Consider the following 57,318-nt stretch of genomic DNA (forward strand, 5'->3'; position numbering starts at 1 on the left):
GATTCAGGACAATAATCACGATATAGCTGATGGCAAAGTTTTGATAATTGCTTGATATTCCATTGTAAGTGATGGGGTTTTGCGGTATACTGTAAGTAGCTCATTAGGACGTCCTCTCTGTTTGTTTGGTCACTTACAGTATAGTCCTTTTGGGCTTTTTATGGTATTTTGAAATTAACTAGCACCACGGGTAAATAAAATCTTTTTTCTCTTTTATAGTCATCAATCTTCTCTATCTTTACTTAGGATGTTAACATTATAACAAAAAGGCTTCACTTCATCTTGGCCAGTGTTAGCATTTGTGAGATAATGAAAGATATTTGACGAAGGGAAAGTAATACGATGCCAACTCAAGTAACATTTGGAAAAGGATTTGAATACGCCTGCTTAATAACATATTACAACAAACTTAAATCTCTAGGAACGAATGTTTTTATTAACAATAACACAGCCGTTGAAACAGTGGAGTACTTCTTCTCACAATTAGATGATGATAGCCAAAAACGATTACTGATTGCTGCAGATGTCAGTGTTAAAACACTTATCAATGCTGAACCAAACCTTAGTCACGGTGATGAAAACATTGAACTCACTATCCTAAAAGATAAAAGTGGGGCAGACGGAGATGTTCGGGATATTATATTTTTGAAAAATCAAACCGGTTGGGAAATTGGTATCTCATGCAAACATAATCACCACGCCTTAAAACACTCTCGTCTATCAAAAACTATCGATTTTGGTCAAAAATGGTTTGGAATCCCTGTTTCACAAACTTACTATGACAACATCAGTGGTCGCTTTTTGAGGATAAAGAGAAAGAAGTGTACCAACCTCTTCTGGACACCTTTCGCCAAGAATTATTGAAGCTAACACAGGCAAATGATAACATCACTCTAAAACTTGTAGAATACTTATTAGGACGAGCAGACTTTTATAAAATTATCGCTAAAGAAAAAGAAGAAAAAACTGTTGTTCAATCTTTCAATATTCATAATACTTTGTCGCAACCCTATCAAAGAAATAAGGCACGTTCAAAGACCAAAGATTTTTCTAATATACTCCCAACAACTATTTTTTGACTAAAAACCTGACTCCAAAAATACACTTATCCTTGTCATGGATAACGGATGGACTATCAGTTTTCGCATTCACAATGCCTCCTCACGAATCGAACCTTCACTAAAATTCGATATTCAGCTGATCGGTTTCCCCTCCGCTATCACTAATATTGAACACTACTGGGAAGACTAAATTCTATCACACTTGCAAAGGAAATCCTATGATTATACGACCAATCACCAGCGATGACATTGATGCCGTCGTTACTCTTGAAAATAGCGTTTGGAACGAGACCAATACTCCTGCTCCCCTGCCCGTCGCCAACCCCGACAAAATCACTCGCAATCTCCAGATTGGCACACAGATGCTGGTGGCTGAGCATGAGGGACAACTAGTTGGCGTGCTTGATTACCAGCCCCGTTACCCATTTGCCAGCGGCAGCCATGTGGTCACTTTCGGCATCGCCGTCAAAGATGGCATGCGAGGGCTAGGTGTGGGGCGCCAGCTTATGGCGCAATTCCTGACCAACGCAAAAGACGAGGACTATAAGAAAGTCGTGCTCAACGTCTTGGGGTCAAACCCCAAAGCCATCGCTTTTTATGAGAAGTTGGGCTTTGTCCAAGAAGCCTGCCTCAAGAATGAATTTTATCTGGGCGGTCGCTACGTAGATGGACTCAACTACAGTCTGACCTTGGAGGACGCCAATGCAAAATAACCTAGCCCTCCGCATGCGACCAAAGACCATCGACCAAGTCATCGGGCAGAGCCATCTAGTCGGCGAGGGGAAAATCATCCGTCGCATGGTGGAAGCTAATATGCTGTCGTCTATGATTCTCTACGGACCACCTGGGATTGGAAAGACCTCTATCGCATCAGCCATCGCGGGCACGACCAAATTTGCCTTTCGTACCTTCAACGCCACCACCGATACCAAAAAACGCCTGCAAGAAATCGCCGAAGAAGCCAAATTCTCTGGTGGACTGGTTCTGCTCCTTGATGAAATTCATCGCCTAGACAAGAGTAAACAAGATTTTCTGCTCCCACTTCTAGAGAATGGCAACATTATCATGATTGGGGCGACGACTGAAAATCCTTTTTTCTCAGTCACACCAGCCATCCGTTCTCGAGTTCAGATTTTTGAGCTGGAGCCTCTGTCTAATGAGGATATCAAGAAAGCTATTGAGATTGCTATTTCCGATAAGGAACGTGGGTTTGATTTTGAGGTTATCCTTGACGCTGACGCTCTTGATTTTATCGCGACAGCTACCAACGGAGACCTGCGTTCAGCCTATAATTCGCTGGACCTAGCCGTTATGTCCACTCCTGCATCTGAGGATGGCTCTAGACACATTAGTCTGAACACCGTGGAAAACTCTTTGCAGCGCAGCTACATTACCATGGATAAGGACGGCGATGGGCACTACGATGTGTTATCGGCTCTCCAAAAGTCCATCCGTGGCTCTGATGTCAATGCTAGCCTGCATTATGCCGCTCGCTTGGTGGAGGCTGGTGACTTGCCTAGTCTAGCGCGCCGTCTGACGGTTATCGCCTACGAGGATATTGGTCTCGCCAACCCCGACGCCCAGATTCACACCGTGACCGCCCTTGAGGCTGCCAAAAGTATTGGCTTTCCTGAGGCTCGCATTTTGATTGCCAATGTGGTCGTTGATTTGGCGCTCTCCCCTAAGTCCAACTCAGCTTATGTGGCTATGGACAAAGCTATCGCTGACCTTCATAAGAGCGGAACGCTACCAATTCCACGCCATTTACGAGACGGCCACTACTCCGGAAGCAAGGAGCTGGGCAACGCACAAGATTATAAATACCCCCACGCCTATCCTGAAAAATGGGTCAAACAACAATACCTACCTGACAAATTAGTTGGAAAAAACTACTTTGACCCAAATGACACCGGAAAATATGAACGCGCCTTGGGAGCTAATAAAGAGCGAATTGATAGGCTTTCTCAGTAAATTTCATAAGCGATTTTCGCAAACGATTTCAAAAAATCAGATTTCCCTCTTGAAATTTTTCTAGAAAGTGGTATTATAAGTACATAGAAAGATTGCTGTGGCATACGAATTCATATCTAAGTGTTGACCGACTATTTCTTTGTATTTTCGGGAAACAAAAGTCTTTCTCCAGTATGCAAGCCGTCTCACACGGAAGCGACTGTAGGAGAAGCGAGTTGCCCACCTGCTTAATCGTGCGGGTTCAATACAAAACATGAATCACGGTGCCAATACAGCTTACTTGCCTCCTTAGCTCAGTTGGTAGAGCAGTGGACTCTTAATCCATGGGTCACAGGTTCGAGCCCTGTAGGGGGCATGCTATAATCTTACTAGAAAGCCTTATTTATAGGGCTTTTTTTAGTGCTATTTTTCTATTTGTCCGCCACTTTGTCCACCGTAAGTTTTTTCCTTCTCAAACCACTCATTTTTGGTTTCATCTAGTAAATGTATATATATACTTCTTAACATACTAGTATCTTTGTGACCAAACCATCTAGCAAGGACTTCTAACGGTACTCCTTCCTGTACTTTTACTGAACCGTAAGTATGTCTAGCACCATAAGCAGTTATGATTGGTTCAATATCAAGCTCTTTGATAATCTTTTTAACTTTCTTATTAACCGTTGATTCATCAGGTACATTCCATTTTGCCCCTGCCTGATAAAAAACAAAATCATTGCTATTTTTTACTCCTAACAACTTACAAACCGCTTCTTGTTGCTTTTTCAACTTCAATAGTGTTTGCTTCACTTCTAAATCAAAAGGAACGTATCTCACAGATGGATTCTGTTGGTTCAGTTTCTTATAGTAATGATCATTTTTAGGAGCAACCACTCTATGATGAACCGAATCCCACCGACTATGACTATAAATTTCCTGATGCTCAAAATCAACATCTTTCCAATTCAAAGATAAAGCTTCCGCTGGTCTAAACCCACACTTAAACAGAATAAAGACTACAAAATCAACCACCGACTTTCGATAGTCCATAAATAACATTAAATAGTCAATCACTCTATCATAATCAGCCCTGCTTTTTAAATATTTTAGATCAATATCTTTAGGTAATTTTTTAGAATTAAGTCTAACATTCATGACAAAACGATCATCAATCATCAACTTATCAGCTTTCGCAAACTCCAAAGCTTTTTTGATATTGGCATTTATCCGACCAAGTTCATTAATTTCATAAGATTGACCATACCAATTAATAAAGGACTGGTAACATAATCATTTTCAAGCTCTATCCATTATTTAGTTATATTATCCCAAACTTTTACATTAACCTCATTGTTACCTGTAGGGTCTTCTGTAAAAATCTTAAAATCTTGTTTGTCGCTGTTAGAAAAACGAGCGACATTTTTAGGATTCAACTAAACTTTCTCCTTTATTCATTTTGTTATTAAAACTTCACGTCAACATAGTTAAAATCACCTCAACATTTGTCAAGGTGATTCTCTATATTGATTATGATTAATACATTTTACGACGTGCACCAGCAAGACCAATTAACGCCATTGCCATACCCGTTAAAACAACTGCTACGGATGTTGAATCGCCTGTTTGTGGAAGAAGTGCTTGATAAGCCTTCTTGTCAGCCGTTTTCGCTATAACTTTCGCTGCTGCCTTAGTTACAACTTTATTATTTGAGCGATTCACCATCGGTTTAGCTGTCGTTGAAGAAGCCTTACCGTCAACGTAACCCACAACAGTACCTGTTTCATCAACTACAGCAACAGGTGTTCCACCTTTAGCTTGAATCGTTGCTAAGTCAGATTGTAATTTTACTTGACGATTAGCTTCAGCTTGGGCAACTTGATAAGCCTGATAAGCAGCTAAAACAGTCTCATAATGTTTTGCTGTATCTGCTTGTGTTGCTCTTAAAGCATCTAATTTAGCTAATTCTGCCTCTAGTGTTGCTTTTGCGACCGCTAATTTAGCTTGAGCATCGGCTAAAGTAGCATTGGCTTGCTTAAGTGCTATTGGTGCATTTTGGTAAGCTAGTACTTTAGCTTGGGTAACTTTCAAGGTTTGTTCACTAGCAACCACTTTAGCTTGGGCTTTGGTCATATTAACTTGGGCTTCAGCTAAAATTTGTTTCAACGCAGCTAAATCAGATTGGGCTTTCGCTAAATTAGCATTAGCCACTCTCTCATCACCTTGTTTAGCTACCAAATCGGCCTTCGCTCGGTCAAGAACGGCTTGCTTTTCTCGAACTGTTTCACTGATATTAGCAAGTGCTTGAGTTACTTCTGCCAACGCTTGTTGATCTTTCGCTAAAGTATCTTGAGCTTCTGCCAAACGAACTTGCGCTTGTGATGTTTCAGCTGGTGTTGCTTGTAAATTAGCTAAGCGTGTTTTAGCTGTTGCCAACGTAGCTTGCGCTTGATCAAGTTTTGCTCGAGTCGTAGCTAAATCTTTTTGAGCAACTGTTTGATTAGCTTGCGCTTGCGTTACTTTTTCTTGAGCTTCAGCAACCGCAGCTTTTAGTAGAACTAGCTTATCTTGATGAGCTTCCGCTTCACGTTTAGCAGCTTCCACATCATTTTGTGCTTTAGTTAAAGCCTGTTGAGCTTTTGCTAAAGTATCTTGAGTTTGGTTTGCCATCGCTTGAGCATTTGATGTATGCTCAGGAACTGCTTTAGCATTCGCAACCATCACTTGCGCTTGGATAACTTGATGTTTGGCTTCATTCTCACTATGTTGCGCAACTGCTAGAGCTGTTTTCGCAGCATCACTATTTGGAAATGAAATTCTAAAGAATGGCGCAACAACTCCTTGACGGTCAATTGGATCTGTACTTTGTTCATTCCATAAACTGTTTACTGAGTACCAACCTTCCGTATAACGATGGTAAGGATCATAAACATAAGTTTGACCATTTGAGAAGTCTTTCAAAACAATTTCATGGGTACTACCATCATACCATGGAGAGAATTTGTTTTGTTGAACAGCTGCTACTACAAAATGACCATCTTGTAGAGCATTTGTTAACTCTTGCTGAGAATTGAGTGGTTTAGCTTGTAATCCGTAGGCACCTACCGTTTGTTGCAAACCAGTTGAACTCGTTCCTTTGAAGAGTTTATTGAACTGATTAGTATTATTGTATAACCAACGTCCAACTTCTGATGGTGTAACGGTACGTCCTAACATCGTTGAGAAAACCATTGCCAAAGATGATGGCACACAACCTGTAGCCGCAAATGACCCTAAGCCCCAGCTTCCTTGCCACTGTCTATCTAATTGATTATAGTACACTACATTTTTATGAAAAATGTTTGGATTGGCTTGCTGATAAGCAGTTGTTGCTTGGTTCAAGGTTGCCATCGCACGCTGCTCTTCTTCTTGTGCTTTAGCTAACTTTGCTTCCGCTAACTGTTGATCACTTTTTGTTGCCGTTGCTTGTGACTGGTTAACAGTTTCTTGAGCTTTATCTGTTGACGATTGTTGAGCAGTTACTGCTTCTGTTGCCGAATTAATTTCTTCAGCACGACGTGCATCTGACTCTTTCGCACTTTCGACAGCTCTTGCCGCATCATCTACAGCAATTTGAGCAGTTGCTACTTGGTCTTTCAAGTCTGATTGTTGTGCAGCTAATTTTCCTTCACTTTGATTAGCAAGGTCTTCTTTAGCTTGATCAACAGCAACTTGTGACTCTTTAACAGCTTCTTATGCTTGTATCGCTGTCGCTTGTGCTTGAGCAGTCTGATTAGTTTGTTGATCAACCGCTGATTGAATATCACTAGTAGCTTGTTCCGTTGTTGCTAGATCCGTTTTAGCTTGATTAACAGCAGCTTGTGACTCTTTAACAGCTTCTTGGGCTTTAGCCATACTAACTTCTGCTTCTTTTGCTGTTTGTTGCGCAATCGTTGCTGTTGCCTGTGCTTGAACAACTATTGTCGCTGTTGTTGCTACAGCAGTTTTAGCATCCGCTACAACAGCTTCTTGGGCTGTCACCGATTGATTAGCTACTGTTGCTGCTGATTTAGCTGTTACAACTTCTTCAGCTGTTGGTACAGCAGGCGTTTCTGTTTTTTGAACAGGTGCCTTCACTGCTTCATCTGCTTGTGTAACATCATCTGCATGAGCAACACCTGTCATCACAGTCGCCACCACGGCAACTCCACTAACCAATAATTTCTTTTTATCCATATCTTCAAAATCTCATTTCTATATCATCTAATTCAATAGATGAAATCTTTATCTTATTTTATCACACCTCGAATACTTTAGTCCAACAATTTAAGTGAGCTTTTCGAACATTTTTAAGCGCTCATTCCACTAATTAACCTTACTGACGTTCTTCACGCTGTTTGAAACCAAAAAGACCAGCAACCAGCAAGCCTAATCCAACAAACATTGAAGTATAAGACGTCTTATCTCCTGTACGAGGAAGCATCGGTGCTTTTGGTGCTGCTTTAGCGATAGTTGATGTTGATGTTGGTGTAGGCGTAGGCGTAGATGTGGGGTTAGCTGGTTCTGGTGTATGCGTTACAACTTTATTTGATAGAACAGCATTACCATTAACAAATAAAGTGTATTCGTTATATACATCTCCAGCAGCAATACGTTTCACATGGACATCAACAGCTGCACCAAACGCTTGATCACGAGTACAATACTTGTACCAATTGAGAAGTTTCACCAGCTTTAATGCTTACTGTTTTGTTGACCGTAACTTCTTTGTTAATGGCATCATTAGCACGTAACTGTTCATTTAAAATAGATATGATATCACTAGCGATATCATATCTGCTATCATCTTTGCTATCATCTTCTTTGGTAGTGCTATCACTTGTTTTCTCATTTTCAAAGATACAATTCTTAATGAACTGATTCACTGAAATATTTCTACTTCGGGCTTTTTCAGATATAGCCTCTTCCTCTTCTTTCGTAACTCGAAAAATAACTTGTACCATTTTGTTATCACTCATAGTATCACCTTGCTATCAATATTGATATCACCATGTTATCACAATTTAAACAATCTATCCATACAAATGAAAATAGAGACTGGGACAAAAGTCTAACCTTAAATATAAAAAGCAAACAAAACGGAGTTATCTGACACTCAGAAGTCTGTCTTGTTCACTTTTTTGTCTAATCTATCAATTTTAAAAGTTTATAATAAAGAATTCCTAAAATCAAAATCTTTTTGTCCCAGCCTCGTTCAGTCTTATTTGTCAAGAAAAAATCAGAAGTATTTATCGATGAGGTAAAAAGGTGAAATTCCAACTTACAAAATTGTAAGAAAAAAAGAACCTCTTTCTTGTATCATAGGAAAGGAAAAAGGAGGATCCTATGAAAAAAATAATTGACAATAGCAGTTTGAAACTGCTTGCTATGCTTGCCATGCTGATTGACCATATCGCCTGGGTATCTTTTCCACTGGCTACCAATATGAATATTCTCTCTCCTAACTGGCCGGCCAATAGTATGCACATAATAGGCCGCCTGGCTTTTCCAGTCTTTGCCTTTTGTATCGCGGAAGGATATCGGCACAGTCATGATGTGAGCAAGTATATGAGACGATTAGGGCTGCTGGCTCTTATCAGTATCATCCCTTTCTCTCTGATGGGCTGGGTTACTGGTCTTGGCTTTATCATGCAAAATACGGTTGTTACTCTCTTTTTGGGGCTCTGTGCTCTTTATTACAGTGATCAGCAAACAGCAACCTGGAGAAAAGTTCTAATTATTCTACTCTGTTTTACTCTGTCCATTATCGCTGACGGCGGACTGACGGGAGGAGTTTTTGGTATCTATGCCTTTGCAAAGATTAAAGACCCAATCTTCCGAAAAATTGGCGGTGTCTTGGTACTGAACAGTGTGCAAATCCTAATTTTGGCCTTCAATTTCTCCTATCATGGTCTGGCTGATCTGGCTGCCACCTGTCTTCTGTTTCTCCTCGTGACCTCTTTCTACAACGGTCAAAAAGGGGCCAATATTGGAAAAGTATTTTACTGGTTTTACCCCCTTCATTTGCTCGCCCTGTCTCTGTTTCGAATTGCCTTTCTCTTATTTCTAAAGAGTCTGGGACAATAGTCTCTTTGCTACAAAAAAGAGTTTGGGACAAAAATATTTCAATTTTTAAAAATCTTAATTATTAAGCCCTTCAAATCTATAATTAAATGCGAAAAGCGAACAAAACGGAGTTATCTGACACTCAGAAGTCTATCTTGTTCACTTTTTTGTCTAATCTATCGATTTTAAAAGTTTATAATAAAGAATTCCTAAAATCAAAATCTTTTTGTCCCAGCCTCTATTCTTTTTGACGAGATAAATTATGGTTATAATTGCGATAACAATATTCAGTCCAACATGTAATAATTTATAAAATTCATTCAAGACGGTTAACCATTTCAATATCTCATTAATGATAATGTAAAACATATTTATGTATGCTCCTTTATTTTTTTCGAGAAATTTGAGGTCTCTCTTATATTATTCCTTTTTGAATTTTTAAATCGGGCTCTGTGAAGATTTTTTTTAATTTTTCTGACTCAAATAACTAAAAGAACCTTACAACCACAAAAGGCTGCAAGGCTCTTTAATTATTATCTACTTTAAATTCCAAAAACAGTATCACGATTTATCAATTAAATGCCCAACCATTTTATAACTCGTTTAATAGTACAATTACAACTGCATTTGCTTCAAATGCTGAACGCATATTGAAGCCCCAACGGTCGCCAAAGAGTTTTGCTCCGTCGCCCTCATAAACTACTGCGCTACGAGAAATAGAAATCTCTGCTTGCTTCCCTGCTTCGCTATTAGCGATATTTACCGCTTTTCTATATTGCTCATCATCTATCTGACCTCCTGTTTTAATATCATCTAGCAACTCTAAAAACTTCTCAGGTTCACTAAACAAAATAATGTTTTCAAAAGTTGGTGTAATATCATTGTCAATCATCACTGAGAGCATGATTTGCCAGTATCTGCTAGCTAAATTCTTGTAGTGGTCGCTTTCCCACTCGGACATAGATACAATCATATCTTTTACTTCAGTAGCGGATAGGTCACTAAACGGGTTATATAAACTTGTATTTGATATATCGGACTGATTGATTAGATATGCTTTTTTACTTTTATAGGGGAAATATTATCTTCTAATTCCTGTAATTCCATGCTATATTCTTCTTACTAAAAACCTAATGGTAAAAAGTCAAGTTTTTGCAGAAGAAAATTTGCTTATTTTTCTAAAAAAAGGGTGCAGTTCACACGCTTCGTAGGCTTTTAGTACAAAAAAGAGAGACCCCATCAGGATCTCTCAGTTGTTAAAAACTTATTTTTTCTTAACAATCAAGTTAGCAAGTTTTTTGAATCGTTGTTTAAAGACCGCTCCTACACTCTGTGCTTTTCTCATGTGTTCACGTGGAATACGTTGTTGCACAGCTCTTAATGTTCCACGGCTGTCACGACTAGCAAATCGTAAGATTCCATCTTGTTTGGTACGAATTTCAAAGCGTGGGATGTAGCGACCACCAAAGTAGTAATCAACAACGACATAGGTCACTTCTGTCCAAGGAATTTGGATGTAATCTTGCAATTTAGTATCATTGTAAAATTCAAAAGCCTTATCACCGACCATAATTTTGCCGTAAATAGGACCATTACGAAACCAAGTTCCTTTTGAAACGTGATCCATTTTTGTGTTTAGCGATTTAACCATGAATGTCTCCGATTAAAGCAAACCGATAACGTGTAGGACGATAGCTAAAACAAAGATACCAATGATAATAACGATTGGAGATACACGTTTTTTAAGGAGATACATACACAAGAATGTCAATCCAAGGGCAGCAAGACCTGGTACCAATTGGTTCAAGTTGTCTTGCAAAGTGGTTACTTTGTTGACATCAATTGAACGACCTGCAGCATATTGTGTAAAGGCTTCTTTAAGCCCCTTAACACCATCAGGAAGTTTGCTCCAATCGATGTAGGCACCATCTTGTTGTTTAACGGTAGATACGACTGGTGTAAAGTTAATAGATACCCAACGTTCAATGAGGGAACCGATAACGAACATCCCCATCATAGAAGCTCCGCGAGTGACTTGTTGGAGGAGGTTACCTGACAAGTCATCTGTGATGGCAGTACCAGCTTTATAACCAAATTCTTGAGTGTACCATTTAACAGCGGCAGCCAAGATGTTCCAAAGAACGAAGAAGAGGATTGGACCAAAGACATTTCCTGAAACGGCCAAACTTGCGCCTAGTGAAAGGAGGATTGGACGAAGAGTGAACCAGAAGAGGGGGTCACCAGCACCGGCAAGAGGTCCCATCATACCGACTTTGACCCCTGAAATGGCCGCATCATCGATGTCAGCACCGTTAGCTCTGTCTTCTTCAAGAGCCAAGGTTACACCAAAGATTGGGTTAGCCATGAATGGGTGAGTATTGAAGAATTCCAAGTGACGTTTCAAAGCGGCAGCTTGATCTTCTTTTTTACTGTAAAGTTTTTTAATAGCGGGGATTAAAGTGTAAGCTACCCCACCATTTTGCATACGTTCATAACTGAAAGAACTTAGAAGGAAATATGAACGTAAGAATGTTTTAACACGATCTGATTTTGTTAGTGTAATTTTTTTATCAGCCATTAGATTGCCTCCTTATTAAAAGTCTTCCAAAATGTCGCCAAGTGGGTCACCTGATCCACCACCATTTGAAGAACCGTTAGATCCGCTACCTTCAAGAGCAAGGAATAAAACTGCAAGGCAGACACCGATGATACCCAAACCAATCAAAGTCAATTGGTTAATGGCTGCAAAGGCAAAACCAAGGAAGAAGAATGGCCAAACTTCACGGCTAGACATCATGTTGATGACCATGGCATAACCAACGGCAACGACCATACCACCACCGATTGACATACCTGAAGTCAACCATTCTGGCATTGCTTCAAGTCCGCTACGAACAACATCAACAGGAATCATCATCAAAAGAAGAGCTGGGATAGCAACACGGAGTCCTTGAAGAGCCATACCGATAAAGTGCCATCTTTGGATACCTGCAAAGTCAGCTTCTTCAGCACGGCTATCCATGATGTGAGCAATAAAGACAGTTGCAGTACGAACAAGCATTGTAAGGGCAAGACCTGCAACGGCAAGAGGAACGGCAAGACCGATGGCAGTACCGATACCTTTAGAGCCTTGTCCACCAAGGATAAGGATAATAGCTGAAGCAACACCAGCAAGTGATGCATCGGGAGCCATTGCGGCACCAACGTTTGCCCAACCCATAGTGATAAGTTGAAGGCTACCACCTAGCATAACACCAAGTTCCAAGTTACCTGTTACCAAACCAATTAGCGAACAAGCTACGATTGGTTGGTAAGTTTCGATTTGGTCGTTAACTGAACTACATCCAACGATAAAGGCAATAATAACGACTAAAATGATTTGCATGACACTCATTTACGTTTCCTCCAAAATTATTCTTTTTCTGCTAGTTTCTTTTCAGCCAACTTAACAAGCTCATCAACATTTGCTGGGCTGTCGGCTGGAACACCACGGACGTCAAATTTGACACCTAGGCTCTGCAATTCTTTAATGGCATCAACGTCAGTTTGGTCAAATGATAGAGCCTTAGTGACATTGACTTTTCCTTCTTTGTAAGCAGATGAACCGAGGTTGATTGTTTTGACATCAACACCTGCTTTAATAGCTTCTAGAGCTGCTTCAACTGATTCGAAGAGGAGCATGGCACGGGTTGCACCAAAACGAGGGTCGTTATTAGCTTTAACCATATTTGCAATTGGAATAACATGAACCTTGACACCGCTTGGAGCTGCTTGCTTAATCATGTTTGTACGCAATTTGTCTTTGCAAACAGTATCAGAAACAACGATGATACGATCTGGACTAGTTGAGTGTGTCCAACCTGTAGCAACTTGTCCGTGAAGCAAACGAGTATCGACACGCGCTAGCACATATTCAATCTTGCCATCCCCAAGAACTGTTCCTTCTGGAATTGTTCCTTGTGGAGCTGCACTTTTAGCTGGAGCTGCTTCTGCTTGTGGTTGGTCTGGTGTTAATTCTTCAGGAAGCAATTTCACACCACCTTTAGATTCGTTGTAGATGTTTGCAACGACTTGTTCAACACCTGCATTTGCTGCCATCATGCGTTCTGTGTAAGCTTGAATAACCATTGGTAAGTTGAGACCTGTCATAATCACAATCTTACGGTCAGGATTTTCATCCTTCAAGCGACTTGCCTGGTTGAATGGTGAACCAGACCACAAGTCTGCAAGAATAAGAACCTCATCGTCAGCATCGAAAGCTGCAATAGCATCTTGAAAATGCTCGTAAAGATCATCAGGACCTTCATTAGGCATGAATGTCACCACTTGGACCTTTTCCTGATCGCCAAAGATCATCGATGCAGATTGATGAATGCCCTCAGCAAATTTACCATGGCTGGCAATAATAATACCAATACCCATTTGTTCTCCTCCTTTTCAATTTTCATTGACATAAATAAAGTAATCTCCATGACTGTCAGTCACCTTATTTATTGCAACGAACTTACTGGAACCGATTTCATTATAGTCCTTTCTTGTAAAAATGTCAATATCTTTCATAAATAAATTGTCAATTTTTGGAAAATTATAAGCAATCCGAGCCAATCCGCTTAATAACAAGGTTTGTCACAACCAAAATTCTGTCATTTTCTGTCATTTTCTATCAAAATTGACCAATTAATTACCCTAGCGCCAGCATTTCACATCATCATCCAATACAAATGCCATTCTTCGCTCAAAGAGACTTTCAGCAATCTTTAAGGCTTTTTTCAGTTCTGCTTAAGTCAAGAACAGTAAGATAGCAGTTGCTCAATCCTATTAGAAATAGAAGGTATATGCTATGAATTTTCTTAAGCGTGCCTGGTTGGTGACCATCGCCAAAAAAAGCCGAACATTGCTTTTAACTCTGGTGACCAGTGCCATTTTGATTTTTGTTTTGGCTGGGCTGACCATTAATAATGCAGCCAATACTGCCGTTAAAAATGCCAAAAGTCAAACTGGCGCAACTGTGACCTTGCAGGTCAGTCGTGACTACATGATGTCGCAGATGGAAAAGAACCGTGACTCAAGTAGCTCAAGTTCATCATCTAGCTCATCATCAACAACAGTTTCGACAACCATTCCACTAGCGACAGCTAAGAAAATTGCTGAGAAGGGTGGTGTCTCATCTTACCTCTTCACAGCAACAACAACTGTAAGTGCTGGTGACGGTATTTCAGCTATTTCAAGCTCGTCGTCATCTAGTTCGTCAAGTTCATCCGACTCTGATTCTGACAAGGGTGGTCAAGGTGGTCCGCAAATGGTGACGGGGGACTTTACCATCACTGGGGTCAATGCGACTGCTAATGTCTCTGAATTCACGTCTGGAACAAACAAAATCAGCAAAGGTACTGGTATCACCAACTCAACAGCTGACAACGAGGCTGTGATTTCATCCGACTTGGCAAAAGCAAATAGCCTTTCAGTGGGTAGCACTTTCAAGGTTAAGGCGACAGTCGATGGTACCGAAACAACCTACACTCTAAAAGTAGTTGGTATCTATAAGTCATCATCAACAGTAACCTCAGCTCAGTTGCAAAACAACGCCTCAAACCCACAAAACAACATCTACACCAACTTGACAACCGCTGACACCATGAAGGGCGAAACAGATACCCTTGACTCAGCAACTATCACTTTGTCAGACCCATCAAAACTCTCAAGCTTCGTCAAATCAGCTAAAAAATCAATCGACACAAGCAAATACTCAGTCACTTCAAGCGATGAGATTTACAAGCAAATGTTGCAACCTTTGAACAATATTTCTAAAATCTCTAAAAATATCGTGATTTTGGTGGCAATCGCTGGTGCTGTTATCTTAACCTTGATTATTATCCTAAGCGTTCGTGAACGTCGCTATGAGATTGGGGTTCTCATGAGCCTCGGGGAAAGTCGCATCAAGATTATCGGACAATTCTTCGCAGAGCTTTTCATCGTGACCCTCATTTCAATCGCTATCGCTTCTGCAGCAGGAAATGTGGTCGGAAATACCCTTGGTAACCAACTCCTATCATCAAGCTCAAGCACTACACAAACAACAAGCCAACAAAATGACGGTCCTGGAAATGGGCAAGGTGGTCCTGGTGGCGGTGGAGCTCCTGACCAAGATAATAACAGCGATGGTACAAGTTCAAGTAGCTCAGCTGATTCATCAAATACTAACAGTCAAAAACCAAGCGGTAAGGCTCCATCAGGTGGTGGCATGGGTGGTATGATGTCCATGACTAAATCGTCTAAGGAAATCGACAAACTCAATGTCAAATTATCAGTTGGTGACGTAGCAAAACTTGGCGGTATCGCCCTCATTATCTCATTTGTTTCAACGATTTTAGCAAGTATCGGTATCATCCGTATGAAACCAAAAGACATTCTGTCATCAAACTAGGAGGCTCATATGACACTAAGTACACGAGATTTGGGTTATTGGTACACTAATAATCCCGACGATTATCTTTTCAAAAATGTTAATTTGACCTTCGAGAAAGGCAAGGTCTACTCTATTTTAGGTCAGTCTGGGAGCGGTAAAACGACTTTTCTCTCCCTCTTGGCTGGGCTTGACGCCCCAAAAGCTGGCGCTATTCTGTTAGAAGACAAGGACATCAGCAAGTCTGGTCTGATCACTTATCGCAAGAGCTCTGTCTCAACCATTTTTCAAGCCTGCAACCTTTTGACTTACATGTCCGCCAGGCAAAATGTGGTCACAGCACTTGAAATTGCTGGCAAACCTATCAATCAAGCCGACATCGAGCAACTCTTTACCCAAGTCGGTATCGATAGCAGTCAGATTGACAAACCAGTCCTAAAACTTTCTGGTGGTCAGCAACAACGTGTGGCAATCGTCCGTGCCCTAGCAACTGGGCATGACATCATCATCGCAGATGAACCAACTGGGAACTTGGACGAAGAAACGACTCAAGATATTGTTTCCATTTTCAAGAAAATTGCTCATGAACAACATAAAACGGTCATCATCGTGACCCACGAAACGGCCGTCGCTCAAGAAACTGACGTGACCTTCGAATTGAAGAAAAAAGTCTTTACGCAGATTAGTTAAACCAAAAATCTTCCAAGAATCAGATACTATAATGCTTGGAAGGTTTTTCATGTTGAATTGATAGACAGTGAACCTTTTATGATATGATGTAGTTGGTCAAGGAGGGTAGTATGAGAATCATTGATTACGAAGGGTGTTACAGGGATGATTTAATTTTTATGATTTTAGAGGCTAAGGATGCCTTGGGGAGGATACCCAGCATCAACCCTGACTTACTTGATATTCCTCAAAACTATCTAGAAAAGGGGGATTGTTTTTGGATTGCAATAGACGATAACAATCGTGTTATTGGTTCCATTGCTTATTCGTCCCTGCCACAGTCTCAGGCTGTATTTCTCCACCGACTATTTATCAAGTCTAGCTTAAAAGGTCACGGTATTGGTAGTCAGTTGCTAGTTTTTGCTGAAAATCATTTAAAACAAATCGGGAAAAGCAGCATCAAGGCTCACCTAGGCGAACCTAAGGAGCAATGGCTGGCATCCTATCACTTTTACCCTAAACACGGTTATCAATTTTATGACGACACCCACTTAGTCAAACATATCACTTAAATGAAAAATAAGGTTGGAGTCCTGATGAGAACTTCAACCTTATTTGTTATTGATTAAAGAAAAGCTTTATTTAACAACAATATTAACCAATTTATTAGGTACGGCGATGACTTTCACAACTTCCTTACCTTCAATCTCAGCTTTGACTTTGTCGTTAGCCATTGCTACTTCTTGCAATTCTTCGCGTGATAGGTCTTTAGCTACCATTAGTTTGGCGCGAACTTTGCCTTTGATTTGGACAACGATTTCGACTTCGTTTTCAACTAGTTTTGACTCATCCCAGCTTGGCCATGCCACGTATGAGATGGATTCGCCTGATTGTGTTAATTCTTGCCAGAGTTCTTCTGCCAAGTGCGGTGCGAATGGCGCAAGCAATTGAACAAAACCTTTGGCGTAGTCAGCAAAGAGTTTGTCTTCCTTGTTGGCTGCGTTGACGAAGACCATGAGCTGAGCGATAGCTGTGTTGAATTTCATAGCTTCAACTTGCTCTGTAACGGCTTTAACGGTTTCATTGTAAACCTTGTCCAAAGCTCCGCTATTTTCCGCAGAAATCTCTTTAGTCGTAATCAAGCGGTAAACGCGGTCCAGGAACTTACGTGAGCCTTCGAGGCCTTCTTCGGACCAAGCAATTGAAGCGTCAAGTGGCCCCATGAACATTTCGTAAACACGGAGTGTGTCGGCACCATACTGCTCAACCACATCGTCAGGGTTGACAACGTTTTTAAGGGATTTAGACATCTTAGCTGGTGCTTGTTCAAGCTCTTCACCCGTTTCGATGTTGAAGAATGAACCGTCGCGTTTTTCAACCTTGTCAGTTGCCACAAGGGCACCACGGTTATCGCGGTAGCTTGTTCCCAAAATCATGCCTTGGTTAAAGAGTTTTTGGAATGGCTCTTTGGTTGGAACGACACCGAGGTCATAGAGGAATTTATGCCAGAAACGCGCGTAAAGCAAGTGAAGTACGGCATGCTCTGCACCACCGATGTAGATGTCCACTGGCAACCAAGCTTTTAGAAGCTCTTCGTCAGCCAATTTTTGGTCATTGTGTGGGTCGATATAGCGAAGGAAGTACCAGCTTGAACCAGCCCATTGTGGCATGGTGTTGGTTTCACGACGCCCTTTGACACCATCTTCACGAGTGACTTCCAGCCAGTCAGTTAAGTTGGCAAGTGGTGATTCACCAGTACCTGAAGGTTTGATGTCTTTAGTCACTGGCAAGACAAGTGGCAATTCACTTTCTGGAACAGCAGTTGAAGTCCCATCTTCCCAATGAATGATTGGAATTGGCTCACCCCAATAACGTTGACGGCTGAAGAGCCAGTCGCGGAGACGGTAGTTAACTTGTTTCTTACCAAAGCCATTTTCTTCAAGGAAGGCAACCATCTTATCGATAGCTTCTTCTTTGTTAAGCCCGTCAAGGAATTCTGAGTTGATATGAAGACCATCTTCTGTATAAGCTTCCTCTTCAACATTGCCACCTTCAAGAACTGGAATGATATCAAGACCAAATTGCTTAGCGAATTCCCAGTCACGCGTATCGTGGGCAGGCACCGCCATGATAGCACCTGTACCGTAACTTGCAAGGACGTAGTCTGAAATCCAGATTGGAATTTTCTTACTATTTACAGGATTAATAGCGTAAGCACCCGTCCAAACACCAGTCTTCTCTTTGGCAAGGTCAGTACGAGCAAGGTCAGATTTAAGACTTGCTTGACGTTTGTATTCGGCAATAGCTTGCGCTTGTTCAGGCGTCGTGATGGCGTCCACCAAGTCATGTTCTGGAGCCATAACAGCATATGTCGCACCAAATAAGGTATCAGGACGAGTCGTAAAGACGGTGAAGCCTTTATCAGTACCAGCTACCTTGAAGGTCACATGGGCACCTGTTGATTTACCAATCCAGTTGCGTTGCATATCCTTGATTGATTCTGGCCAGTCAAGATCTTCCAAGTCTTCAAGCAAACGTTCTGCGTAGGCTGTGATTTTAAGCATCCATTGACGCATTGGTTTGCGGATAACTGGGTATCCACCACGTTCAGATGTTCCGTCTGGAAGCACTTCTTCATTAGCGATGGCTGTTCCCAATTCTTCAACCCAGTTTACTGGTACTTCGGCTTCGTAGGCTAGGCCTTTTTCATACAATTTTGTGAAAATCCACTGTGTCCACTTGTAGTAATTTGGGTCAGTTGTGTTTACTTCACGGTCCCAGTCGTATGAGAAACCAAGTGAGTTAATTTGGCGCTTAAAGTTAGCAATGTTTTGAGCTGTAAATTCAGCTGGATCATTACCAGTGTCCATAGCGTACTGCTCTGCAGGGAGGCCAAAGGCATCCCATCCCATCGGATGAAGCACATTAAAGCCTTGCGCGCGTTTGAAACGGCTGAGGATATCCGTCGCAGTGTAGCCCTCAGGGTGACCGACGTGAAGCCCAGCACCTGATGGGTAAGGGAACATGTCAAGAGCGTAAAAATTAGGTTTTTCCGCGTCCGTTCCTGTTTTAAATGTTTCATTTTGAGCCCAGAAGGCTTGCCACTTGGGCTCAATCTCTTTATGATTAAAAGTTGCCATAAAATGCTCTCCAAAAATATATAGTCCTTATTATTATAGCATGTTTTTTAGGGGAATGGCGGAGCGTTTCTACATTTTGACAAATAAGTCATCACTATTCTCCTGGTAACAACCTTGTTTAGAAATAAAAAGAACAACCTCTGCTACTACTCAAAGGTTGTTTTAGGAGATTTTACTGTAGTCGTAGACCTTTAGGTCGTACGAACACGTATGCAACAGCTACTGTCAGATTGAACGGCAAAGCCGTGAAAAGATGACTAGTAGCCACTGCTATGAAAAGAAAAGTTTTAGGATGATTATAGTATACAAAGGTCAGCTTAAACAAACCTAAAAATTCCCCTAAACATTTCTGAAATGCTATTTTATTTCTATTCCCCCAAATATTCCTTCAACCCATCCATTGCTTCACGCGCATCTTGGAGGCCAATCGTGTAGATTTCGTCAAACTTGACGGGATTTTTCTCTAGGCGTCCGATGACTAGGTCTTGGCTTGGTCTGATAGCGTAGAGTTGACCCCTTTTCTCTAGGTCGATGACGCGCTCAACGGTCTTGTTGTAGTGTTTGTAGCGCATCGATGCCACCTTAACAAAATTCGGATACTTGCGATAAAGCAACTTGTAGATGCGACCACTGGATGGCTTTTTGCGGTAGTCGATGGGACGGGTTAGCACGACGATGAGCTTATCAAAGCCCAAGCTGCGCGCAAAATCGACGGGGATACTGTCAGACAGGCCTCCGTCCAAGTACTTCTTGCCCTCATACTCAACAATTTTTGACACGACTGGAAGCGATGAGCTGGCGCGGAAGGCTTCCATCTGATCAAAGACGTTGTCAATCTTAAGATAATCTGGCTTGCCCGACTCGATGTCTGTCGCCACGGCATAGAAATCTACACCAGCCTTCTCAAAGGCTTCTTCATCGAAAACGTCCAGCTTCATAGGAATTTCGTAGTAGGTGAAGTCCTTGTTGACCACATTTCCCGTCTTAATCCAAGAGCGAAAGCCCATGTAGTTAGGGTAGGAAATGAACTTTTTATTGTAACGAAGGGCGCGCCCTCGCTGTCCAGACACGAAATTGACACCGAAAAGGGCACCAGCCGACACCCCTATCACACCGTCAACCTTGATGCCCGCATCCAAAAAGGCATCCAGTACTCCTGCGGTGTAAAGCCCACGCATACCGCCACCTTCTAAAACCAAACCAACTGACATGATACTTCCTCGCTTTCTTTGCCCTCATTATAGCAGAAATGACTGAAAATTTCATGAAAAGGGAATGCGGACTATTTTATAAATAGTTTACAACAAGTCACTTTACAAATTAAATTATTGTTTTCTAATAATCCTAGAAAGAAATATTATTGTTTTATGATAATTACGGAGGTTTCATGATGAAAAAGACATTATTTACTATTGCTAGTATTTGCGTTAAAGTCCTTCAATACTTATTTATTTTTTGTGCTATTCTTACTGCGTTTGGAACTGTTGCTTTTATCAGTCAAAAGAATTTAGTACTATCATACGTGAAAGAACTTTCTCTTAATACTCCATATTTTCTATTTATTACTGTTGGCTTTATGGGAGTTATCGTTTTAATTTGTTACGGTATGTCAGCCAAATACTTCGCTTCCATTCTTAAAAACATGGCTTCGGAAAACTATTTTATTCAAGAAAATAGTCGCTTTAGTCTTATTATTACTTTACTAACTTTACTGATTATTCTTGTACAATTGATATCAACCTTTGTTTTTCAATGGTTTGATATCCCAAAAACAAGTGCTCTATTTAATTTTTCTCATGTCAACTATTTCTATAATATCGTTATCGTGTTAATTGCCTCTGCAGCTTATTTCATTTTCAAATCAGGGAAAGCAACCAAGGATGACGCAGAAAGTATTATTTAATCATGGGTGATATAAGAATTAACTTAGATAAAGTACTCAGAGAAAAGCAACTTACTTCAAAAGAGCTAGCTACAGCAATTGGCATTACTGAAGCAAATTTATCTATCCTAAAAACAGGAAAGGCTAGAGGTATCCGATTTAATACATTAGCAAAAATTTGTGATGTTTTAAATTGTCAACCCGGAGATATTTTAGAGTATGAAAGAGATTGAGATACATGGAAACTCAATCTTTTTCGTATTCACAAGCCCAAACTAAGACGCTCGTCACTTCACCCCCCCCCCCCCCAAAAAAAATAAGGTCACCAGATTTGATTGACTGATTAGTCGTGTAATTCTTATATAGATAGAACTTCGCCACTATTTTCCTCCTCCACAACTCAAAACCAAACCTCTGCCTAATCAAATACTACAGCTAGGAGCATTGACGATAGTTGGCTTGTCATGCTAGACAGGAAATACGGTAAATGCAAACGATGCTATTTATCGTGGAAATATTTTCAGAAACCATCTTAAAAATAATCAAAGGCTTGACCTAGGCAATTAGTCTTCTGAAAACTCAGTCGCCAAGCTCCTGCAAAATTGCGACAGACCAAAAACTCAGTTTTCGACCTCCTGCAAATTTGTAACAGACTAAAAACTCGATTTTTATGATGTTACTACTTAGGCTTAGACCTTTGATTCTTATGTTTATACTAAGTTAAAATCAAAACAGATTCTATCTCACAAGTGAGCCTCTTATCAAACATGAAAGCGAACGAAGTGAACCAAACCCGATATTTTCGCAGCAAGTGGGTATTATCAGTGGCAATGAAAATGCCACTGATAACGGAATTTTTGAGAGAGAAAATGAAAAAGCGAAGGAGCTCAAAGAAAAAGAGATTGAGCTGCAATCACCTCAAATCTCTTTTTCCTCACAAATCCAAATCCATATTCAAACGCTCTTCACCCCACCACTCAGGGATAAGATCGCCTAATTTGACCGTCTTTTTACTAGCATAATCTTGCATAATCAAAGTTTCACGATTTTCCATATTCAGTTGCATCATGAATTCACGACAAGCACCGCAAGGCATTCCGGAACCACCACCATAAGGCGCCTTGTCACGAAAGGCAATGATTTTCTTAATCTTGGTCTGACGCGAATCCATGTACATATTGACCAAGGCCATCCGTTCCGCACACAAGTGTAAAACTCCTGCAGTCGCTTCAAAACAAACACCTGTATAAATACGGCCTTCTTCTGCCTCGATAGCTGCAACCACATGATTTGAGTAAACAAAAGGACTAACCTCATGCGGATCATATAAGTCTTTTGCCCGATTGTATAATTCTTCCCAACTTGCCATAACTGACTCCTTTTCTATATAAAAACGGCTCGCCAACGGCGAGCTTACACATAGCTTACAATTCAGCGATTTGATACAATTCAACTTCGGCCATTGTTTCTGAACCGAACATGTTGATCATCAATTTAACCTTGTTGTTATCAATTTCCACAACACGTCCTTCTTGTCCCATGAAGGCACCGTCGATGATTTGAACCACGTCACCTTCTTTGATGTTGGTATCAAAGATATCAACCGTTTGTCCCATAGAGACAAGGATAGCACGGATTTCATCTTCCAAAAGTGGTGTTGGTTTTGAACGGTTACCATGTGACCCAACGAAACCAGTAACGTTTGGTGTGTTACGAACAACGAACCAAGCTTCGTCTGTCATAACCATCTCAACCAAAACATAACCAGGGAAGCGGTTTTCTTCCACTTCTTTAACCTTACCATTTTTCTCAACATTGACAGTCTGTGTTGGAATTTCCACGCGCAAGATATTGTCCATCATGTTGTAAGTTTGGGCACGTTGCAAAAGGTTTTCCTTGACTTTGTTTTCGTAACCAGAGTAAGTCTGAAGGACAAACCAGCCCTTATCAAATGAATCTAACATATGATTTCCTTTCCTTAATAAAAAAGCCTGCACGGCTTTAGAGATTGCTTATTTCTCTTTTATTATAGGGAAAATCGCTGGCGCTGTCAATGAAAAGCACAGCTATTTCAACGAAAAGAGGTTAGGACAAAACTCCCTAACCTCTCTTCATTTTGTCTGAACTAATCTCAAGTCGCAGTGATTGAGTGGCATCTAAGCACTGATAAATCAGCACTTAGATACCTACTCAACTGTGCGGAGGTGGGAGTGAAACAGTCTGGGGAGAGACTGTTTCAGCCCAAACCGAGAAATAAAGACGTGAGGGAAAATCGAAGACTTCGTCTTCACGATTTTTGTCCCACTCTCTCCTACTACTCAGCAAAATACTTATAAACATCCTCGAGGCGCTTTCTAGCGAGGTCATTGACTGCCTGACCATCTAGTAGAACCTCTTTTGTCACCAAGAAATCTTGGATAGCAGGGACTTCACGCTGCTGCAAAGTGACAAATTCATCAATAGAATGGAAGGTCTGACTCTTTTCCAAATCACCAACACCAACTAAATAAGTAATGCTTAACATAGCTTTCTCCTATCTCGAGTGCTCCTCGATATTCTGCTGGGTCTCCTCAACCAATTGTTTCAGAGTAATGCAAGCCATCTGAGCCTCAGCTTCACGCTGAATCGCTTGAAAATGGTCCTCCAAAACCTCTGGAAAGGCGACACCCACACTGCAATTTTCTGCTGTCTGCTGGTCAACCTTGAGCAAGTCGCCCTGATTATCGATTGCTCGATAGACATCTAGAACTGTAATCTGGTCACTAGGTCTCTCAATGGTCACCCCAGCCTTGCCACGTTGGGTTGAGACCAAGCCAGCTCTGCGCAACTGCATGAGCATCTGCCGCACCAAACTATCATTGGTCTTTAGACTAGATGCCAAACGCTTGCTGCCAATAGCCTCATCCTTGTGAACTTCCACATAAACTAAAATCTGTAATAAATCGCTTAGGCGGTTATTTGCCATAGTCACTCCTTTGATTATGTTACCTCTATAGTATCATGACTCAAAAGGACTTGTAAATCTTAACGACGCACCAATTTTGCTTTTTTAACGTCTTCGATGGTTTGAGCACCCGCTAATTGCATGACAATCTTGAATTCATCATTCAAATGTTCCACAACGCTTTGAGCTCCTTGGGCTCCGCCCAATGCCAATCCGTAGAAAATTGGACGACCGATAGCAACCAAGTCTGCACCTGATGCAAGAGCTTTGAAGACATGAGACCCACGACGAACACCACTATCAAATATGATAGGCACACGTTTGTTTACACGCTCTGCGATGGCTTCCAAAGTATCAAATGAAGCAGGACCACCGTTCAATTGACGACCACCGTGGTTTGATACCCAGATACCAGCTACGCCAGCTTCGATAGCTGTTTGCGCATCATCAGGGTCTTGAACACCTTTGACGATAACTGGAAGATTAGTGTATTCAGTCACACGTTTGATGTCTGATGGGAGGATGACTTGGGCTGCGGCTGCATAGATTTCAGCGATTCCTTTACCAGTGCCGTCATCGTTAGTGAGTTGTGCCATGTTATCCATTGGCAGTGGGAATTGGAAGTTGTTGATGATATCAGCTTCACGGTAACCACCAAGCATTGAGTCAACGGTCACGACGATTGCTTTCACACCTGATGCGACAGCTTCATCCAACCAAGCTTTGTTAATATCCCAATCTTTAGACATGTAAAGTTGGAAGAATTGCGGAGCACCTTTACCAGCTGCGGCAGTGTCTTTGATGCGGGTAGTTCCGTAAGTTGATTGAGACATGATGGTACCAGCGGCAGCCATACCTTCAGCAGTTGCTAGTTCACCACGCGCATGCGCCAAACCTTGCGCGGCAGCCGGCGCCGAGATGATTGGCATAGACGTCTTAACACCGAAGATTTCAGTTTCAGTTGATGGATTTTCAATATTAGTCAAGATACGAGGCACGATTTGAACATGGTCAAAGGCACTTGTATTTTCACGCAATGTCCATTCATCTTCAGACCCTTCTGTGATATAACCAAAACCACCCTTAGGCACAACCTCACGCGCACGCTCTTCCAGGCTAGTCAAGTTCAAAATATCAATCTTTTGTTCGTTATCAGATTGGAAATAACCATTTGTCATTGTCATAATAGGACCTCTTTCTGTTTTTTGAAGGGCTTGTTATATTTTTTATAACATTTATTTTTGAACCTAGTTTAGTCCTATTTCTTTTTCTTGTCAACAGCTTTGCTTAGAAAAGACTTATTCCTTTTTTGAGCATCTTCTTACTTGCCACAAACCTGCTTAGCTGCGCCATTAGCAACTTCTCTCCTAGCAGACGACACCGTCGCCAAAAATGCACAAGCTGTTAGCTTCTGTCATTTGTCTACAAAAAAAAAACAGTCACCAAGGTGACTGCTTAGATTTCTTAAAAGCGATCGATCAAGTTGATAACACCTGTTGACAAGAGTTTGTCAAAGATAAAGATGATCACTGTAAAAAATGCTGTGTATTCAAGTATGGCGATAAAGTCTTTCCAACGCTGTTTGCGGTTTGGCCAATCTGTGTCGCGCAAGACTTGAAAGGTTCCTTTGATAAACTTCACAGGGTCTCCTCCGATGACTAGCTACATTAACGAGTTTCTTTATGTAGCGTGTACTTTTTACAATATTTACAATACTTATTAACTTCTAGACGTGTAGGTTTTGGGTTGCTACTCACTGAAATGGAGTAATTGCGGTTTCCACATTCTGCACACGCTAGGCTTGCTTTTTTTTGTGCCATAACGCCTCCGTCAGTGTTATTTTAGCATGAATTAGGGAATTCTGCAAGCCTATGTGCTGACTAGTTCTTACTTTCTAAATAAGCCTTGTTGATGGCAGATACCAAGTCATTCAATAAGCCCAATTTACCGTCTGCGTTGGTTGTAGTAGCGACAACGTAGTCACCTTTTGGTGTTGAGACAATGCCTGCATCGTTGGTAGCATGGTAGCCAGTCATACCAATCCAACCAGCCTTGGTCTTAGTAGTGTATTGGCTACCAAGAACAGAATGAATTGGAGAAAGGTTAGGACGAGTGTAGAGTTGTGATAATTGTTTACCTGTTGAGTCGGTCTCAAAATATTGATAATTACGTTTCCAAAGTTTTGCTAGTTCATCAGCTGAAATATTTGGATAATTAGGTTTAGCAAGACTGGTATCAACACCGACTTGACTCATCCAGTTAGCAATATAGCCTGAACCATAGGCAGAACGAAGGTAGTTGTAACCTTCATTACTTGAATAGTAAAGGACATTTTGAATATTGGAACAACAATACTAGAGATATATTTTGGAACATTTGATACTGTTATTTTATAAGCTGAATCATTTACTTTATCAACTGCCGTACTGACATTAGGTTTTGGAACGGTCACTGTGATAGCACTAAGACCGTGCGCTTGTCCGCCTTCAAAACTGTAGGTGTGGACATTATAGCTACCAAAGCCTTTGTGGTTAGCGTAGGAAGCAAGAGCTGTTCCCATCGTTGAAGCATCATACCAACGAAGGTCATCTTGATCATTATTTTCTGACCAGACGGCAAACTTCAAACTATCGTTTTCAGTCAACGTTCCATTATAGGTAATCTTTAGCGATTTTCCATCCTGGTCGGTAGAAACTAGCTCTTTGCTAGCTGGTTCTTCCGCTGTCGCGTCACTAGCTGTGCCAGTTGCTCTAACACTTGCTAGAACTTGACTTGCCACTAGATTAGTTGCTTGGGATTGGCTAGCGCTGGGCACACCAGCAACTGTTTTTGCCTCAATTGTCTGAGTTGTCACTGCTGATTTAACAGCGGTAACATCTTGCTCTTCTTGAAAATTATTTGTTTCAGAAGTTGATATTTTATCACTTGTTTCTTTTAGTGTAGAGCTTTGGGGAGTTGACTCTGTTTCAGTTACTACTTGGGTTGTATCTGATGCTGAGGTACTTGAAGGGTCTTTCCTAGTTGAGCTAGTACTTGTTGTAACGGTATCTTGATTAGTCCTTGGAGTAGCTGTTTCTTCGGTATTTGCTTCAGTGGCAGTTGGCTTATTTTCCTTTTGACTATCAGCAGAACTCGCTTTAGTAAGAGTGTCTTTATTTTCTTCCTGAATAGCTTCAGGAGCTGATGTTATTGAGGTAGTCTGATTTTCTACTAAAGTAGTAGCTGGCTCCACTCCCGTTGAAGGTACTTCTTGTGTTGTTTGGTCAGCTAAAATTTGCCCCCTAGTAGGGTCAAGCTCCCAATCATAACAGAAGCAACACCAATTCCAGCTTTCTTTCGTAAACTGTAACGTTCTTGATGACGAGCCATCATTCGTGAATATGACATTCTAAAACTTTCTTTCTAAATCGTCAGTTAAAATCATCTGACAATTACCTCTCACCCCATATTTTAGCACTAAAGATAAACGATTACAATTTTATAATGAATGAAAAACTCCCATCCATTTAGACAGGAGCTATGATGATTACTTGAAATAATTGATGACATCATCCCACAAGTTTTTAGCCTTTTCACCCAGATTGGCGTCTTCAACAGCTTTTGAAATGTTCTGAGCGGCTTTGTCAGCTTGATCCTTGATACCATCGATAATGGATTGGGAATTACTTGTCGTCTCGCTACTTGTCTCACTTGTTGCGCTATAGGTGAGGGAGAGTCCGTTTTGAGCGTAGGCATTTTCCACCTTAAAACTTGTCCCTTTGGTATAAGGCAAAATGTAGGAGGCTTGCGTGCTGAAAACGGTTGATGCCGTTCCTGAACTTGAGTCGGTCAGGTAGTGATTTTCGTCTGTATTTTCAAAACCAATCCACTGGCTGATAACTACATCTGGCGTATAGCCGATGACCCACTGATCTCCAGTCAAGTCAGCATTGAAACTTGTCTCAGTTGTCCCTGTCTTACCAGCAAGGGTGTAGCCGTAAACGTTAGCATTGACAGCGGAGCCATTTGAGAAGGTTCCAAGCATCATGCTAGTCATCTTATCAGCAACCGAACTACTGATAACTCGGGTTGTCTGGTCTGTAAACTTCTTGACAACCTCACCACTAGCTGTCTCAATCTTGGTGATGAAGTGAGCCTTATGCATGACACCTCCATTAGCAAAGGTAGAGTAAGCCTGAGCCATTTCTAGGGGATTGGTCGTCACGCTACCACCGAGGGCTACACCAAGCTCTTTATTAGCAGAGCTCATGTTAAGTCCAAATTTCTTCCCGTAAGTAAAAGCTTTGTTGATGCCCAGTTCATTCAGCGTATAGACAGCTGGGATATTATAGGAATTCGCTAGCGCCTGATACATGGGAATATCTTCGGTCTGAATACCCGCGTAGTTGTTAGGGCTATAACCATTAAAATCACGGGTGCTATTTGGCAAGCTAGTGTCAATAGACCAACCCGCAGCAACCGCAGGTGTGTAAACAACCAGTGGCTTAATAGATGAGGCTGGGCTACGTTTTGATTGAGTCGCAAAGTTGAAACTGCGGAACTCCGCACTGGTACTATTCACACGACCAACCAGACCACGCACACCACCCGTCTTTGGATCAAGGGCTACACTTGCCCCTTGAGCAGTCGTACCATCGTAATCCGAAGTTGGGAAAAGACTGGTATTGTCAAAGGTCTGCTGCATCCCTGACTGATAGTTGGTGTCAAGTTCTGTGTAAATCTTGTAACCATTGTTGACGATATCTTTCTCAGAAATACCGTAGGTGCTGATAGCTTCATTGATAACCGCATCAAAGTAAGAGGGGTACTGATAGTCGTCCGTCTTGGCCTGGTAAGTGTCTTTCAAACGATTAGCCATGCCTACCGAAGCTGCTTCCTTGGCCTGAGACTTGGTGATTTTTCCAGCATCAACCATGACGGATAGCACCGTATCTCGGCGGTTGGTTGCATTTTTTGTCGAATAGATAGGATTGTAAATCTCAGGTCCCTTAAGCATTCCAGCTAGGGTCGCTGCTTCGTCCAAGGTCAAATTGGCTGCGCTAGTCCCGAAATATTTCTGGCTGGCATCCTCTACCCCCCAGACCCCATTTCCGAAGTAAGAATTATTGAGGTACATGGTCAAGATTTCAGCTTTGCTATATTTCTTAGTCAATTCCAGCGCCAAGAAAAATTCACGCGCCTTCCGCTTGATGGTCTGGTCTTGGGTCAGATAAGCATTTTTAGCCAACTGTTGCGTGACGGTTGAACCACCACCAAATTTTCCAAGAGTGACTGTCGCAAGTAAAAAACGAGACAAATTGACACCATTATTCTCATAAAAAGTACGGTCCTCGGTTGCAATAACCGCATTTTTCATGTTGTCAGAAATCTGGTTCAACTCAACATAAGTCCCCTTTTGACCAGACAAACTACCAGCATACTTGCTATTCTTATCATAAATGATGGTCGTCGCCTTAAGAGCACTCTGCAAATCGGAAACCTTTGCCGTCTTAGACAGATAAAAAAGGTAAGAGCCAAAGACCAGCACAACCGTCGTCAGGCCAATAATCAAAATCTTCCCAATGTGGTAACGACGCCAGAAACGGCGGAGCCACTGAGGTGGTTTTGGGAGATACTTATCAATCTTCTGAAGCCAAGCTGGTTTCGGCTTTTCAGCTTCATGACGGCGCCCGCGCTGATAACGAGAGATTCTACTTGGTGCCTCCTCCTCAGCGGTATCAAGCTGACCTGCTTGCTTGTCTTCCCTAGAAATCGTCTCTTGCTCGGCAAGTTCCTGAGACTCGTCCATAACCTCTTTTTCATTGGCTTTGGATGGTCTCAGTTTTGCCAACCATTGTTTCACTGTTTTACTTAAATTTTCGAATACATTCATAAGCCTATTATACCAAGTTTACTGCTTATTTCCATTGCTAACTATTGCAGAATGATTAAATTCCGACTCAGGACTGAGAAAAAACATGCTATAATATGGCTATGACATTCACAGTAACCATCACTAACAAACACGGTCAACATATTGTCAAGGAACTTTTGGAGGATTACTATCTCATTCCTCGAAAGATTCGCCATTTTTTGCGCACTAAAAAGCATGTTTTGGTCAACGGTCAAGCTATCAATTGGCAGAACTTGGTCGAGAACGGTGACACTATCAGCCTAACTTTCGATGAAGATGATTATCCGACTAAGATTATCCCTATGGGAAAGGCAGAGCTAGTTGATTGTCTCTACCAGGACGACCACCTCATTATCGTCAATAAGCCTGAAGGAATGAAAACTCACGGCAATGAACCGACAGAAATCGCTCTGCTCAATCATGTGTCTGCCTACGTTGGAAGCACTTGCTACGTCGTCCACCGTCTGGACATGGAAACCTCTGGCGCTGTGCTATTTGCCAAGAATCCTTTCATCCTGCCCATCGTCAACCGCCTGCTTGAGGACAAAAAAATCTGGCGTGAGTACTGGGCCTTGGTTGACAGGAAGTTTACACCTAAACACCAAGTCTTTCGCGATAAGATTGGACGTGACCGCCATGACCGCAGGAAGAGAGTCGTTGATAAGAAAAACGGTCAGACTGCCGTCACAATCGTGGACCAACTTAAAAACTTGGGTAATCACAGTCTTGTCAAATGCCGTTTAGAAACTGGTCGTACCCATCAAATCAGGGTTCACCTGTCCCACCACGGCTATCCCATTGTCGGAGACCCTCTTTACAATAAATACCCCCAAGGACGCCTTATGCTTCATGCTCATAAGCTGAGCCTAACTCATCCGCTAACGCTGGAGAAAATCTCTGTTGAAGCCATTTCTAAAAGCTTTGAAGCCGAACTTCGTAACCAATAGCTTAAAAGAGCCGTGTCACGATACACAGCTCTTTTTACTAATTATTTGGCAAGACTATTTCAAAACAAGTTTCCTCATAGGTTGACAGCACCTGTAAAGTCCCACCATGACGAGTGATAATATCTTCAGCCATGGCAAGTCCAATGCCATACTGTCCTTTGGCGCCCTTGTAAAAGCGTTCAAAGATATCATTGATTTGGTCGGGGCTGATTGATTCGCCATTATGGGCAATTAAAATGGTGACAGTATCATCAGATTCTCGAAGTCTGATGGTAATGCTATGCTTAGCATAACGGACAGCATTTGAGAGGATATTAGAAACAGCTCTTTCCATCATTTCCTCGTCAGCGTTGATTTCAAGATAGCTTGGCTGAAAATCATGGGTAATTATGATGTCCGACTTATCCGCTTGATGCTTGTAGCGCCAGCTCATGTCATACAATAAATCCGTCAAAGAAATCTACTCGCGCGACAATTTGGTCTGGCTGGTTTCCTCTTCGAGAGGGTCAAAATCTCATCGACCAGCGTCAGCATGCGAGTACTCTCTGACAAAATCACTTTTGAAGCCTCCTGACTATCCATGACCCCAGCCTGAATAGCTTCAGCGTAGCCTTGAATGGACATGTGAGGAGTTCTGAGTTCGTGGTAAGAATTTTGGAAAAAAAGCTCCTGACTGTGGCGGCTGCTTTCAATCATCTGACTCATCTGACTGACTTGATTGAATTCATCATAGGCTAAATCTGTTGGGGCCTGAGTTTCTTCGCGGTTCCCAACACTTGTCACGTAAGCATTCAAACGGCTGAAGGATTGACTGATTTTCCGAGAGGGTCGGTAAAAAAGAAACCAAGTCAAGAGCAAAACAGCAATCATGAGACCACCCAGAGTGACATTGACAATAATTAAAAATTGATAAAGAGGCGTCACATTGACAAAAACAAAGGCAAAATAGGGCTAACTATCATCTGAGTCTGACGATTTGACATAATAATCCTTGAGCTCTCCATAATAATCCGTCATTTTGACATAGTAGATTTTTTTCTTGATGGTGACTTGCGCCAACTGCTTTTGGCTAAATTGAGAATCATCGTTATCATCATCTCAATCGTCATGCTCCATGAAATAATCTAGTAAATCCTCTGTGTCAACTTTCCGCGACAAACTGTTCATGCTATTTGAGCTATAACTGACATCGTCCTCGTCATTGACAATGATATACTGATTTTCCAGCAACTGCTGCGAATTATAATTTTTCTGCTCTTTTCCTTCGTACAGCTGGTCTAAGGTCTCAAATCGACTGACCACGGCCTTATCTGTCTGAGACGAGATGTGACCCAAAGCATGGTCACATTGAAGGCTAAAAAGACAAGGACAAAGGCTAGCACCACCAAACTCAAAGGCTGCCAAAACAAGGCGCGTCTTAACTTTCGATTGTTGCCAATACGAGGTAGGCTAGGCTTTTTTAACCATTTTAAAGCCGTAACCCCAAACTATTTCAATGAGGACATCACACTCCACCTGTCTTAATTTTTTCCGTAAACGCTTAATGGTATTATCCGTTGCCCGCGTTTCCACATCGCTATCGTAACCCCAGACATTATCTAGCAAAATATCCCGAGAAACAGCCTCTTCCTTATTTTGCATCAAGATTTTTAACAATTCGAATTCTGTTTTCGTCAATTTAATGGGCTTCTGTTTAAAATAAGCAATCCGCTCTTTATCAGATAAAGTCAGGTCTCCAAAGGACAGATTAGCCCCCTCACTCTTTGTACTGTAATGGTTTCTAGCCAAAATCGCCTTAATTCGAAGAACAAATTTGACCATGGAAAAAGGCTTGGTGACATAATCATCAATACCGCTGCTAAAGCCTTCCACATAGTCCTTGTCACTATCTCTAGCAGTCAAAAGAACAATGGGAACCTCCGACTGTTGGCGCAGGCGTTTCGCAATCGAAAAACCATCACTTCCTGGCATCATGACATCCAAAACAACAACAGCTACAGGCTCCTCCAAAAATCTTAAAAAAAAAAAGCTGGTCACCTGTTTCAAATAGCTCGACTTCCAGTCCCTCATCTTTCAGAAAACTACCGACTAATTCACGAATATGACAGTCATCATCTGCTACATACACCTTGGTCATCTCTGTCTTCCTTTCCTTTATTTTGATTATTGTAACATAAAAGCCGGCCTTGTCACCAGCTCGCATACTTATTAAGCATTGTTTTGATTGCTATTAGTGTCTTGATTAGAAGTAGTTGCTTCGTCTTCATCATCGTAATCATGGTCCACATCATGGTCACCATCAAAAGAATCGTCCTCTTCATCGTTCCAATCAATCACCTGACTAACCAGTTTTTTCTCTGCGTTTAAAGCCTTTTTCAAAGTCTTTTCAGATTTTTCTAGTGATTTTTCAAGGTCTATCACGCTTTGTGTGTAGGTATCATAGGCTTTAGCCCTTTTTTCTTGCAAGGTTGACGCTTGGTTGACATCATCTGTCAAGGTTTTTTTGTCTGCGTCGGAGAGAAAACTTGCTGCAATATCTGATTTGATTTCAGATAATTCCTCAGAAGTCACTTCTCCTAAATCATCTGGTAAACCAGCATCATCAGAGATCTTTTTCCAAAGGTCTGAGTGACTTGAGAGTAATTTTTTGTAGTCAGACTCAATTGTACCAAGATTTTTAGTGTAGGCTTCTTCAATTTTTTTCTGCGTCGTTTCAATATCGGTAATGGTTGATTTATTCTTTTGAATCAAAGAAAGAAGTGTTCCCTTATCGGTTGCTGATAGGCTAGACTGATTGATGGTCTGTTGCCACTGCGTATAAGTCAAATCCAAGTCAGAGGCTGACAGTTGATTTGAATGGTGTTCTCCATCATACCCATGCCTTTCATCCACACGGTCTTCAAGTTCATGATGCAGTTTTTCACCGCCAAAATAAGCTGCGCCGCCACCGATAACAAGGACTGCTGCCCCTGCGACGGTCAAGACTTTCCAGTGTTTCTTAGCTGACGCTTTTGCATTATCAAGTTGTGTTTTCCATTTATTGTTTGTCATAATCATTCTCGCTTTCGATTTGTTATATTTGATGAGTCTAGTATATCGTCTTTATCAAACCCATGTTCGGTCAAAGCGAGGTAAGATTGTGGCAAAAGTGGGGCAGTTTATTTTGCAATAGTTAAAAGTGCACTGATTTACAGCGCACTTCGTTTATTCTTTAGTGAGAAACTTGCCTCCCAATGGTTTTGTATAGTCAAAATCATCGGTTATATTTGCCTGCCACACTACTGGTTTGATTTTATCGCCATCAATTTTTAGGCCATAAGCGTATTTGACACCTGCTCCGCCGATTCCCCCGTCAGGGATGAAAGTAGAAACATCCGAGCTATCTTCATAAGCGTACAAGTACAGATTGTCCGCCTTTTGAGTCAATTTGGTCACCTTAGCCGTCGTTGTTTTATCTTCTTGCTTATCATCTTTAAAGTCGACTTTTTTGGTCACCGTGCCATCTTTAGCAAAGGTCATGGTCACCGTACGGTCATCGAGTGTCAGCTTCCAACTACCAATTACTTGGTCTGGGAAACTCGTCAATTCTTTCTCTTTAGTCTCATCCGCCTTGATCTGATTGTCCTCGCTGTTTACTGTCAAATTACCACCAGAATTAGTGATACGATAGCTTGTGTCCGACCGTTTAACCGTAAAGCTACCAGACAGATTCTGCACGATATTTCCGTAAGTGTTTTTCTTCGTATCCGTTGATTTGTCATAATAAAAATTATAGGTCGCATCAAAGCCCAGCCGATAAGAAGCCTTCCCAACCTGATTCAAGCTGGTCAAGACAATATTAGGGATGGTGAGCTGACTTGCCTTACGACTGTCTGTCGTCAATTTTGCCTTGACACTTTCTTTGAGACCTTTGTAAAAGGCATTGCTAGCGCCAGCTTCAAACAAGCTAGAGACCATAGAAGCGTCCCGACCAGAGGTGACATAAACCACGAGCTGGTCAAATGCTGAAACAACCAACTGACCAGCCGTCGCCTGGTCAAGCAGATTTTCAGCATCTAGAGCCACACTGCTACCGTCAGAAATCTCTGTAACAGCTTTCTTTTGCGACTCCAAAACACCATCTGAGAAATTTTTCTTCACTACAGCTTTAGCTGCACTGGTGATGGGATAATTTTCGACCTGATAAGTCCCCTCAGCCAAAGTCCCAATACGATTTTCGCCAAAATAAAGCTCGCCGTCTGTTAAATTGCTAGTCACCGTAAAAGTCTTGAAGGTCACTGATAAATCAATCGTACTAGACTTGCCCTTATAAGACTTACTGAGTTTAATCTTCCTGCCATCATGCGTTCCCTCAAGAGTCGCCTCATAATCAGCCACTGGCAAACGTTTCAGTGTGATGCTATAATTGTCAGAGTCAGTCGTCGCTACCTTTTTCTGATTGAGCAAAAGGTCCATCTTGGCGACATTCGTTTTCAGCGTCAAGCTCATTGGCCGCATGGCCACCTTATAATCTGGAAAAATCCCAAAACGACGCCCCACGCGCTTGATGTAGAGCGAACTCGAGCTATCAGCGGTTTTTAGGCTATCGCCAATCGCTTGCGCTTTGGACTTGCTGAGAGCCGTGAAACTAGCATAATTAGCCTCATCATTGGTAATCTGCTCCCCTGTGTCAGACCAGACTAGAAATCCCTTGATATTCTCAAAAGCAGCTCCAGACTTGCTAGAACGCGCCTGCACAAAGCGATGAATAACCTGACCCTTGGAAAAATAAAAACTACCCCAAGCTCCTAAAATCAGTAACAAAACCAACAGAGTACTTCCTGTCAGCTTAACTGATTTTTTCTTGAAAAACCTCCTCATCTGGCACCTCCTGATAACGTTTTCTCTATTATACCTTATTTTATTGATAGAATGATGACAGAATTTTGTCAAACAATGACCTTTCAATTTGCCTTTTTACTTTTGTAGTGTTATAATAATACAAAAGAAGATTTAGGAGATGATGTTATGAATCGTGTTATGATTAAAGCTAAAGCCAGAGAAGAACTAGCTGGCAACTGGAGCTGGGCTGTTTTACTAGGACTTGCCTATTTTGTTGTTGGTGGTATCCTTGAAGTCATTACTACTGGTTTTGGGACCATTATTGTTGGAATCTTAGAAGTCGGATACTCGCTAGCCTTCCTTCACTTTATTGATAAGCGTAAAGATGATAACATTTTTTCAGCCCTTTTTTCAGGCGTCACCGAAGGACGGTTTTTACCGGTGCTGATTAACTGGCTTTTAAAAACAGTCTTTCTATTCCTTTGGAGTCTACTGCTAGTCGTTCCCGGAATCATTAAAAGCTATGCATACGCCATGTCTGACTACATCATCGATGACCTCAATCGCCAAGGACGTAGCATTCAACCAACCGAAGCTATCACCAAATCACGTCAGTTAATGGACGGTCACAAATTAGACCTTTTCATCTTTGACCTCAGCTTCATCGGTTGGTACATCCTAAGCCTATTCACACTTGGTATTGGGCTCCTTTGGTTGGTTCCTTACTACCGCGCAGCCCATGCTAGCTATTACCGTAACCTGGCTGATTGGAACCCAGACATTATTAATGCTTAATTGTTAAGAGCCGTTCACCTAGTGGTGGATGGCTTTTTGCGCACCCTAGACGCACAAAAAGAGATAGCCGATAAAAGCTATCCCTTTTTAGTTAGTAAGGGAAGTAGACAGAACCTGATTTAGAAATCTTTCCCCCTCGCAGTAGTTTAGTTGCAAGAATTGCTCTCACGACACAAAAAAGAGGAAGCAATATCGACTTCCTCTTTGTGTCGGTAAGAAGGATAGCTAGTCCCGCCATAGCGACTAGCGTAGTTTTTCAGCTACTTTTGGTAACTAGAAACTTTCCCCTTACATCATCCCGCCCATCATTGATGGGTCCATTGCTGGCGCTGGAGTAGCGGGTTCTGGTTGGTTGGCAACGACTGCTTCTGTTGTCAAGATAAGGCTAGCGACTGAAGCGGCGTTTTGAAGGGCTGAGCGAGTTACCTTAACTGGGTCAATGATACCAGTGGCAACCATGTCAACCCATTCACCGTTGGCAGCGTTGAATCCTGTACCAACTTCAGACTGTTTCAAGCGATCAATAATAACTGAGCCTTCATAACCAGCATTGTAGGCAATTTGACGAACTGGTTCTTCAAGCGCACGAAGGACAATATTGCGTCCTGTTGCATCATCACCTTCAAGTTCAAGTGCAGCTACTTTACTAATAACGTTAACAAGAGCTGTACCACCACCGGCTACGATACCTTCTTCGACAGCAGCGCGAGTTGCATTCAAGGCATCTTCAATACGGAGTTTCATTTCTTTCAACTCAGTCTCAGTTGCTGCACCAACCTTGATAACTGCAACGCCACCTGATAATTTGGCTAGGCGCTCTTGCAATTTTTCACGGTCAAATTCAGAGGTTGTTGTTTCAATTTGTGATTTGATAAGATGAACACGGTTAGCAATCGCATCAGCGCTACCAGCCCCTTCAACAATGACAGTTGAGTCTTTGTCCACAGTCACTTTAGCTGCTTGACCAAGTACAGCCATTGTCGCATCTTTAAGGTCAAGACCAAGATCCTCAGTCACAACTGTACCACCTGTCAAAACAGCAATGTCTTCAAGCATGGCTTTACGACGGTCACCAAATCCAGGTGCCTTAACCGCAACAACGTTGAAAGTACCACGAATTTTGTTAAGGACAAGTGTTGGTAGGGCTTCGCCATCCACATCATCAGCGATGATGAGAAGCGGACGATTGGTTTTAAGGATTTCTTCCAACAATGGAAGAACATCTTGGATATTTGAAATTTTCTTGTCAGTAATCAAGATGTATGGATTGTCAAGGTCGGCAACCATTTTTTCATTGTCAGTGACCATATATTGAGACAAGTAACCACGGTCAAATTGCATCCCTTCAACCACTTCAAGCTCAGTTTCCATACCACGGGATTCTTCGATAGTGATAACACCGTCATTACCCACGCGCTCCATAGCTTCAGAGATGTACTCACCAACTTTTTCAGAACGTGATGACACGGCAGCAACTTGAGCGATAGCTTCTTTGCCAGAAACAGGCTGCGCAATTGCTTTAAGTTCTTCGACTGCTGCGACTGTCGCTGTTTCAATTCCGCGACGGATACCGATTGGGTTGGCACCTGCAGTTACGTTTTTCAAGCCTTCACGGACGATAGCCTGTGTCAAAACAGTTGCCGTAGTTGTACCGTCACCAGCGATATCATTAGTTTTTGAAGCCACTTCTGATACGAGTTTAGCACCCATGTTTTCAAAATGGTCTTCCAATTCAATTTCTTTAGCGATAGTCACACCATCATTAGTAATAAGGGGTGAGCCAAAAGCTTTTTCCAAAACCACGTTACGACCTTTAGGGCCTAAGGTTACTTTGACTGTATCTGCTAAAATATCGACTCCACGCACCATAGCTGTGCGGGCATCTGATGAAAATTTAATATCTTTTGCCATATCTTTTATCAACCCTTTCTCATTATTTCACGACAGCAAGAATGTCAGCTTCACGAACGATGGTCACTTTATCATCACCATCTTTAACGTCAACACCAACACCAGCCTCAACCAAGACCACATCACCAGCAGTAACACTTGGCGCTACCAATTCACCAGTCAAGGTACGAATACCTTCACCGACTGCGACAACTGTCGCTTTTTTCGTCGCTTCACGCGTATTACCAGCAAGGACAAAGCCACCCGCTGTCTGTTCTTCTACAACTTCAAACTTCACGGCCACACGGTCGCCTAATGGTTTCAACATATTTGCCTCCATACCAGTTATTTTTCGATTTTTCTTTACCTGGCAATGTCGCTCGCAAGCTCGCTAGCAGTACTAGAACTAGCTCCTCCATTGACGGCAAAGATTTTTTAGCACTTATACATTAAGAGTGCTAACTTACAAAATCTATTCTATCACTTGGTCAGAAATAGTCAAGAAAAAAGAATAGATTATACAAAAACCACTAGCACCCGATAATACTAGTGGTTCCCATTTCTACCCTAAAACAAGGGCATCATCATTCAATTGTTCTCCAGCATTTTTATGGAAGAGTTCCATAAGCTGAGCCACAGTGAGTTTTTTCTTCTCTTCGCCTTTAACATCGACGACGATTTTACCATGATAGAGCATGACCAAGCGATTACCGTATTCGATGGCGTGTTCCATGTTGTGGGTAATCATAAGCGTTGTCAATTGCTGTTCTTCAACCAATTTCTTGGTCAATTTCATGACCATGTCGCTGGTTTTTGGATCCAGCGCAGCCGTATGTTCATCTAAAAGAAGGATTTTGGGACGAACCAAGGTTGCCATTGAAAGCGTCAAAGCTTGACGCTGACCGCCTGATAGAAAGGCAGCATCTGTTTTCATCCGATTTTCAAGCCCCAAACCTAATTCAATCAAGGCTTCTTTGAAAATTTGGCGTTCTTCTTCAGTCACTGATCTTTTGAAAAAGCTGCGCTTCTTACCACGGCGGTAAGCGATAGCCATATTTTCTTCAATAGACAAATTTGTCGCCGTCCCCATACGAGGATCTTGGAAAACACGGCTAATGTCCTTAGACCGAGCAGCAACTGAAGCCTTCTTGATGGATTGCCCATCCAATAGAATGTCTCCCTCATCAATCGGAAGAACTCCCGCGATAGAATTCATGAGCGTTGATTTACCAGCACCGTTACCTCCGATAACAGAGATAAAATCCCCCTGCTCAATATCCAAATCAAGGCCACGAAGAACCGGATTTTCATTGATAGTACCTTGCTCAAAAGTCTTATGAATATTTTGTAATGATAGTAAAGCCATTAGTTTTTACCTCCTGGTGTCAAGGTTTTTGAAGGTCGAATGTTGAGTTTCTTACGGATTTCTGGTACATAGAGGATAATTGCTAGAAGAATAGCTGACGCTAATTTCAACATTTGAGCATCCACATTCATAGCAAGAATGATAACAAGGACCAAGCGGTATAGGATTGACCCAAGTACAATTGACCAGAGGCGTTTACCAAGTGGAAGGTATTTAACAATAACTTCCGCCAAGATAATAGAAGCCAGACCGTTTACGATTGTCCCAGTACCCATGTTCATATCCGCGTAGCCATTATTTTGCGCTAAAAGTGACCCTGAAAGGGCAATAAGTCCGTTAGAAATCATGTAACCAAGAATCTTCATACGGTTGACGTTGATACCATTGGCAGCCCCCATATCTAAGTTGTCACCTGTCGCACGAAGGGCAAGACCAAGTTGAGTATTCAAAAGCACAACCAGCAAGAGTATAACAAGGGAAACGAAGATTACACCTAGGAGAATGACTGAGTAAAGTTTTGACAAGCCCAAAACAGACATCATCATGGTTACAAGCGTCGTTTTCCCTGAAAGTGAAACATTGGCAGAGCCCAAAACAAGCAGGTTAATAGAATAGAGGGCCGTGAGGGTAATAATCCCTGTTAAAAGCGCTGGAATTTTCATCTTAGTGTGCATGAATCCAGACACTGCACCAGCTGCCATACCAGCCACCAAACCAAGAATAGTAGCAATAAGTGCATTTGTACCATTAACAATCAAAATAGTCGTTGTCGCAGCACCAAGTGGGAATGAGCCTTCGGCTGAAAGGTCTGCAATATCCAAAATACGGAAAGTAATGAAAACCCCGATAGCCATGATTGCCCACAAGAGACCTTGTGAAATAGCTGATAAGATAACATCACCCCAGGAATTTGAAGATTTGCTTGATTTCTTTTGTCCAATAGCAATTTTTGCAGTTTTAGGGGCTTTAGCTTTGCTTGTTTTTGATGTTGATGCTTTTGATGCCGTTTCAATTGAGCTCACATCAATACCAAGTGTTTTAGCCATATCTTTATTGACAACAACGTCTAAAGTATCTGGGTACTCAGCTGCAACTTTGCTAACTTTCTCACCCTGAATAATACGCACTGCCAATTTAGCCGTCTGACGACCAAGAGCCTCATAGTTGGCACCGTAAGTAAAGAGAACCCCTTTATCAACAACATCAGCAGAACCACCAACAACAGGAATTTTCATTTCTTTTGAAAGGTCTGTGACAAGATTGATAGATGATACAATCATGTTATCGGTCGGAATGAAGAGCACTTCTGTTTGGCTCATCAAACTTTTAGCCGTGTCCTGCACATCGTTGGTTGATGAAATCCCCTTAGTGATGGTCGTAATCCCTTTAGATTTGAAGACTTTCTCAGCTTCCTTGACCTGAACCTCAGAGTTACGCTCGTTTGTTGTGTACATGATACCCACTTTTTTAACGTTAGGCATCACTTTTTGAAGAAGAGCGATTTGCTTGTTAATCGGAGACATGTCGCTTGTTCCCGTTGCATTACCAGATGGCGCCTTCATTGTTTTCACCAATTTAGCTGAGACCGGGTCCGTAACAGCAGTGAAAAGAATTGGTGTATCTTTAGATGTGTTTGATAAAGCTTGCGCTGCAGGTGTTGCAATCCCCAAGACTAAGTCATTATCTGATACCAGCTTAGTCGAGATGGTCTGCAAATTCGATTGGTCACCTTGAGCATTTTCAAAGTTAATCTTAATATTTTTACCATCCACATAACCTTCTTGCTTCAATTGAGCAATGAAACCTTTGCGTGTCGCTGTCAACGACGGGTGTTCAACGTATTGTAAAATACCGACATTGACAGTCTTAGTGTTCGATTTTGAACTAGCACAGCCTGCTAAAACAAGCACAGCCAGTGCAAGACTCATTAGAGCCGTCCACATTTTTTTCATCAGTCTACCTCTTTTAATTTTTCTCTTCATAAATCTTTTTGTATAATCGTTTAGTTTGCTTTTAGTACAAGGCAATGAGGAAAGGCTGTACTTGAATACGGCGAACCGATTTCTCTAAGCAATAAAAGATAATCTAAACGACTATAGCAAACAAAAAACCAACTAGACAACAAGCACTAGTTGGTTAAAATGTATAAAATTACATTTTGTCGACACAACCAACTAGACTTTTCTTATCTAATCGGCTTTTGTTCATTATAAAATGCTCTAGCCTCATAGATACAAACTTGCGTACGACGTTTGTATCCACAAGGTTACAAAACGTCTATCTAAAGAAACTAAAGTAATAATAAGAATTCAGTTGCTCTTCAACAGACTGTTTTTCTAGCATTTTTTTCTCCTTGATTTATGGTTAAACATACTATACTCTTATTTTTTATAACTGTCAACACTGTTTTGTAAAATTCTGATAATTTAAACAATGGAAATCAGCTTCAATTTTCTAGATAAGTTAGTAGTATTTTAGCAATTCCATCATTATTATGGTCGTCCGTCACATGACCGATGGCTTCTTGAACTTCTTTTGGTCCATTGCTCATGACATAGCCCTGTCCCACCGTTTCTAGCATGTCTAGGTCATTAAAATTGTCCCCAAAAGCAATGGTGTCTGCTAAGGCAACCCCTTCTAGCTCTGCTAATTGGGCGACAGCCTGCCCCTTCTTAATACCTTGAGCCATAATTTCAATAAAGTAAGGTGCAGATTTAGCAATTGAGAGGTTAGAAAACTTAGCTTTCAAGGTCAATTCCAAAGGAGCAATCTCAGCTGGATCTCCCATCAAAAGAACCTTATGAACAAAAGCCAAATCTGCTAAATCATCCAGCTCTGCCTCTGTCGAAGTCACTCCAACAATCCCTTCTTCGCGTTTGACCCAATCATTTTGTCGGTTGCAAGCATACCAATCGTGAAAACTATAAATGTTCCAAGCAATCTTTGGATAGTCCGCCTCAATTAAACGGCAAAGTGTAAAAGCCTCCTGACCCAACATAGGACTTGAAGCTAGCGTATCTCCTGCTTGATTTTGCAACAAGGCACCATTGTAGGAAATAATCGGCGTTGTCACCCCAATCGTATCAATAATCGGCTGAATAGCCTCAGGCATCCTAGCCGAAACAGGAACAAATGTTATCCCCTGCTCAACTGCTTGGCGTATAGCTTGCTTGGTTTTTGCGGTCACCACAAAGTCGCTATTAATCAATGTTCCATCGATATCACTAAAAATCATTCTCAACATCAAAAACCTCCTAAGTGTCTACCTAACATTGACGTTGCTAATCAGCCTTATTATAACATGATTTCGATCCAGCAACAATTGACTTAAAGCCATGAAAATAGTGAATTTGACATTTCTGAAAATTGTGGTTACTATTTCAGAAACTAGCGTAAATATTTTCTGAAGTATCTTGACAGTGATGTCAAAATATCATCAACTAAATTGACAAGATTGTTGACATCTATGTCATCTACTCATTTTAGAAAAATCCTAAACAAATTTGTTCCTTTTCTTGGCGTTTAGCGTTAAAATATTATTACTAATTAGTACAAAGGAGACAACAAATGACTTATCCCTATCAAGCACACCACTACCTAAAATCTATTACCCTAAATGTTAATGACCTCGAAGGCATGGCTAAATTCTATACTGAAATGGTGGGACTTACCGTCGTAAAAGCGACTGATGAACAAATTTACCTCGGCAGTAGCAAGAAAGAAGCGCAACTTATTCTTCAAAAAAATGATGACCATAGCCAACAATTAGCTGGGCTTTACCATACCGCCATTCTCGTCCCTGATCGTAATACTTTGGGGCTTGCCCTTCACCATCTTGTCATCAATAATGTTCCCCTTGAAGGCGGGGCTGACCATGGCTATAGCGAAGCTATTTACCTTCCCGATCCTGAAGGCAACGGTATCGAAATTTACCGTGATAAGCCTGTTTCTGAATGGGATATCCGCGATAATGGACAAATTGTCGGAGTGACTGAGGAATTAGATGCGCAAAGTTTGGTTGACAATCTTGTCAACGTCACTGACAAGTTCATTCTACCTTCCGAAACACGTATCGGACACATTCACCTCAATGTTAACGATGCGGACAAGACCTCTAAACTCTATCAAAAAGTCTTTGGATTTGAGGACAAATTCTCCATTCCTAGCGCTAGCTGGATCGCTTCTGGAGGTTATCATCACCATTTAGCCTTCAATCAATGGACTGGGCCTAATCTAGGCAAACGCCAAGAAGGACAAAAAGGCTTTAATCATATGGTCATCGCCTATAACGATCCTATTCTTTTTCAAGCCAGTCTCAAAAAAGCTAAACTATATCAAATGACTATTCTTGAAGAGAGCGAACAAGCCGCAACTTTGGAAGATTTCAATGGGCTTCAGACTAAAATTATTCTAGAAAACTAGCGATTACTTGACAGAAGAGCCTGGATTTTTCATAATAGCTGTATGCTTAAATTTTTAATCCCAACCGCTAAGGAAATGGCAGAGCTGTCACCAGTCAGCCAGCACTTTCAGACTGAAAAAAGCAATTTAATTGCTCAAACTACAGCAAAATTATCATCTTCAGAATTAGAAGAAGTCTATAAAATAAAAGCTGAATCTGCTGCCAAAGAAGCACTGCGCTGGCGAAGCCTAGCAAAACAAGAGGCAAACTATTTTCCTGCCCTCAAACTCTTTAACGGGCTCATGTACCGCAATATGGACAGAGATTTCTTAACAGATTTGGCAAACATTGACCAAAAAGTTTTCATTACCTCTGCACTCTATGGTGTCATTCCAGCGATGACCCCCATCGCTCCTCACCGCCTTGATTTCAATACGAAGCTAAAGATCGACGGGGCATCGCTCAAGCAATTTTGGCGTCCAGATTATGACCAAGCATTGACCTCAGAAGACACAGTCATCTCCCTTCTTTCCAGTGAATTCGAAGATGTTTTTTCACCACAGAAACGTCAGCAACTCACCAGTATTCAGTTTAAAGAAATACAAGACAGAAAAACCAAGACACACTCTACTATTTCTAAAAAAGCTCGTGGGCAATTTTTAACCCAAGCTTTAAAAAATGATTGTCAAAACTTAGATGACCTCAAAATGATTGAATTTAATGGCTTTCGCTACAATGACAAACTCTCCCAGACAAAACTTTTAGTTTTCACTAAAGAAATCAATTGATGTCACACTTGTCCACAGTTTTCCACAATTAAAAAAAAGCAGTTATCAGAAGATAGCTGCTTTTTGACGTATTAATTTTCAAAGAAAGGCTGTTATATCAAGCTTTTTACCCTATCCACTATTTTTAAACAGTTATTAACAACTTGTGGATAACTGTGGGGATAGTTAGGGGATAATCTGTTCATAAACTATCTAAATTTCCTTTCCCTACTTTACTTGCTTGTTAAGCAGTCTTCCTATCTCCTTTATTTATCCTATTTCCTCGTCAACTTTTCTGTCAACATTTTCTATAAACTTATGCACAAGTTGTGGACAAGTATTTTCTAAATCAAATCATCACGCTTCACTTGTTCAAAAGCTTGCTCACCGTCATTCAATTTTTCCCAAATGACAACCTCACCTTTGGCCAATGATTTCTGCACATCAATAATGCGTTGGTTAGAAGAGCCTCTAAATTGGAGCATGAGATTCTTCTTGCTATTGTCAAAACGACCATCAACCAAAATATCAATTAGGGATAGCATTTCAAGCTTATCTGGAGTCTCTAACATCATTTCTTCCCAAGTATAGCCGGTCCATGACCAGATATCTTTTTCTGGCAATTCCTTGCGGATACGTTTAATTAAGGGCAAGAGAATTCCTGTATTGAGAAAAGGCTCACCTCCTAGGAGTGTCAAGCCTTGCACATAAGGCTGCGCCAAGTCAGCCATAATCTGCTCTTCTAATTCTTGAGTGTAAGGAATGCCGGCTTTAAAAGACCAAGTCGCTTTATTGTAGCACCCCATGCAGTGAAACATACAACCTGCAACATACAAGGAATTACGTACACCTTCTCCATCCACAAAATTAAAGGCCTTATAGTCCATGACATGACCTTGACTTAGCTCCTCGCTCTTCCATTCACCTGGTTTCGGTGTATTCCATAATTTTTCAGTCATTTTTCCTCCCAAAAGAAAGAGAGCGCTCGGAAAGTCAACCTTGCACGAGGCACCTCCACTCACTCTCTAATAGCATAATCACTTGGACACTACTTAATCATTTTTAATCCAATAACGCTCTGTGTCATTGCGAATATCTTCAAAAGCACCACCATTTGCTAAAATCGTTGCTCGGCTGGCAGCGTTAGTCTGATGACAAGTCATGAGCACCTTCTTTATATTTTTCAATCTCGCTTCAGCAAGACCCAATTGTAATTGTTTTTTAGCGTAACCCTTACCACGTTCGCTTGGTCGAATGGAGTAGCCAATGTGTCCGCCGTGTTCTAGCAAAGCTTCATTGAGTCGAAGGCGTAGGTTGAGAAATCCTAGGGCACGACCAGCCTCATCGAATGAAACAAGCTGGATATAGGGCACAAAGCCGTCTGGTATACTAAGGCCCATCTCAGCCTCCTGTAAACTTTGAAGCCAGTTCTCAAAATTCATATCTGACCGAAAAAAACCGCCATCCATAGCACTCTCTGCACGCTTAAACTCATCAACCATCTCCAAAATTGTCGCCCTATCTTCTAAACGAGGTCGCCTTAATTCCATAGCTTCTCCTATCATAAGTATAAAAAGATGCCAGCACAGGTCAAGGGTAGATACTGCTGAGAAATTCTAATCCTCACACTATCAAAATATAACCTGGCACTGGCATATCTCCTTATTTCTTCTTAGATTTCTCTAAAAATTGGGCTTTCAAATCTTGAACGCGTGATTTCTTACTTTGATTAGCACCAGTTGAGTGCTTTTCATGAAAACGTTCAACCTGTTTCATGCCCTTATAATCCAATTGGTATTTACCCATGGTTCTGATCTCCTTATCTAGAAAACTGCAGTAACAGTAGTAAGCTCTATTTTACCATACTAGCCTAGTCGCCACTAGCGAGCGTTATTTGCCAGGATATTTGATGGTTGAGCCGTTCATATGCTTGACACGTGCAGAAATTTCCTTGTGGCGACCATTAACCATTGGACGAGCTTGAGGATTTCCTAGATAACCACAGGTACGTTTAACCACATCAACGGTCTTAGGGTCGCTATTGCCACAGTTTGGGCACATAAAACCACGTTCTGTTGGGGTAAAATCACCTTCAAAGCCACAGGCATAGCACTTGTCGATTGGCGTATTGGTGCCGAGGTAACCAACGCGGTCATAAGCGTAGTCCCATACGGCTTCAAGTGCCTTCGGATTTTGTTGGAGGACTGGGTACTCGCAATAATGGATGAAACCTCCTGAGGCGCCAGCCTCAGGGTAATCTTTTTCAAAATCCAGCTTTTCAAACGGTGTAGGATTTTTACGCACATCATAGTGGAATGAGTTCGTATAATACTCTTTGTCTGTAATGTCAGTCACAATGCCGAATTTTTCAGTATCCAAGCGACAGAAACGGTCAGTCAAGCTTTCTGACGGTGTTGAATAAACTGAAAAATGATAGTCGTATTCATCAGACCAATCTGCACACAATTCTTTCATGCGACGAACGATATCAACTGTGAATGCCTTAGCTTCAGGATTATGTTCCCAAGCACCGCCGTAGAAGACGCTAGCAACTTCATAGAGTCCGATGTAGCCAAGCGATACAGTCGCACGACGATTTTTGAAAAGTTCATCCACACTGTCATATTTACCAAGACGCTCACCGAAAGCTCCATATTGATAGAGAATTGGCGCGTTAGCCGGTGTGGCTTCCTTAACACGCTCAACGCGGTATGCAAGGGCATCCTTAGCAATTCCCATGCGTTCATTGAAAAGGTGCCAGAACTTATCCATATCACCATTAGATTCCATGGCAATACGAGGAAGGTTGACCGTTACAACCCCGAGATTCATGCGACCAGAATTGACCTCAACACCATTCGCATCCTTCCAACCTTGCAAGAATGATCGACAACCCATTGGTGCCTTAAATGAGCCTGTCAAATCAATGATTTTATCATAAGAGAGCACATCTGGATACATGCGTTTTGTGGCACATTCCAAAGCTAACTGCTTAATATCGTAGTTTGGTGTACCAGGTTCCAAGTTAAGCCCACGTTTCAAGGTGAAAATCAATTTAGGAAAAATAGCTGTGCGATGCTCACTACCAAGCCCCTTGATACGGATTTCCAAAATGGCCTTTTGGATTTCACGTTCAAACCAGCCAGTCCCTAGACCGAAGCCGAGTGATGTAAAGGGCGTTTGCCCATTTGAAGTAAAAAGCGTATTGATCTCATACTCCAAAGACTGCATGGCATCGTAGATGTCCTTCTTAGTCTTAGCACGCGCATATTCCTCGCGACGGTCCTCAGCAACCCACTCTTCAGCATCTTTCAGATGTTTTTGGTAATTAAGCTGCGCATATGGTGCCAAAAATTCGTCGATACGGTCTGCCGTACAACCGCCATACTGGCTAGAAGCAACGTTTGCAATAATTTGCGAGATCTGAGCTGTCGCTGTCTGAATAGACTTAGGACTTTCCACCTCAGCATTCCCAATCTTGAAACCATTAGCTAGCATGCCTTTGAAATCAATCAAGCAGCAGTTAGTCATCGGTGTATACGGACTGTAATCCAAGTCATGGTAGTGAATATCACCCTTTTGGTGAGCATTAGCAACATGAGCTGGCAGCATTTTCAAACCAATAGACTTCCCAACAATCCCAGCCGTCAAATCACGTTGTGTGTTGAAAACATCTGAGTCCTTGTTGGCATTTTCATTGACCACTGTCTGGTCTTTATTGATAAGTTTTTCAATTGAAAAATTGATGTCTGTCGCTTGCGAACGCGCAAAGTCACGCTTCGTGCGATAGTTAATATATTCTTGAGCAATGGCATACTCATTAGCTTCTAAAAGCTCATGCTCTACGATATTTTGAATTTCATAGATTTTGATATTTCTATCAAAACGACTGTAAATTTCTGCCACAATACGATCAGAAATCATTTCAAGCTTAGCTTCAATCATTGGTGACATTTTGGTCACTTTGTTGCAAGCTTTAAGCAAAGCACTGTAAATTTTGACCGTATCAAAGTCCACCAAACGCCCGTCGCGTTTAATAACTTTGATTGCTGGTTTCGTTACAACTCGTTCTTTTTCTAAAGTTATCATATCAAACACCTCACTGACATATTATAACATTCAAGTAAAAAAAATCAATATCTTGTGTTTTATTTTTTAATCGCACACAAGATATTGATTTTTTTAGTTATTTATGCTTATTTAAGTTTGTAAACTTTAAAGTCTTTGGTACCGCTGATTGAGACCTGTTTATAATTTTTACTCAAGTCTTTTTTCAGTGTTGAGGATATTGATAATTTAGAATTGACAGCAATATATTTGGCATCATGTTGTAGCAATTCATCTTCCAAAATTTTTTGATCAGTTGCATTAGCAGCAGCTATCGGTAAAACAAATTGTGACCCAGTTTTTAGTTTTCCATCTAAATAAATTTTCGCTGAGCGATCCCAGACGTAGACAAGGCTATCACCTGCATTATTTTTAAGATAAGTAGCAATCGTAGAACGTTCTCCATTGTGTGTCAAAGTTGATGTCACATTAGCTGAGAGTAGAAAGAGGGCATAGACTAGCACAGCCCATGATACCACAGCATGGCGTCCCATAAAAATTTCTCCAACACGGCTACTGCCCACTTTACGATGACGGCGATGAGAAGTTTTATCTTTAGTCAAAGAACTTTGGTACAAATCTGCCACATAAATAGCTGTAAAAGCTAAGCCAAATGGCAAAATCGTTAAACCATAATACAACTGACAATCTTGAACTAGTAAAATACGGACAGCATAAACAAGCCAAACCACGGCAATTAGCCACAAAATAACGATATCTGTGGATTCCTTGCGTCCTTTACGCATAAAGTGAATGAAGCCCCAAACTAGTCCTGAAGAAAATAAAATGAAGGCTTGGAGAGGCAAAGTATACCAAAAAGCATCCTTACCTGCTGCAAAATGAGTCAATGGATAAATAAGCGCCTCTTTAATATACGGTGAAATCAGCTGTAAATTAAACATGAAATAACCGGCGATATAGAGGACAAGAATTGTCCCAAGAACAATACAAAGTAGCTGATAGAAGCCACGCGCCATATGCTTTTGCTTCACATTATAGACAGCAATCGCCAAGAAGGAAACAAGCCAGAACAAAAAGGTCTGAGGATCCAATAACAAAGCAATTGAACCAACGAATCCGTAAAGAATAAAGGCTTCGTCATTAACAATTCCCCTAAAATACTTCATCAAAAACCATAAGGCAATCAAGACGAAAGGCATCGCCCATTGAATCGGATAAAGCCCACCAAAACCAAGAATCAAATTTAAAGCATAAAAAACTAGATTAAAAAAGGCGACAACATCACGATTTTTTGTCAAATGGTAAATGATTTTATAGAAATAGATACCTGATAAATAAAAGGTTACAAATTCTAAAATGACTAACCAAATTGTACTTCCCATCAAATAACTCAAAGCGATGAGAGCATAGTAGAGAAAGCCTCCGCTAGCAAACACATCACTATATGGCATCTGTCCCTTGGACATCATCATTCCGATGTAAAGGTTTTGGGATTGTAAACTATTTGCAAAATCGGTGAAAAAAGGCATAGCTACCGACAGCAGACTCAATACCCCACTAAAAATTAACATGTAAAATTTATGCAAGAAGGGGACCTTGTTAATCTTAACTTGTTTTTTTACTTCAGATGAATAGACCATCTCAGCTTTTTCTAACGTATCGTTCACTTTAATACTCCTTGATTTATCGTACTACCAGTATATCAAAATCTTCTATTTAGTCAATTTACCAAGGATAGCAAGATAAACTAAAATTTCCCTAAAACGGTGATAAGATTTCATCTCATAAGTTTTTAAAAATTCTTTTTCTTCCTCGGTCAAACGCTTGTCCATCTCAAATCCTCCACGAATAACTTCATATTATTATTCGTAAAAAAAGAGCCAAGGTCATGCCCTAACTCTCATCTGATATGGTTATTCTAATTTTTAGTCTTCATCCAAGAAGCTGTTGAAAACTTCTTCAATCATATCCCACTCAGCATCTGAATCTTCAGGAATTGGTTGAAGGTCACCTTCTGTACCATCTTCATTTTCAGTGAATGAGTAAGCTTGGATTTCGATTTCTCCATTTGCATCTTCTTCTGCACCAGCAGGTACAAGAAGGACATAATTTTTACCAAATTCTTCGCGGCCATCGATTGTCAACAAGATTTCGAACAATGTTTCATTGCCATTCTCATCAACGAGTGTGATTACTTCATGATCGTGATCATGGTCGTGATTGTGTGCCATATTTTTCTCCCTTTACTTTAACAAGTAGTATCAATAATAAATTAACTAATCTTAAAACATACGGTCTAGATAGTTTTGTAAAATCAGCTGCGCTGCCAGTTTGTCGATAACTTTTTTACGTTTACCACGGCTGACATCTGCCTGCTCAACCAGCATGCGTTCTGCCTGAACGGTCGTTAGACGCTCATCTTGGTACTCCACAGGGAGATTGAAGAGATCATGGATTTTATCGCCATAAGCCTTACTCGCCTCTACACGAGGTCCCTCTGTGTTATTCATATTTTTGGGCAAACCAACAACAAACTTCTCTACCTTATAGTTTTGAACAAGTTCACCTAGTCGGTCAAAACCAAATTCACCAGCCTCTTCATTGATGCGAATGATTTCCACACCTTGAGCAGTGAATCCGAGCGGGTCACTAATGGCAACACCAACAGTTTTTGAACCGACGTCAAGTCCCATAATTCTCATTATAAATCAATCCCATTTCCTTGTAGGTAATAACGGACGAGTTCTTCAACAAGTTCATCACGTTCGTATTTACGGATCTGATTACGAGCATCATTGTAGCGTGGCACATAAGCAGGGTCCCCACTTAAAACATAACCCACGATCTGATTGATTGGATTATAACCTTTTTCCTCTAGGGAACGATAGACAGCTGTCAGTGTCTCACTAATTTCTTTTTTATTGCCATCGTCTAAGTTGAAACGAACAGTTTCTTCTGTAAATCCCATACTTACACCTTCTTTCTAATCATAACTCTTTCTCCATATTATAGCTTAATTCTTTTAATTTCACAAGAAATTAAAAACGGATAAAAAAGAAGACGAACCGCAGGGCTCATCTTCTTAGACCATATCAGCTCTCTTATAGCGCTGCGCGTAAACGAGCTTCAACATTTTCCACATTACGAATAGAACGTGGTAAGAAGGCACGGATATCATCTTCTTTATAACCAACTTGAAGGCGCTTGTCGTCAATCAAAATTGGACTTTTAAGAATACGTGGATTTTCTTGAATAAGGTCAATCACTTCGCTCACACTCAATTCATCGATATTGCAATTTAATGTTTTTGCATAGCGATTCTTTGAGGATACGATGCTTTCCACTCCATTTTCTGTTTTTGTTAATATTGCTAAAATTTCTTCGCGTGTTAAAGGTTCTTTCCCTAGATTTTGTTCTTTATAAGGGAGTTGATGAGCATTGAGCCAAGTTTTTGCTTTTTTGCAGCTTGTGCAACTTGAAATCGTATAAATTTTAATCATGTTCATTCTCACTTTCTATCCCATGATAGTTATATTGTAGCACAGCTTTTCCAAAGAAGATATGGGACCTAAGACCTATTTTTCAAAAAAATCAAGTAAAAAACTTAAAATCCTAGATAACAAATAGCAAACCGCTTTCAATTTCTGGCTGGCTAGAAAATAGGATTGAGAGCTTGTCCCAATCCTATCAATAATCATGCTAATGAAAGTGACTACTCTTCGATTTCGATAGCGTCATCAAGTTCCAAAACCAAATCGTCTGTTTCAGCTACTTCTGGAGTTTCCTCTTGTTTTTGAGCTGCTTTTTCTTCTTCGCTTTCTTCAATCATACCAAAATGAACGCGAACCTTGTGGTCGATTTCGTCAAAGATTTCTGGATTATCCGCCAAGAACTTCTTAGCATTCTCAGAACCTTGACCGATTTTTTCATCATTGTAAGAGTACCAAGCTCCTGCTTTTTTCACGATGTCTAAGTCGCTAGCAATGCGGAGCAATTCACCCGTGCGTGAAATACCTTCCCCATACATGATTTCAACGAAGGCTTCTTTGAAGGGTGGGGCAACCTTATTTTTAACAACTTTGATTTTAGTTTCTTTACCAACGTTGCTATCTTTTTGGTCCCCAGTTCCCTTGATTTGGGTATTCCCACGAACATCCAAACGAACTGATGCGTAGAATTTAAGAGCACGTCCACCAGGTGTTGTTTCAGGATTACCAAACATCACCCCAACTTTTTCACGCAATTGGTTGATGAAAATGGCGATTGTTTTGGTTTTATTGATAGAAGCTGACAATTTACGCATAGCTTGAGACATCATACGCGCCTGCAAACCAACATGGCTGTCACCGATGTCACCATCAATTTCGGCACGCGGTACGAGAGCCGCAACCGAGTCAACAACGACAAGGTCAACCGCACCTGAGTCAATCAATTTACCAGCGATTTCAAGACCTTGTTCTCCTGAGTCTGGTTGTGAGAGCAAGAGCTCATCGATATTGACACCTAGCGCAGCTGCATAGGCAGGGTCAAGGGCATGTTCCGCATCGATAAAGGCAGCAATTCCACCTTCTTTTTGGGCTTGAGCAACGGCGTGAAGAGCAACGGTTGTCTTACCTGAGGACTCTGGTCCGTAGATTTCAATGATACGACCCTTAGGATAACCACCAGCACCAAGAGCAATGTCAAGGGCAAGCGAACCTGAACTCATGACCTGCACTTTTTGTTCGGCACGTTCACCAAGGCGCATAACCGCACCTTTACCAAAATCCTTTTCAATATTTTTCAAGGCATCGTCAAGCGCCTTTTTACGCTCGTCACCAAATTTCTTAGTGATTTCTTCTGTTTTTTTCGTTTTTTTAGCCAAATTTTTCTCCTTATTTGTCCTTTGTGAAATGGCAGAGCTGACCTCTTTAACTCACACTATCATCAGTCTATTATAGCAAAAATTAGCTATTTAATAAAGTTTGACGAACTAGGTTGAAAGCATACAAAGTACTGATATAACGCACATCTGAGCGACTCTTACCTCCAATTAGGACCTCAATGGAAGTCACAGATTCTCTTGTGGCAATACCAATGAAAACTGTACCTGCTGGGTGACCATCTGATTCACCAGGACCTGCAACCCCTGTCAAGCCAACTCCAAAATCAGCATCGGTCAACTGACGCGATTTTTCAGCCATTTGCTGTGCTGTAAAGTGACTGTAAACCCCATGTTCTTGCAAGTCTGCTAAAGGAATTCCTAGCATTTTTGCTTTTTGCTCGATACTATAAGTCACAAAACCACCGTTGAAAATATCTGATGAGCCTGAGAAATTAGCAAGAGTTGATTGAAATAGCCCTGCTGTCAGACTTTCTGCTGCGGTAATAGTCTTATTTTGCTCCTTCAAGAAGTCAAAGACAACACGCGCCAAGCTATTATCATCCCCATAGCCATAAATCAAGTCAGACAAGGGTTGACCGTCCAAGGTCTTGATAGCTAAGATTTGAGCTTCCATGACATCTAGCTTGCGGTCTGCTTCTTCTTGACTGTCAGCCTTGGTTGACAAACGAAGGGTCACTTCACCTGTTTTGGCATATGGTGCCAAGGTCGGGTCGGTTTGATTGTCAATGAGCTCCGCTAAGATGGTCACTAACTGACTCTCCCCAATACCGAAGAAACGAAGGACACGTGAATAAAGCTGTGCCTTATTGTCGGACAAAAGAGGCACCAGCTCCTTCAGGACCATGGGTTTCAACTCACTTGGAGGACCAGGCAAGACAACGTAGGTCACGCCGTCAACTTCTAAGAGTCCGCCGACAGCTAGTCCTGTGATGTTTTGAAGTGGCGTTGACCCTTCAACCAGTTGCGCCTGACGTTCGTTGTTTGGTGTGCGGTTGTGTTCTGGACGAGTGGCAAAAAAATTATCAAGGTTTTCACTTGCTTGCTCGTCAAATACTAGCTTGCGCCCCAAGAACTTAGCCAAGGTTTGCTTAGTCAAATCGTCTTCCGTTGAACCAAGCCCTCCACATAAAATAACAAGATTGCTACGGTCACGCGCCGTCTCCAAGACAGATAGTAAGCGTCCTTCGTTGTCACCGACAGCCGTCTGGAAGAAGACATCAATCCCAAGCTCTGCCATCTTTTCAGATAAAAATTGAGCATTAGTATTAACAATCTGCCCAGTCAAAATTTCGGTTCCTACAGCAATAATTTCAGCTTTCATGATACCACCCTACTTCATTATTCGAATTTGTGACTCTATTTTAACAAAAAAATCCCTAATTCACTAAATATTAAGGAAATATCGGCAGAAATAAAATAAAGTTGGGCGCTTGTCCCAACTTTATTTGTCGTCAGTCTTTAGGCTACTGGTGTTTCTACCTTAGCTTTACTTGAACGTTTTGCTAGGGTTGTAGCATAGTAGTCACGGCTGTTGTTGATGGTTTTGATGACCTTGCCATAGGAAACTTTGTCGTCGCTATCTAGCATAAGAAGCAGATAGTTGCAAAGTGACTGGTAAGGTTTTTCTAAATCTTGACGCAATTGCTTGCTATCTAGGACCTCCTTATGACGGCTGTCCGTTGTTCGCTGGGCAAAGAGTTCTTCAAATTCTTCTTGGCTCTGCTTAAGGTTTTTGACCCCTTCTGCTATATTGAGCAGGGCGATATTTTCCTTATAAGGCGTCTACTCCAATTGTCTCAAGAGGTTAAGAATCTGCGAGCTTTCCTTTTCATAATTGGCGTCTTTGGTTTCTTTAAAAGTTTTAAAGAGTTGAGCTAGACTGAGATAGGCATCTTTTTTTCCGGATTGGCGACTATGCTTGTAAGGCTTGATGAAATCAAAGAGTGCCTGCAAATCATGGTCACGATAGCGGTCAGCTTGAGCGATTTTCTGAGTCACTGTGGAACCTTTCACCTGATCCAAGCTCTTTTGAAATGAGGACTGAGTTTTGCGCAATTGTGAAATATAGTTGGTCACCATGGCATCACTCAGCGGAAATTCTTCAGCATCTACGTCTTTTAGGGTTCGCGCAATAAGCTGCGACAGCTCATGAGCCAGCTAGAAAAATGACTAACCCCATTATACCCTATTTTTTAGACGCCTCACCACCTGATGTATAAAAAATAAAAAGAAGCTGAGTCTTCCTCAACTTCTTTATGCTTGTCTAATTTTCCATTGCTTTCCAGTCGCAAGTCAACTCATGGTCATCGACCAAACCCGCTGACTGCAAGAAAGAGTAGATACAGACCGGACCTACAAACTTGAAGCCCCGTTTTTTCAGGTCCTTAGATAGGCGCTCGGACAAGTCCGTCTTAGCAGGGAATTTACGATAATCCTTGACAGGGTTGACAACTACTGTAAAGTCTACCCAAGACCAGATGTATTGATCAAAAGAGCCAAAGTCTTTTTGGATTTGGAGAAAAGCTTGCGCGTTATTGCGCGTCGCGTAAATCTTGCGACGGTTGCGGACGACCGCTGGATTTTGCAAAATAGCCTCCAACTCCTCATCCGTCATGGCAGCAACCTTGTCAATCTCATAATTATGAAAAGCTGCCTTGAAGGCTGCGCGTTTGTTAAGAATGGTCTCCCAAGACAGCCCAGCCTGATAAGTCTCCAAGCACAAGAGTTCAAAGAGAGCTTGCTCATCATGCAAGGGACGTCCCCACTCCTCATCGTGGTAAGAGACATAAAGGGGTTATCCAATTTAACCCAAGAACAACGTTCCACGTGAAACCTCCTATTTCATGAGCATCTTGAGACTGGAGCTGATGTATTTGTCAGCTGTCTCGTTAGTGCCTTCGAAGAAGGCGCGGATTTTCTTGAGCTCGCTGGCTTTGTAGCCTAGGGCTAGGAGGGCTTCCATAGCGTCGTCCAACTCTTGGTTGCCAGCAGGCTTAGCCTTAGCAGCTTTGCCATTTGCCTCAGGCGCCTCGACGAACTTACCAGCAAGGTCCAGCACCATCTGCTGGGCTGTTTTCTTGCCAATCTTAGGGAATTTCATGAGGTACTTGATGTCGCTGGTGTCAATGGCGTTGACAAGTCCTTCATTATCATCCACTGCTACAATGGCTAGCGCTGTCATCGGACCGATACCTGAGACTGAAATCAAATTGAGGAAGACATCCTTCTCATCCTCGCTATGAAAACCAAACAAAAGGTGGGCATCGTCACGAATGACCTGGTGCACATAAATGGTCACCTCCTGATTCATCTGGTCAGAAAACGAGTAGGGATTGGCTACGTTGATGATGTAAC

Annotated in this window: 57 protein-coding genes, 1 tRNA gene and 7 pseudogenes (1 of these 65 only partly in view); 15 read left to right on the plus strand and 50 right to left on the minus strand. The window is 41.5% G+C overall.

What is annotated here, in order from left to right:
- Positions 1 to 104: pseudogene (locus tag IYQ92_RS04220) on the minus strand (IS982 family transposase); the annotation flags it as partial.
- Positions 105 to 342: 238 nt separating this feature from the next.
- Between IYQ92_RS04220 and IYQ92_RS04225 the strand changes: the two are divergent.
- From IYQ92_RS04225 to IYQ92_RS04240, 5 genes and pseudogenes are all read left to right on the plus strand, one after another.
- A pseudogene (locus IYQ92_RS04225) lies at positions 343 to 1,079 on the plus strand (HaeIII family restriction endonuclease).
- A gap of 16 nt (positions 1,080 to 1,095) precedes the next feature.
- Positions 1,096 to 1,251: pseudogene (locus IYQ92_RS10695) on the plus strand (HaeIII family restriction endonuclease); the annotation flags it as partial.
- A gap of 28 nt (positions 1,252 to 1,279) precedes the next feature.
- Positions 1,280 to 1,774, plus strand: a complete 495-nt coding sequence (locus IYQ92_RS04230; protein WP_195675494.1) for a GNAT family N-acetyltransferase — start codon at positions 1,280 to 1,282, stop codon at positions 1,772 to 1,774.
- Complete coding sequence (locus IYQ92_RS04235) at positions 1,764 to 3,032, plus strand: replication-associated recombination protein A (RefSeq protein WP_195675495.1); 1,269 nt, start codon at positions 1,764 to 1,766, stop codon at positions 3,030 to 3,032. Before IYQ92_RS04230 ends, IYQ92_RS04235 begins: the two co-directional genes overlap by 11 nt.
- Before the next feature lie 282 nt (positions 3,033 to 3,314).
- A tRNA-Lys gene (locus IYQ92_RS04240) sits at positions 3,315 to 3,387 on the plus strand.
- 47 nt (positions 3,388 to 3,434) lie between these two features.
- Here IYQ92_RS04240 and IYQ92_RS04245 read toward each other — a convergent pair.
- The 6 genes and pseudogenes from IYQ92_RS04245 to IYQ92_RS04265 all read right to left on the minus strand — a co-directional run.
- A pseudogene (locus IYQ92_RS04245) lies at positions 3,435 to 4,295 on the minus strand (site-specific integrase); the annotation flags it as partial.
- Between the two features lie 26 nt (positions 4,296 to 4,321).
- Positions 4,322 to 4,444, minus strand: coding sequence for a hypothetical protein (locus tag IYQ92_RS10490; RefSeq protein WP_267490038.1), 123 nt, complete (start codon positions 4,442 to 4,444; stop codon positions 4,322 to 4,324).
- A gap of 100 nt (positions 4,445 to 4,544) precedes the next feature.
- Positions 4,545 to 6,647: an LPXTG cell wall anchor domain-containing protein gene (locus tag IYQ92_RS04250; RefSeq protein WP_195675496.1), complete on the minus strand. Its 2,103-nt coding sequence runs from the start codon at positions 6,645 to 6,647 to the stop codon at positions 4,545 to 4,547.
- Positions 6,648 to 6,740: 93 nt separating this feature from the next.
- A complete protein-coding gene (locus IYQ92_RS04255; RefSeq protein WP_195675497.1) occupies positions 6,741 to 7,223 on the minus strand; it encodes a hypothetical protein in 483 nt (160 codons plus the stop codon).
- A gap of 139 nt (positions 7,224 to 7,362) precedes the next feature.
- The gene (locus IYQ92_RS04260; RefSeq protein WP_195675498.1) at positions 7,363 to 7,716 is read right to left on the minus strand and encodes an LPXTG cell wall anchor domain-containing protein; all 354 of its coding nucleotides are present in this window, start codon (positions 7,714 to 7,716) and stop codon (positions 7,363 to 7,365) included.
- The gene (locus IYQ92_RS04265) at positions 7,679 to 8,005 is read right to left on the minus strand and encodes a plasmid mobilization protein (RefSeq protein ID WP_195675499.1); all 327 of its coding nucleotides are present in this window, start codon (positions 8,003 to 8,005) and stop codon (positions 7,679 to 7,681) included. Before IYQ92_RS04265 ends, IYQ92_RS04260 begins: the two co-directional genes overlap by 38 nt.
- A 367-nt stretch (positions 8,006 to 8,372) precedes the next feature.
- Here IYQ92_RS04265 and IYQ92_RS04270 point away from each other — a divergent pair, with 367 nt between their 5' ends.
- Positions 8,373 to 9,113 carry a TraX family protein gene (locus IYQ92_RS04270; RefSeq protein ID WP_195675500.1) on the plus strand — a complete coding sequence of 247 codons (741 nt, stop codon included), beginning with the start codon at positions 8,373 to 8,375 and terminating at the stop codon, positions 9,111 to 9,113.
- A 571-nt stretch (positions 9,114 to 9,684) separates the two neighbouring features.
- On the opposite strand, the gene IYQ92_RS04275 is transcribed toward IYQ92_RS04270, so the two are convergent.
- From IYQ92_RS04275 to IYQ92_RS04295, 5 genes are all read right to left on the minus strand, one after another.
- Positions 9,685 to 10,065, minus strand: a complete 381-nt coding sequence (locus IYQ92_RS04275; RefSeq protein WP_195675501.1) for a hypothetical protein — start codon at positions 10,063 to 10,065, stop codon at positions 9,685 to 9,687.
- Between the two features lie 291 nt (positions 10,066 to 10,356).
- Positions 10,357 to 10,743 carry a DUF956 family protein gene (locus IYQ92_RS04280; RefSeq protein WP_195675502.1) on the minus strand — a complete coding sequence of 129 codons (387 nt, stop codon included), beginning with the start codon at positions 10,741 to 10,743 and terminating at the stop codon, positions 10,357 to 10,359.
- A 12-nt stretch (positions 10,744 to 10,755) separates the two neighbouring features.
- Positions 10,756 to 11,670, minus strand: coding sequence for a PTS system mannose/fructose/sorbose family transporter subunit IID (locus IYQ92_RS04285; protein ID WP_195675503.1), 915 nt, complete (start codon positions 11,668 to 11,670; stop codon positions 10,756 to 10,758).
- A gap of 15 nt (positions 11,671 to 11,685) precedes the next feature.
- Positions 11,686 to 12,486 (minus strand): PTS mannose/fructose/sorbose transporter subunit IIC, encoded by an 801-nt coding sequence (locus tag IYQ92_RS04290; RefSeq protein WP_195675504.1) that lies wholly within the window; start codon positions 12,484 to 12,486, stop codon positions 11,686 to 11,688.
- A 17-nt stretch (positions 12,487 to 12,503) separates the two neighbouring features.
- Positions 12,504 to 13,514 (minus strand): PTS sugar transporter subunit IIB, encoded by a 1,011-nt coding sequence (locus tag IYQ92_RS04295; RefSeq protein ID WP_195675505.1) that lies wholly within the window; start codon positions 13,512 to 13,514, stop codon positions 12,504 to 12,506.
- Between the two features lie 418 nt (positions 13,515 to 13,932).
- On the opposite strand from IYQ92_RS04295, the gene IYQ92_RS04300 reads away from it, so the two are divergent.
- The 3 genes from IYQ92_RS04300 (at position 13,933) to IYQ92_RS04310 (ending at position 16,736) form a co-directional block, all read left to right on the plus strand.
- Positions 13,933 to 15,516 carry an ABC transporter permease gene (locus tag IYQ92_RS04300; RefSeq protein ID WP_195675506.1) on the plus strand — a complete coding sequence of 528 codons (1,584 nt, stop codon included), beginning with the start codon at positions 13,933 to 13,935 and terminating at the stop codon, positions 15,514 to 15,516.
- A 9-nt stretch (positions 15,517 to 15,525) separates the two neighbouring features.
- Positions 15,526 to 16,185 carry an ABC transporter ATP-binding protein gene (locus tag IYQ92_RS04305; RefSeq protein WP_195675507.1) on the plus strand — a complete coding sequence of 220 codons (660 nt, stop codon included), beginning with the start codon at positions 15,526 to 15,528 and terminating at the stop codon, positions 16,183 to 16,185.
- A 110-nt stretch (positions 16,186 to 16,295) separates the two neighbouring features.
- Positions 16,296 to 16,736 (plus strand): GNAT family N-acetyltransferase, encoded by a 441-nt coding sequence (locus IYQ92_RS04310; protein ID WP_195675508.1) that lies wholly within the window; start codon positions 16,296 to 16,298, stop codon positions 16,734 to 16,736.
- 66 nt (positions 16,737 to 16,802) lie between these two features.
- Here IYQ92_RS04310 and leuS read toward each other — a convergent pair whose 3' ends face one another.
- Positions 16,803 to 19,304, minus strand: coding sequence for a leucine--tRNA ligase (gene leuS / locus IYQ92_RS04315; protein ID WP_195675509.1), 2,502 nt, complete (start codon positions 19,302 to 19,304; stop codon positions 16,803 to 16,805).
- Between the two features lie 368 nt (positions 19,305 to 19,672).
- Positions 19,673 to 20,518 carry a patatin-like phospholipase family protein gene (locus tag IYQ92_RS04320; RefSeq protein ID WP_195675576.1) on the minus strand — a complete coding sequence of 282 codons (846 nt, stop codon included), beginning with the start codon at positions 20,516 to 20,518 and terminating at the stop codon, positions 19,673 to 19,675.
- A gap of 176 nt (positions 20,519 to 20,694) precedes the next feature.
- Between IYQ92_RS04320 and IYQ92_RS04325 the strand changes: the two genes are divergently transcribed.
- Both IYQ92_RS04325 and IYQ92_RS04330 read left to right on the plus strand, forming a co-directional pair.
- On the plus strand, positions 20,695 to 21,207 hold the full coding sequence (locus tag IYQ92_RS04325) for a hypothetical protein (protein WP_195675510.1): 513 nt from the start codon (positions 20,695 to 20,697) through the stop codon (positions 21,205 to 21,207).
- 2 nt (positions 21,208 to 21,209) lie between these two features.
- Complete coding sequence (locus tag IYQ92_RS04330; RefSeq protein WP_195675511.1) at positions 21,210 to 21,419, plus strand: helix-turn-helix domain-containing protein; 210 nt, start codon at positions 21,210 to 21,212, stop codon at positions 21,417 to 21,419.
- A 701-nt stretch (positions 21,420 to 22,120) separates the two neighbouring features.
- Here IYQ92_RS04330 and IYQ92_RS04335 read toward each other — a convergent pair.
- The 11 genes from IYQ92_RS04335 to pbp2a all read right to left on the minus strand — a co-directional run bounded on the left by IYQ92_RS04335 (position 22,121) and on the right by pbp2a (position 29,918).
- Entirely contained in the window at positions 22,121 to 22,555 is a 435-nt protein-coding gene (locus IYQ92_RS04335; protein WP_195675512.1) for a cytidine deaminase family protein, read from the minus strand.
- Between the two features lie 55 nt (positions 22,556 to 22,610).
- Positions 22,611 to 23,150, minus strand: a complete 540-nt coding sequence (nusG, locus tag IYQ92_RS04340) for a transcription termination/antitermination protein NusG (protein ID WP_195675513.1) — start codon at positions 23,148 to 23,150, stop codon at positions 22,611 to 22,613.
- Between the two features lie 350 nt (positions 23,151 to 23,500).
- Positions 23,501 to 23,710, minus strand: coding sequence for a hypothetical protein (locus tag IYQ92_RS04345; protein ID WP_195675514.1), 210 nt, complete (start codon positions 23,708 to 23,710; stop codon positions 23,501 to 23,503).
- 9 nt (positions 23,711 to 23,719) lie between these two features.
- On the minus strand, positions 23,720 to 24,151 hold the full coding sequence (locus IYQ92_RS04350; RefSeq protein ID WP_195675515.1) for an Rrf2 family transcriptional regulator: 432 nt from the start codon (positions 24,149 to 24,151) through the stop codon (positions 23,720 to 23,722).
- Positions 24,152 to 24,210: 59 nt separating this feature from the next.
- On the minus strand, positions 24,211 to 25,314 hold the full coding sequence (locus IYQ92_RS04355; RefSeq protein WP_195675516.1) for a lactate oxidase: 1,104 nt from the start codon (positions 25,312 to 25,314) through the stop codon (positions 24,211 to 24,213).
- A 280-nt stretch (positions 25,315 to 25,594) separates the two neighbouring features.
- Positions 25,595 to 25,771: a preprotein translocase subunit SecE gene (secE, locus tag IYQ92_RS04360; RefSeq protein ID WP_195675517.1), complete on the minus strand. Its 177-nt coding sequence runs from the start codon at positions 25,769 to 25,771 to the stop codon at positions 25,595 to 25,597.
- A gap of 26 nt (positions 25,772 to 25,797) precedes the next feature.
- A complete protein-coding gene (gene rpmG, locus IYQ92_RS04365) occupies positions 25,798 to 25,950 on the minus strand; it encodes a 50S ribosomal protein L33 (RefSeq protein WP_195675518.1) in 153 nt (50 codons plus the stop codon).
- Between the two features lie 60 nt (positions 25,951 to 26,010).
- Entirely contained in the window at positions 26,011 to 26,469 is a 459-nt protein-coding gene (locus tag IYQ92_RS04370; protein ID WP_420705745.1) for a serine hydrolase, read from the minus strand.
- Complete coding sequence (locus IYQ92_RS10600) at positions 26,382 to 27,362, minus strand: GBS Bsp-like repeat-containing protein (RefSeq protein WP_195675520.1); 981 nt, start codon at positions 27,360 to 27,362, stop codon at positions 26,382 to 26,384. The genes IYQ92_RS04370 and IYQ92_RS10600 overlap by 88 nt, the downstream gene beginning before the upstream one ends.
- 35 nt (positions 27,363 to 27,397) lie before the next feature.
- Complete coding sequence (locus IYQ92_RS04380; RefSeq protein WP_195675521.1) at positions 27,398 to 27,517, minus strand: YSIRK-type signal peptide-containing protein; 120 nt, start codon at positions 27,515 to 27,517, stop codon at positions 27,398 to 27,400.
- Between the two features lie 139 nt (positions 27,518 to 27,656).
- On the minus strand, positions 27,657 to 29,918 hold the full coding sequence (gene pbp2a / locus IYQ92_RS04385) for a penicillin-binding protein PBP2A (RefSeq protein ID WP_229311312.1): 2,262 nt from the start codon (positions 29,916 to 29,918) through the stop codon (positions 27,657 to 27,659).
- A gap of 185 nt (positions 29,919 to 30,103) precedes the next feature.
- On the opposite strand from pbp2a, the gene IYQ92_RS04390 reads away from it, so the two are divergent.
- On the plus strand, positions 30,104 to 30,970 hold the full coding sequence (locus IYQ92_RS04390) for an RluA family pseudouridine synthase (RefSeq protein ID WP_195675577.1): 867 nt from the start codon (positions 30,104 to 30,106) through the stop codon (positions 30,968 to 30,970).
- Between the two features lie 37 nt (positions 30,971 to 31,007).
- Here the strand turns inward: IYQ92_RS04390 and IYQ92_RS04395 are convergent, their stop codons facing one another.
- The 6 genes and pseudogenes from IYQ92_RS04395 to IYQ92_RS04420 form a co-directional block, all read right to left on the minus strand.
- The gene (locus tag IYQ92_RS04395; protein ID WP_195675523.1) at positions 31,008 to 31,424 is read right to left on the minus strand and encodes a sensor histidine kinase; all 417 of its coding nucleotides are present in this window, start codon (positions 31,422 to 31,424) and stop codon (positions 31,008 to 31,010) included.
- The gene (locus tag IYQ92_RS04400; RefSeq protein WP_195675524.1) at positions 31,421 to 31,840 is read right to left on the minus strand and encodes a sensor histidine kinase; all 420 of its coding nucleotides are present in this window, start codon (positions 31,838 to 31,840) and stop codon (positions 31,421 to 31,423) included. The genes IYQ92_RS04395 and IYQ92_RS04400 overlap by 4 nt, the downstream gene beginning before the upstream one ends.
- A 228-nt stretch (positions 31,841 to 32,068) precedes the next feature.
- Entirely contained in the window at positions 32,069 to 32,374 is a 306-nt protein-coding gene (locus IYQ92_RS04405; protein WP_195675525.1) for a hypothetical protein, read from the minus strand.
- 45 nt (positions 32,375 to 32,419) lie between these two features.
- Positions 32,420 to 33,107 (minus strand): annotated as a pseudogene (locus IYQ92_RS04410) (response regulator transcription factor).
- A 71-nt stretch (positions 33,108 to 33,178) separates the two neighbouring features.
- Positions 33,179 to 34,021 (minus strand): hypothetical protein, encoded by an 843-nt coding sequence (locus IYQ92_RS04415; RefSeq protein WP_195675526.1) that lies wholly within the window; start codon positions 34,019 to 34,021, stop codon positions 33,179 to 33,181.
- Positions 34,022 to 34,174: 153 nt separating this feature from the next.
- Entirely contained in the window at positions 34,175 to 35,830 is a 1,656-nt protein-coding gene (locus tag IYQ92_RS04420) for a zinc ribbon domain-containing protein (protein ID WP_195675527.1), read from the minus strand.
- 147 nt (positions 35,831 to 35,977) lie between these two features.
- Here IYQ92_RS04420 and IYQ92_RS04425 point away from each other — a divergent pair, with 147 nt between their 5' ends.
- Positions 35,978 to 36,586 (plus strand): DUF975 family protein, encoded by a 609-nt coding sequence (locus IYQ92_RS04425; protein ID WP_195675528.1) that lies wholly within the window; start codon positions 35,978 to 35,980, stop codon positions 36,584 to 36,586.
- Positions 36,587 to 36,874: 288 nt separating this feature from the next.
- Here the strand turns inward: IYQ92_RS04425 and groL are convergent, their stop codons facing one another.
- From groL to IYQ92_RS04450, 5 genes are all read right to left on the minus strand, one after another.
- Positions 36,875 to 38,497 carry a chaperonin GroEL gene (gene groL / locus IYQ92_RS04430; protein WP_195675529.1) on the minus strand — a complete coding sequence of 541 codons (1,623 nt, stop codon included), beginning with the start codon at positions 38,495 to 38,497 and terminating at the stop codon, positions 36,875 to 36,877.
- Between the two features lie 22 nt (positions 38,498 to 38,519).
- Entirely contained in the window at positions 38,520 to 38,804 is a 285-nt protein-coding gene (gene groES / locus IYQ92_RS04435) for a co-chaperone GroES (RefSeq protein WP_195675530.1), read from the minus strand.
- Positions 38,805 to 39,038: 234 nt separating this feature from the next.
- Positions 39,039 to 39,842 (minus strand): ABC transporter ATP-binding protein, encoded by an 804-nt coding sequence (locus IYQ92_RS04440; protein ID WP_195675531.1) that lies wholly within the window; start codon positions 39,840 to 39,842, stop codon positions 39,039 to 39,041.
- Positions 39,842 to 41,794 carry an ABC transporter substrate binding protein gene (locus IYQ92_RS04445; RefSeq protein ID WP_195675532.1) on the minus strand — a complete coding sequence of 651 codons (1,953 nt, stop codon included), beginning with the start codon at positions 41,792 to 41,794 and terminating at the stop codon, positions 39,842 to 39,844. The genes IYQ92_RS04440 and IYQ92_RS04445 overlap by 1 nt, the downstream gene beginning before the upstream one ends.
- Before the next feature lie 494 nt (positions 41,795 to 42,288).
- Positions 42,289 to 43,086, minus strand: a complete 798-nt coding sequence (locus IYQ92_RS04450) for a Cof-type HAD-IIB family hydrolase (protein ID WP_195675533.1) — start codon at positions 43,084 to 43,086, stop codon at positions 42,289 to 42,291.
- Positions 43,087 to 43,409: 323 nt separating this feature from the next.
- Here IYQ92_RS04450 and IYQ92_RS04455 point away from each other — a divergent pair, with 323 nt between their 5' ends.
- Together IYQ92_RS04455 and yaaA are read left to right on the plus strand one after the other, a co-directional pair.
- Complete coding sequence (locus IYQ92_RS04455) at positions 43,410 to 44,264, plus strand: VOC family protein (protein ID WP_195675534.1); 855 nt, start codon at positions 43,410 to 43,412, stop codon at positions 44,262 to 44,264.
- Between the two features lie 42 nt (positions 44,265 to 44,306).
- Entirely contained in the window at positions 44,307 to 45,032 is a 726-nt protein-coding gene (gene yaaA, locus IYQ92_RS04460; RefSeq protein ID WP_195675535.1) for a peroxide stress protein YaaA, read from the plus strand.
- A gap of 323 nt (positions 45,033 to 45,355) precedes the next feature.
- On the opposite strand, the gene nrdG is transcribed toward yaaA, so the two are convergent.
- From nrdG to ruvA, 14 genes and pseudogenes are all read right to left on the minus strand, one after another.
- On the minus strand, positions 45,356 to 45,970 hold the full coding sequence (gene nrdG, locus IYQ92_RS04465) for an anaerobic ribonucleoside-triphosphate reductase activating protein (protein ID WP_195675536.1): 615 nt from the start codon (positions 45,968 to 45,970) through the stop codon (positions 45,356 to 45,358).
- A gap of 93 nt (positions 45,971 to 46,063) precedes the next feature.
- Positions 46,064 to 46,561, minus strand: a complete 498-nt coding sequence (locus IYQ92_RS04470) for a GNAT family N-acetyltransferase (RefSeq protein WP_195675537.1) — start codon at positions 46,559 to 46,561, stop codon at positions 46,064 to 46,066.
- 112 nt (positions 46,562 to 46,673) lie between these two features.
- Positions 46,674 to 46,817 (minus strand): hypothetical protein, encoded by a 144-nt coding sequence (locus IYQ92_RS04475; protein ID WP_195675538.1) that lies wholly within the window; start codon positions 46,815 to 46,817, stop codon positions 46,674 to 46,676.
- An 84-nt stretch (positions 46,818 to 46,901) separates the two neighbouring features.
- A complete protein-coding gene (nrdD, locus tag IYQ92_RS04480; RefSeq protein WP_195675539.1) occupies positions 46,902 to 49,100 on the minus strand; it encodes an anaerobic ribonucleoside-triphosphate reductase in 2,199 nt (732 codons plus the stop codon).
- 107 nt (positions 49,101 to 49,207) lie between these two features.
- Positions 49,208 to 50,746 carry a DUF2079 domain-containing protein gene (locus tag IYQ92_RS04485; protein WP_324253058.1) on the minus strand — a complete coding sequence of 513 codons (1,539 nt, stop codon included), beginning with the start codon at positions 50,744 to 50,746 and terminating at the stop codon, positions 49,208 to 49,210.
- 258 nt (positions 50,747 to 51,004) lie between these two features.
- Positions 51,005 to 51,310, minus strand: coding sequence for a DUF1292 domain-containing protein (locus IYQ92_RS04490; RefSeq protein ID WP_195675540.1), 306 nt, complete (start codon positions 51,308 to 51,310; stop codon positions 51,005 to 51,007).
- 51 nt (positions 51,311 to 51,361) lie between these two features.
- Positions 51,362 to 51,781, minus strand: a complete 420-nt coding sequence (ruvX, locus tag IYQ92_RS04495) for a Holliday junction resolvase RuvX (RefSeq protein WP_195675541.1) — start codon at positions 51,779 to 51,781, stop codon at positions 51,362 to 51,364.
- Complete coding sequence (locus IYQ92_RS04500; RefSeq protein WP_195675542.1) at positions 51,781 to 52,047, minus strand: IreB family regulatory phosphoprotein; 267 nt, start codon at positions 52,045 to 52,047, stop codon at positions 51,781 to 51,783. Before IYQ92_RS04500 ends, ruvX begins: the two co-directional genes overlap by 1 nt.
- 133 nt (positions 52,048 to 52,180) lie before the next feature.
- Positions 52,181 to 52,579, minus strand: coding sequence for a transcriptional regulator Spx (gene spx / locus IYQ92_RS04505; protein WP_195675543.1), 399 nt, complete (start codon positions 52,577 to 52,579; stop codon positions 52,181 to 52,183).
- A 212-nt stretch (positions 52,580 to 52,791) separates the two neighbouring features.
- Positions 52,792 to 53,943, minus strand: coding sequence for a recombinase RecA (gene recA / locus IYQ92_RS04510; protein WP_195675544.1), 1,152 nt, complete (start codon positions 53,941 to 53,943; stop codon positions 52,792 to 52,794).
- 82 nt (positions 53,944 to 54,025) lie between these two features.
- Entirely contained in the window at positions 54,026 to 55,285 is a 1,260-nt protein-coding gene (locus IYQ92_RS04515; protein ID WP_195675545.1) for a competence/damage-inducible protein A, read from the minus strand.
- A gap of 137 nt (positions 55,286 to 55,422) precedes the next feature.
- Positions 55,423 to 56,043: pseudogene (locus IYQ92_RS10255) on the minus strand (DUF6261 family protein).
- Positions 56,044 to 56,227: 184 nt separating this feature from the next.
- Positions 56,228 to 56,790, minus strand: a pseudogene (locus tag IYQ92_RS04530) (DNA-3-methyladenine glycosylase I).
- Between the two features lie 10 nt (positions 56,791 to 56,800).
- Positions 56,801 to 57,318 carry the 3' portion of a Holliday junction branch migration protein RuvA gene (gene ruvA, locus IYQ92_RS04535; RefSeq protein ID WP_195675548.1) on the minus strand. 73 nt of this gene lie beyond the right edge of the window, so 518 of the gene's 591 nt are visible here — the last part of the coding sequence; the start codon falls outside the window, past its right edge; it ends in the stop codon at positions 56,801 to 56,803.

Origin of the sequence: Streptococcus sp. HF-1907 (genome assembly GCF_015594605.1) — a bacterium.
In the GTDB taxonomy this organism is placed as follows: domain Bacteria; phylum Bacillota; class Bacilli; order Lactobacillales; family Streptococcaceae; genus Streptococcus.

Excerpts from the sequence above, each read along its gene's own strand:
- IYQ92_RS04415 (WP_195675526.1), bottom strand. The coding sequence starts at position 34,021 with ATGACAAACAATAAATGGAAAACACAACTTGATAATGCAAAAGCGTCA.
- IYQ92_RS04285 (WP_195675503.1), bottom strand. The coding sequence starts at position 11,670 with ATGGCTGATAAAAAAATTACACTAACAAAATCAGATCGTGTTAAAACA.
- IYQ92_RS04255 (WP_195675497.1), bottom strand. The coding sequence starts at position 7,223 with ATGGATAAAAAGAAATTATTGGTTAGTGGAGTTGCCGTGGTGGCGACT.
- IYQ92_RS04455 (WP_195675534.1), top strand. The coding sequence starts at position 43,410 with ATGACTTATCCCTATCAAGCACACCACTACCTAAAATCTATTACCCTA.
- IYQ92_RS04355 (WP_195675516.1), bottom strand. The coding sequence starts at position 25,314 with ATGACAATGACAAATGGTTATTTCCAATCTGATAACGAACAAAAGATT.
- IYQ92_RS04445 (WP_195675532.1), bottom strand. The coding sequence starts at position 41,794 with ATGAAAAAAATGTGGACGGCTCTAATGAGTCTTGCACTGGCTGTGCTT.
- IYQ92_RS04470 (WP_195675537.1), bottom strand. The coding sequence starts at position 46,561 with ATGGAATTAAGGCGACCTCGTTTAGAAGATAGGGCGACAATTTTGGAG.
- IYQ92_RS04380 (WP_195675521.1), bottom strand. The coding sequence starts at position 27,517 with ATGTCATATTCACGAATGATGGCTCGTCATCAAGAACGTTACAGTTTA.
- IYQ92_RS04275 (WP_195675501.1), bottom strand. The coding sequence starts at position 10,065 with ATGATTGTATCTATGTCCGAGTGGGAAAGCGACCACTACAAGAATTTA.
- IYQ92_RS04310 (WP_195675508.1), top strand. The coding sequence starts at position 16,296 with ATGAGAATCATTGATTACGAAGGGTGTTACAGGGATGATTTAATTTTT.
- IYQ92_RS04305 (WP_195675507.1), top strand. The coding sequence starts at position 15,526 with ATGACACTAAGTACACGAGATTTGGGTTATTGGTACACTAATAATCCC.
- IYQ92_RS04235 (WP_195675495.1), top strand. The coding sequence starts at position 1,764 with ATGCAAAATAACCTAGCCCTCCGCATGCGACCAAAGACCATCGACCAA.
- pbp2a (WP_229311312.1), bottom strand. The coding sequence starts at position 29,918 with ATGGACGAGTCTCAGGAACTTGCCGAGCAAGAGACGATTTCTAGGGAA.
- IYQ92_RS04400 (WP_195675524.1), bottom strand. The coding sequence starts at position 31,840 with ATGATTGCTGTTTTGCTCTTGACTTGGTTTCTTTTTTACCGACCCTCT.
- leuS (WP_195675509.1), bottom strand. The coding sequence starts at position 19,304 with ATGGCAACTTTTAATCATAAAGAGATTGAGCCCAAGTGGCAAGCCTTC.
- groES (WP_195675530.1), bottom strand. The coding sequence starts at position 38,804 with ATGTTGAAACCATTAGGCGACCGTGTGGCCGTGAAGTTTGAAGTTGTA.
- IYQ92_RS04450 (WP_195675533.1), bottom strand. The coding sequence starts at position 43,086 with ATGTTGAGAATGATTTTTAGTGATATCGATGGAACATTGATTAATAGC.
- IYQ92_RS04270 (WP_195675500.1), top strand. The coding sequence starts at position 8,373 with ATGAAAAAAATAATTGACAATAGCAGTTTGAAACTGCTTGCTATGCTT.
- spx (WP_195675543.1), bottom strand. The coding sequence starts at position 52,579 with ATGATTAAAATTTATACGATTTCAAGTTGCACAAGCTGCAAAAAAGCA.
- nrdG (WP_195675536.1), bottom strand. The coding sequence starts at position 45,970 with ATGACTGAAAAATTATGGAATACACCGAAACCAGGTGAATGGAAGAGC.
- rpmG (WP_195675518.1), bottom strand. The coding sequence starts at position 25,950 with ATGGCACAAAAAAAAGCAAGCCTAGCGTGTGCAGAATGTGGAAACCGC.
- IYQ92_RS04440 (WP_195675531.1), bottom strand. The coding sequence starts at position 39,842 with ATGGCTTTACTATCATTACAAAATATTCATAAGACTTTTGAGCAAGGT.
- ruvX (WP_195675541.1), bottom strand. The coding sequence starts at position 51,781 with ATGAGAATTATGGGACTTGACGTCGGTTCAAAAACTGTTGGTGTTGCC.
- IYQ92_RS04300 (WP_195675506.1), top strand. The coding sequence starts at position 13,933 with ATGAATTTTCTTAAGCGTGCCTGGTTGGTGACCATCGCCAAAAAAAGC.
- IYQ92_RS04515 (WP_195675545.1), bottom strand. The coding sequence starts at position 55,285 with ATGAAAGCTGAAATTATTGCTGTAGGAACCGAAATTTTGACTGGGCAG.
- IYQ92_RS04265 (WP_195675499.1), bottom strand. The coding sequence starts at position 8,005 with ATGAGTGATAACAAAATGGTACAAGTTATTTTTCGAGTTACGAAAGAA.
- IYQ92_RS04335 (WP_195675512.1), bottom strand. The coding sequence starts at position 22,555 with ATGGCAAGTTGGGAAGAATTATACAATCGGGCAAAAGACTTATATGAT.
- IYQ92_RS04345 (WP_195675514.1), bottom strand. The coding sequence starts at position 23,710 with ATGTTAAGCATTACTTATTTAGTTGGTGTTGGTGATTTGGAAAAGAGT.
- groL (WP_195675529.1), bottom strand. The coding sequence starts at position 38,497 with ATGGCAAAAGATATTAAATTTTCATCAGATGCCCGCACAGCTATGGTG.
- IYQ92_RS04420 (WP_195675527.1), bottom strand. The coding sequence starts at position 35,830 with ATGAGGAGGTTTTTCAAGAAAAAATCAGTTAAGCTGACAGGAAGTACT.
- IYQ92_RS04295 (WP_195675505.1), bottom strand. The coding sequence starts at position 13,514 with ATGGGTATTGGTATTATTATTGCCAGCCATGGTAAATTTGCTGAGGGC.
- yaaA (WP_195675535.1), top strand. The coding sequence starts at position 44,307 with ATGCTTAAATTTTTAATCCCAACCGCTAAGGAAATGGCAGAGCTGTCA.
- IYQ92_RS04500 (WP_195675542.1), bottom strand. The coding sequence starts at position 52,047 with ATGGGATTTACAGAAGAAACTGTTCGTTTCAACTTAGACGATGGCAAT.
- IYQ92_RS04280 (WP_195675502.1), bottom strand. The coding sequence starts at position 10,743 with ATGGTTAAATCGCTAAACACAAAAATGGATCACGTTTCAAAAGGAACT.
- IYQ92_RS04330 (WP_195675511.1), top strand. The coding sequence starts at position 21,210 with ATGGGTGATATAAGAATTAACTTAGATAAAGTACTCAGAGAAAAGCAA.
- nusG (WP_195675513.1), bottom strand. The coding sequence starts at position 23,150 with ATGTTAGATTCATTTGATAAGGGCTGGTTTGTCCTTCAGACTTACTCT.
- IYQ92_RS04350 (WP_195675515.1), bottom strand. The coding sequence starts at position 24,151 with ATGGCAAATAACCGCCTAAGCGATTTATTACAGATTTTAGTTTATGTG.
- IYQ92_RS04475 (WP_195675538.1), bottom strand. The coding sequence starts at position 46,817 with ATGGGTAAATACCAATTGGATTATAAGGGCATGAAACAGGTTGAACGT.
- IYQ92_RS04490 (WP_195675540.1), bottom strand. The coding sequence starts at position 51,310 with ATGGCACACAATCACGACCATGATCACGATCATGAAGTAATCACACTC.
- IYQ92_RS04425 (WP_195675528.1), top strand. The coding sequence starts at position 35,978 with ATGAATCGTGTTATGATTAAAGCTAAAGCCAGAGAAGAACTAGCTGGC.
- IYQ92_RS04290 (WP_195675504.1), bottom strand. The coding sequence starts at position 12,486 with ATGAGTGTCATGCAAATCATTTTAGTCGTTATTATTGCCTTTATCGTT.
- IYQ92_RS04390 (WP_195675577.1), top strand. The coding sequence starts at position 30,104 with ATGACATTCACAGTAACCATCACTAACAAACACGGTCAACATATTGTC.
- IYQ92_RS04325 (WP_195675510.1), top strand. The coding sequence starts at position 20,695 with ATGAAAAAGACATTATTTACTATTGCTAGTATTTGCGTTAAAGTCCTT.
- IYQ92_RS04230 (WP_195675494.1), top strand. The coding sequence starts at position 1,280 with ATGATTATACGACCAATCACCAGCGATGACATTGATGCCGTCGTTACT.
- nrdD (WP_195675539.1), bottom strand. The coding sequence starts at position 49,100 with ATGATAACTTTAGAAAAAGAACGAGTTGTAACGAAACCAGCAATCAAA.